The organism is Sulfidibacter corallicola (genome assembly GCF_017498545.1).
Taxonomy (GTDB): Bacteria; Acidobacteriota; Holophagae; order Acanthopleuribacterales; family Acanthopleuribacteraceae; genus Sulfidibacter; species Sulfidibacter corallicola.
Genome location: NZ_CP071793.1, coordinates 3,171,926 through 3,229,596 on the forward strand (window position 1 = coordinate 3,171,926; position 57,671 = coordinate 3,229,596).

A 57,671-nucleotide genomic window follows, 5' to 3' on the forward strand; every position below is an offset into this window, starting at 1 on the left:
GGTCTGACCGTTGGCGGCGGGCTGTTGGCCGCCCTGGGTCGCCTGGCTGCACCCGATCTGCAGCGCGCCAACGACCATCAAAATCAAAATCCCCACTCGCTGAAAAGTCCCCAAACGAACCATGCGCAAAAACCTCACCTGTTCCATCAAATCCTTCTCCCATACCTTAAGCCGTCATGATGTGACCCCACCTTAATTGTCGGATCCATTCACACGTTTCCACACGACAAGTGACAACCTCGTGGCGACGCCTCGGGCCCCATCCGAAAACGACGATCCGGGAAACGGAAATCGGCATTACATCGAAACTTCCCCCGCAACGCAATGAATTCCAACTGAAAGCCCTCTCGTTGGCGTCGACGGGACAAGAACGACGGATCGAAGATCAACTGTGCGCTTTATACGCGACCCATTCCCAGTATGTTCGGCCACGGTAGGCCGTTCATGTCATTTTTTTGAAAAAGCGGCTAAACCGGGCGAAAAAGTGGACGTAAACGGCGCCCCACGTCAAAAAAGCGCGTGGAGCACCGACCTACATACATTATTAATGGGTTTATCCGCGAATCACAAAAATGTCGGAAGAAGATGTCGTTCAGCGATTGCCCAGCGAGGCAAGGGCGGCATCGAAATGCTCTCGGATCGCCGAACCGTCGAGGTGTTCTCCAGCGCGGACGCGCCAGGTTCCGGCGGTGATGGTGCCGAGCAGGGCGCCGGCATCCAGGCCGTGAATCAGGGTCGCCATTCGGCGTGCGGGTTTGCAGTGGTGCAGCAGCGGATGGGCGTTGTCGAGGATCACGGCGTCGAAGGGTTCACCCGTGGGGAACCAGGCGCCGCCCGGCTCACCCATGGCCGCGCGCCCACCTTCGAACGCGGTGCGAAAGAGCTGATCGCCGCTGTCGTCGCCGGCTCGCGTGCAGAGGACGTTGCGGCGTCGATCGTTGAGACGCTGGCCGTAGTCCAACCAGCGCAGTTCTTCCATGGGACTCAAGCCGATGTGGCTGTCGGTGCCGATCGACCAGGAACCCCCGGCTCGATGGTAGTCCCGAATCGGGAAGAAGCCGTCCCCCAGGTTGCCCTCGGTGGAGGGGCACAGCACCACGTGGGCACCGCGTTCCAGAATGCCGCGCCATTCGAATTCAGCGACGTGGGTGGCGTGGACCAGGTGGAAGCGATGGTCCACGGGTACTTCGTCGAGAAGCCAGGCCACGGGCCGCCGGCCCAAGTGCCGCAGGCATTCGTCCACTTCGCGAACCTGCTCGGCGATGTGCAGGTGGCGCGGTGCCGACTCGGGTGCTTCACCGAAGATGCGCCGGATTTCGTCCGGTTCGGCGGCGCGTAGAGAGTGCACGCCGACGCCGACGCGGACGCGTTCGAAGGCTTCGGCGCAGCTTCGCGCGTCTTCGACCAGGCCCTGGTAGGCGTCGACCGAGCCGGAAAGGAAGCGGCGTTGCTCGGGCAGGGCTCCCCTGCCGAAACCACCGAGCCGGTAGTACATGGGCACCAGCGTCAAGGCGATGCCGACCGCATCGGCGGCCCGCATCAGGCGTTGGGCCATGGCGGCGGGACGGGGATAGAGGCTTCCGTCGCGATCGTGGTGAAGATAGTGGAATTCGGCCACGGCCGTGTAACCGTGGCGGAGCATTTCGGCGTAGACCATGGCGGCGATGGCTTCCATTTGGTCCAGATCGACGCGCAGGGCGAGGTCGTACATCGCTTCGCGCCAGCTCCAGAAATCGTCGGCCTCGCCGCGCAGATGCTCGCCGAGACCGGCCATCGCGTATTGAAACGCATGGGAATGCGCGTTGCGAAATCCGGGCACCGCAAAGCCCGGAATCCGGTCGCAGGGCTCGCCGTCGTGCGGCGCTCGGTTGGAGACCGACAACAGGCGGCCGTCGCCGTCGGCAATGACGAATCCGGGTTCCAGCCAACCCTGTTCCGTCAAAATGCCATCAAATCGAAATCGGGGCATGAGTCAAAACCTCCCAGTACCATTGACTTTCATTGGGGTTCCGGCAATCGGCGGAACGGGTGCCCGCCGCATTCGTCGGGTGGAGGCCGCGGCGTCGCGGCGATCGCTCATCGACGGCGGATTCTCGCGATGATATCCGTGGCGTAGATGCGCATGCGCTTGAGCCGCTCGAGCTCCATTTCGTCCAGAATCCCCACATCCACCTCGTGATCCAGTACAAGCAGCCCGCGGAGCAGGCCGTTCAGTTCCAGAGTGAGTACCACCATACAGGTGGCGGCGGGCAAGTCGTGCGTTTCCAGTTGGCGATAGCGAACCAGGAAGACTCCGTCAGCCAATTCCTCGGTTCCATCGGCGTACTGAGAAATGATCTCCTCGAAGGTGAACTCGAGGCGTCTGAAATGAAACCCATCATAGCCGGTGTGCGCCACAATGTGAAAGTGGCGATCTTTGGGCCCGCGCATCAGGAACCCACCCCGAGACAGGTTGGGTATCAGCTCGATAAAGCGCCGCAGGGCGAAGGATGGCGCGGCTTTGGGATCCTCGCCGAGCATTTGCATCACGTCGCAGACCGCGCGCAGCTCCTCGGTCTTTTCGGCCAGGTGGCGACTCTGGCGCACCATGATGGCCCGCAGCTCCTGGACCTCCTCACGAGTCCGACGACCGGACAACCAGGCGACGAACCAGGTCACCGCCATCACCAGCACCAAGTACACGAAGATTTCCGGCCAGGCCGGGGATTCGAGGGATTCCGGCGCCAAGGGCAACCAGGCCAGGTGCCGACTCAGCCCCGAGGTGCGCAACCGGCCGAGCCAGCCGGTGACCGCCACGGGTCCGGAATCCATACAACATCGATCAGTGTCATCCTGCATGGTGTTCATGTCTCCTAAAACTCCCGAGAACCACCCGATCAGGAAAGCTCCGGACCGGACCGAAACAAAAAGAAAACCCCAATGATTGGGCCAAAAAGATCACCGGCAAGGAACCGAAATGTGAAGATTCCTGAATTATCGTTGTAATGGGGGGTCAAGGGAAGCCAAAATGCCGAATTCCGTCATAAACCCGTCAAATAACCCCCAAGTCGTGTATCACGACCATGTTGCAAGAGACAAAAGATGCCGCAAGACGGCATCGGCGACAAAAAAGTGCCTCTTCGCGGCATGCGGCGAAGGTGAACGGGTTCCCGGACGGACCAAGGCGATCGGCGCGATCTTCCACGCCGCATCGGCTCGAGCCCGCCGTGGACGGATCGCTTTTCGGGACGAAACCAGCCACCGAGCCATCACTCCGGTGGACCCTCGCCCTGGCCGCTGAAGCGATGGGGCGCCAACATTCGCAGGCACGGGATTAAGCGTTGTATCCAAAGACTTTTGGCATGACCGCCCCATTTTCGAGGGTCTCTTCGGTCGCGCCGCTTGGCCACCGCGGGACCGTCCGCTGCCGGCCCAGGTGAACGCCCAGCAAACAAATACTTTATGCCCGAGTTATGTTGGATTAGAATGAATACTCGGACTTCATTCTTCGATTCATCGAAACGCTCTCCCACCATCACTAGCCGATAACCGACGCAATGAGCACGCGACCGACCCGGGATTCCTGCTCATCCGCCGTCACAATGACAAGGCCAGGACGGGATTCGTGAACCCTTTTGAGATTGCCCCCATTCTTAAACGCATCATGAGCGTGGCATCGCGTGCCTCCGATATCATCTTCAGTCCGGGTTCGCCCCCCAAAGTGATGATCGACGGATCACTGGCCGAAGTACCGCTGAAGGACCTGCGCCCGCTGAGTCCCTACCAGACCGAAATGCTCGTGTTGGATCTCCTCAAGGACAAGCCCCAAGCTCGTGAGACTTTTCTCAAAACAGGGTCGGTGGATATTTCCTATACCTTGGAGAAAACCGGCCGCTTCCGTACCAACTGTTTCCGCCAACGGAACAGTCTGGTCATCGTCATGCGCGTGATTCCCACCCTGATCCCCACCTTCGACTCCCTACATCTTCCCCAGTCGCTGCTCGGCACGCTCGATCTGAAGAACGGCATCGTCCTGTTGACCGGACCCACCGGCAGCGGGAAGAGCTCCACCATGGCCGCCCTGATCAATCTCATGGCACAGAAATACGCCTATCACATCATCACGATCGAAGATCCGATCGAATTCCTCTACCCCAAGACCAAGAGCATGATCCACCAACGCGAATTGGGCGCGGACACCCAGAGTTTCGCAAACGCGTTGCGGGCCGGATTGCGGCAGGCGCCTCAGGTCATCATGGTGGGTGAGATGCGCGACGTGGAGAGTATCGAAATCGCGCTGGAAGCCGCCGAAACCGGCCACTTGATCATGTCGACCCTGCACACCATCGACGCGGCCAAGACCATCGAACGCATCATCGGCGTCTTCCCCAAAGAGCAGGAATCGGTCATTCGCAGCCGGTTCGCACAGACCTTCCGTTTCATCATTTCGCAACGACTGCTGCCGCGTCCGGACGGCAAGGGTCGGGTCGCCGCGGTAGAGGTCCTCAAGTCCAACGACCGCACGCGAACCTACGTTCTCAAGGGCGGGCAGGCCGCGGGCTCTCTCGAAGACGCCATGGTCGACGGTTCTCACGAAGGCATGCAGACCTTCGACATGGACCTGCTGGACAAGGTCAATCGGCGCATCATCAATCGCGACATCGCCATGCGCTACGCCACCAACCCCAACAACCTCGGCCTCAAGTTGGGCATTTTGAAGCAGGAAACCGAGACCCGCCCCAAGGACGAAACGACCGACGATTCATTGACTCTGGAAAAGATGCCCGTTTTGGGCCTGGACAATTTCTGACCTTTTCTCGCCCTCGCTGCACAGGTGTTCCATTTCCACGATTACCCCAAAGGGAGTGTTCGAGCCATGAATTTAGCTTGCGGGCGTTGCACCAGAATCATCGTGGTGCCCGACATTCCGCTTCCGGACGGTTACACCCAGAAATGCCCGGCCTGCGGGCACGACAACCCGGTCGACGACCGGCCTCCGGCCAAGCGACCGACACCGCCGCGCCCATCCGGATCCCAGCAGCGAGGACAGTCGTCGAGCACCTCGGCCAATCGCACCCGGCAGCGTCAGGCGGCTTCGCCGCGCCGCGATCCCGACCCGTACGAAAACGCGATGGACCAATTGTTCGCCAACGCGCCCAAGCAACCGCCCCAGCCCTCGTCACCATCACCGACACCGACACCGACACCGACACCGTCCCACCAAGCGCCGACCCAAGCGGCACCGGCGCCCGCGAACAACAGCGCCGCGGACAAACTGCGCAAGGAGTTCCAGGGCGAGCTGGAACGCATGCGCCAGGACCTCCAGAACCAGTTCGAAGGCCGTCTGCGCATGCTCGAAGACCGTCTGGCGACCCAGGCCTTGAACCCACAGGTCATGATGGGCCATCAGCCGGAGGGGGAAAGCCAGAAAGCGTACCAATCCCAAATCCACGAGCACCTGTTGCAGAACCACGTTCTGGTGGCCACGCAAACGGCGTCGGTCATCAAGAGCTGCGAGGCCACCCTGCAACGCCAGGGTTTTCAGCTCCAACCGGTCACCGCCTTGGAACAGGCCCTTGAACAGATCAGCAACAAGTCCTTCCAAATCGTCATCATCGACCAGCGCATCCTCAAGTACGCATCCGACAGCCAGGCGCTGCTGAACCGAATCAAACAGATTTCGCTGCCGGTGCGGCGCTGCCAACTGTTCGTCATGATCACGCCCAACATCACCACCGGAGAGAGCCAGGTATTCTATCAATGGGGGATCGACCTGAACGTTCACCCCAGCGACCTGGAAAAGCTGGATCAGGTCATTCAAGACATCAACGCACTCAAGGAATCGATCCTCGAGGACTACCTGGCCCACCTGTACGCCTACTACTGACGCGAACCCGAAGCGAGCGCGACGACCCAGCCCGAATCCCCGACCCCATCCAAGGGCTGCGCAAGCGAGCGCTGCAATCCCCCGTCCCGAACGAGGCGCCGCGCGTCGTAGCGGCCCCCAGCCGGGACCCGAGCAAGACCACCGGTACCCGATCCATACCGGAAAGGTGTCGCCTGCCGTCAGGCGAAAAGCCCCGTCAGGCGCCAGCCGAGCTCACCATCTCACAAATCAAACTCAAATAATCACCCAACTTTAAACATAGAAAATATGAGTCCTTTGATGTAAGATCATTACATCAACGCATCAAGGAGGCTCCATGCGTCTGGACCAGTTCACCATCAAGGCCCAAGAGGCCGTACAGGACGCTGCCGCTCGAGCCATCTCCGAACATCATCCGGAAGTGGGGATCGAGCATCTCAGTTCGGCGCTGCTCAAGCAGTCCGATTCCATTGTCAAACCCATCCTCCAAAAGATCGGCCTGCCCGTCCCGCAACTGGAAGCCGAGCTGGACCAATACCTGGCCCGTCAGCCGCAGGTCACCGGCAGTCACGCCCAGCCCACCATCTCCGGCGGACTGGCACGATTGCTCACCAACGCCAGCCAATCGGCGACCAAGATGAAGGATGCCTATACCTCCACCGAGCACCTGTTGCTGGAGATCCTGCGCGAGAAGCGCAATGTCATGGGCCGCTGGTTGGCCCAAAAGGGCGTCGGCGAAGAGTCCCTGCTGCTGGCCCTGAAAGAGGTGCGCGGCGAATCGACCGTCACCGACCAGAACCCCGAAGCGAAGTACCAGGTCTTGGAAAAGTACACCATCGACCTGACCCACAAGGCCCGCACCCACAAATTGGATCCCATCATCGGCCGCGAAGAGGAAATTCGCCGCACCATTCAGGTTCTGTCCCGCAAGACCAAGAACAATCCGGTCCTGATCGGCGAACCGGGCGTCGGGAAAACGGCGATCGCGGAGGGATTGGCCCAGCGCATCGTCACCGGAGACGTCCCCGAGGGCTTGAAAAACAAACGGGTGCTGACCCTGGACCTGGCCTCGATGATCGCCGGTGCCAAGTTCCGCGGCGAGTTCGAGGACCGTCTCAAGGCCCTGCTCAAGGAAGTGACGGCCTCGATGGGTGAGGTCATCCTGTTCATCGACGAGCTGCACACCATCGTCGGCGCGGGCGCCGCAGAGGGCGCCATGGACGCCTCCAACATGCTCAAACCGGCACTGGCCCGTGGCGAGCTGAACTGTATCGGAGCCACGACGCTCAACGAGTATAAAAAGTACATCGAGAAAGACAGCGCGCTCGAGCGCCGTTTCCAACCGGTCATGGTCGCCGAGCCGGACGAGGCGGCCGCGATCGCCATCCTCCGCGGCCTGCGCGAACGCTACGAGGTCTATCACGGCATCACCATTCGGGACTCGGCCCTGGTTGCCGCCGTCCATCTCTCCCAACGCTACATTTCCGACCGTTTCCTGCCGGACAAGGCGATCGACCTGATCGACGAGGCCGCCTCCACCATCCGCACCCAAATCGACTCGATGCCGCTCGAGATCGATCAGGCCACGCGCATGCTGCGCCAACTGGAAATCGAGCGCGAGGCCATCAAAATGGAGGATTCGGCGCTGAATCGCGAGCGTTTGCAGGAGCTCAACCGCGAGGTCGCCGACACGGAAGAGTCGCTGCGGTCCATGAAACATCGCTGGCAGAACGAAAAGCAGCAGATCCAGGCCTTGCGCGACCTGAAGGAGAAGGTCGAACAATTGAAACAGGCGGCCCAGGAAGCGGAGCACAGCGGTGATTACAACCGCGCCGCCGAGATCCGCTACGGCCAACTTATCGAGACCGAGAAGAAGGTCGGGGAAGTGGAGGAAACCCTCAAGGCGCTGCAGGCCGAGGGCAGCCTGCTGCGCGAAGAGGTGACCGAAAGCGACGTCGCCCGCGTAGTCAGCCACTGGACCAACATTCCGGTTTCGAAAATGCTGGAATCGGAAAAGAGCAAATTGCTGCATCTGGAAACGCGAATCCACGAACGCGTCGTCGGCCAAGAACGGGCCGTGGTCGCGATCTCCGATGCCATTCGTCGCTCGCGCAGCGGCTTGCAGGATCCCGATCGGCCGCTGGGCAGTTTCCTGTTCCTCGGTCCCACGGGTGTCGGCAAGACCGAGCTGGCCCGGGCCCTGACCGACCAGCTCTTCGACAGCGAAAAGAAGATGATCCGCATCGACATGTCGGAGTACATGGAGAAGCATTCGGTCGCACGCCTGATCGGTTCACCACCGGGATACGTGGGCCACGAGGAGGGTGGCCAACTCACCGAGAAGGTGCGTCGCTCGCCCTACGCGGTGGTGCTGTTCGACGAAATCGAGAAGGCCCACGCCGAGGTGTTCAACGTGTTGTTGCAGATCCTCGACGACGGTCGCCTGACGGACGGCAAGGGCCGCACGGTGAACTTCCGCAACACGGTCATCATCATGACCAGCAACCTCGCCTCGGACATCGCGGCCCGCCCCGACATGGACCAGGTGGAAAAGGAAGGCAAGCTGCTGGCGGCCATCAAGAACCACTTCCGGCCCGAGTTCATCAACCGCATCGACGAAATCATTCCGTTCGAGATGCTTTCGGACGACATGCTGCGCGACATCGTCAAGATCCAACTGTCGCGGCTCGACGCACGCATGGAGGAGTTGCAGGTCAGCCTGGATGTGACGGACGAAGCGCTCGACTTCATCGCGGAAGTGGGTTTCGACCCCGCTTTCGGCGCACGACCGATCAAGCGCGCGATCCAGAACCACCTGCTCAACCCCCTCGCCAAGTCTTTGTTGGAAGGGCGGATCGGCAAGGGTCAGACGATCCACGTGCACCGCGGCGAAGGCGGCCTGACGTTCACGGCGGATTGACGGCGACGATGGAGGCCCGGCGGGCCTCCATCGTTCGGCCAACCGCCAACGGGAGTTGGTTACGCCGAATAGCGAAGCGTCTTGCGTTGGCAGCCACGCGTTCATCGAAGCACCCAAGTTTCCAGTGCCCGCAAGCCGAGAGGGGCGTCGGGCCTGTAGGTGGAGCAGCTTGCTCCACCAATCGAAGCAACTCGAGCAGCGACAATCAATTGCGCCAAAGAGCAAAGCCGGTCCTTTCCCCTATAGAACACCAGCAAGGTCGCAAAGTCCAAAGTCCCCGCATCTCCAGAGGGGCGTCGGGCCTGTAGGTTGGCCCGCCGGGCCGACGCTTCGAAGCAATCCAAGCAACAGCAATCAATTGCACCAAAGAGCGAAGCCGATCCTTTCCCTCGCAACGCCAATCAAAAGCCGCAAATTCCGTGTCCCCGCATCTCCATAGGGGCGTAAGGCCTGTAGGTGGAGCAGCTTGCTCCACCAATCGAAGCTTCGTAACTATCAGTAAAAAATCCGCTTAAGAGCGAAGCGAGCATCTCTGTATTAACTTCCTCAACGAAGTACCAATCTACAGAGAGCCCCTGTGCAAAGGGAGACGTCGATGCGGTATACGCAGGGCCCGCTCAGAGGGCGTGCCTGAATGATCGAAGTGACACAACCCGAGCATTGAGATCACTTTAAGAGAGAAGCACACTGCCCTGCCGCCTCTCCTACGGCGAAGGGTGAGGTGCATTCCTGGTACACTCGGGAATTTACCCTGGGGATTCTACGCTCGGTAGGGCTTCGGTGGCCAGGTTTCTACAGGCTGGAGACGCTTTGCTCTTAAGGTTTTCGAAAATATGGGGTTGCATGGCTTCGATTGGTGGAGCAAGCTGCTCCACCTACACGCCTGACACCTCTCTCGAAACGGGGGCTCCCCGAAGTTCCGTTCTTCGATGAAGAAGTTACGGCGAACATGCGTGCTTCGCTCTTGAAAACACTGATTCTTTAGAGGTTATGTGCTTCGATTGGTGGAGCAAGCTGCTCCACCTACACGCCTGACACCTCTCTCGAAATGGGGGCTCCCCGAAGTTCCGTGCTTCGATGAAGAAGTTACGGCGAACATGCGTGCTTCGCTCTTGAAAACACTGATTCTTTGGAGGTTATGTGCTTCGACGTGTCGGCCCGGCGGGCCAACCTACAGCATGAACGCCTCTCTCGGCATGCGGGCACGCCCGGCCGTCGCACTTCGAAGCGGCACGCGCTCAATTCGGCGTTTCGAACAATGGCAGCAACTGATCGAGCGACACCACCTGGATGTCGGCCAGCTCGCCGAACGGAAAGACACCGCTGCCGTCGACGTAGACCGTCGCCACACCCGCCGCACGGCCCGCCTGCAGATCGAACAGGTAATCGCCGGCCATGACCGCCCGTGACGGATCGCAGCCCCATCGCGACAGCAAACGCGCCACGCCACTGGGACTCGGCTTGGGTTCCGCCTCGTCGCGACCGAGAATGTCGTCCACCTCGAAAAACGGCAGCAGTCCGGTCACTTCCAGCGTCAGCAAGGCGTTGCGCCGGGTATTGCGGGTCAGCACGCCCAGGTGCGCCCCGGCATCGCGCAAGGCACGCAAGAGGCTCACGGCACCGATCGCCGCCGTCGCGCGACCGGCGATCTCGTACTCGATTTCGTCCAGTCTCCGGGCGATCGGCGCGGCGCGTGCAGCGTCCATCTCGGACAAGACTTCGAGAATCGGTCGATCTTCCGGCAATCCCAGCTCACGCTTGATCGCCACGAAATCGTGAATGGCGTGGGTCAAGGTTCCGTCCATATCGAAAACCCATCCACGTCTGTGCGCCAACAAACCGGCCTCCCTAGCTCACTTTTCGGGTCGTGGCGTTTCCGCCCGGCTTCGTTCGTGTGGTACAAATGCCCATTATATCCGGGCCTCAACTCGAGTTGGGCGATTCCTGGCGGCATCTCGCCCCCAGCCCATGACGTGCCAGGGGCTGAACCGGCAAGCGCTCCATCAGGGGAGCCGCGCACGATGCAGGTGGGCGTGGTGCGAAACAAACGATCGCACCGACATGCACGCGGGGGTCCGCCCGATATGGCCGCATGACTCGGTCCAGGACGAACGCAAGCATGGCGCAGGTGACAGACCAGGTGATTCACGTTCTCATCAACGATACCGTCAAAGACTACTTCCTCCAACTCTCGCCGCCGCAGCGAAAACGGTTTCGCGCCAAGTTCGAATACCTGGAAAACGGATTGTGGGACACCGGCCTCAAAGTCAAGAAACTCAAGGGCACCTCTTCCAAAACCATCTTCGAGGGCCGCCTGGATCGTGGCAACCGAATCCTCTTCACCCTCGGCCGCGATCGCATCGCCGGCGAGGACGCCCTGCTGATCTACGTGTGGGCGATCGTGGTCCACGACGACATCGACAAAAAGAGCCGCATCATCGCGCCCCAAGGCGTGCCGTTCCTCCAATTCAACGCGTACAGGGAGGAGCTTCACGAGTCACTGGAGCTGGAGGACCTCGACGCGGCCTACATCACCCAGGAACGCATCACCGACCCGATCGCCGAGGAGACGGCCGGCCAGCGCTGGCACACCCTGGCCGAACCGGAGTGGCAGCGTCTGGAGCGCTACAGTCGCGACGACTTCGCCCTGTTCCTCTTCCTCACACCCATCCAACGCGACATCCTGAGAAGCCCGCCGCCGCTGCTGGTCTCGGGAACCGCCGGCAGCGGCAAAACGACCCTTGCCGTCTACTACCTGTTCAAGGATGTCCTGCGCCACCAGAAAAAGTTGTTCATCACCTACAATCGCCGTCTTCGCGATTTCTCCCAAGGCCTCTTCAAGGCCCTGATCAACGAACACCCCGAGTCGGGCGACTGGCACGCCCCGGATTTTCACACCTTCAAAGATTTCTGTCTGTCGATCTGCCGCCACTTCAACCAGCCGTTCCCACCCGAAAAGGAAGTTCATTTCGGGCGTTTCCAAAAGATGTACGGCGAAGGACAATCGGGCGCGCGCCACGATGCGGCCCTGGTTTGGGAGGAGATCCGGGCCATCATCAAAGGTGCACTGCCCCAAGCCAACCTGGAAATCCTGCGCACCTGCCACCGGCGATTGGGCGAGGGCAATCTCAATCAGGACCAAATCCTGCGGCTCCAGGATCAGTTCCGCCAATTCGCCAAGCTCGCCTCGACCAAACCGATCGCCGAAGCCGCCCGCAAGCGGTTTGGCGAATCGCTGAATCGCTTCGCCGTGAACCTACCGCAACACCTGGCCCAACACCCCGACCGCGTCGCCGACCTGCTGGATCAGGCCCGCCAATACCTCGAATCCCGCAAGGACCTGACGACCCATCGTTACCTTTCGCTCTACGAGTACGAGAGCCAGGGTCGCAAAAAAGCGCCCAACTTCCGGTTCGACCGCAAGGAGATCTACCACATCTTTCTCTGGTACCAAAAGCAATTGGACCGCAACGGCCTTTGGGACGAACTGGACCTGGTTCACGCGACGGGCCGGCTCCTGGCCGAACGGGCGACGGACGCGTTCCGCTACGATTTCATCATTTGCGACGAGATCCAGGATTTGACCGACATCCAACAGGAGCTGCTGTTCGGCCTGGCTCGCAACCCCTACAACCTGTTCCTCTGCGGCGACAGTCGCCAGATCATCAACCCCAGCGGCTTTCGCTGGGAGGAACTGCGCCGCCACTTCTTCGAACGCGATCTCAAGGTTCCCGAACCACGGTTTCTCTCCATGAACTTTCGCAGCTCGGGCAATATCGTGGAGTTGGCCAACAGCCTGCTGACGCTCAAGGAGACCATCTTCGGGTCGCGCAAGGACGAACGCAGCGAGGATTGGAAATTCAAGGGTCGGCCGCCCATGGTCGTCACCGGTCTCGACGATGGGGCCATGTTGGCCACCGTGCGTCGGGCGGGTGCGAATCGCACCATCCTGGTTCGCACCGAAGCGGAACAACGACGCCTGATGAAGCTGCTGGAAACGGAGCTGGTGTTCACCATACGCGAAGCCAAAGGCCTCGAATTCGACACCGTGCTGCTCTGGAAATTCGGTGCGGATCCGCTCACCCTCGACATCTGGCAGGCGATCCTCCAAGGCAAGGAAGTGGATCGTCACGAGGCCAAGATTCGCCACGAGATGAACCTGCTCTACGTCGGGATCACGCGCGCCAAAAAGGATCTGTTGATCTACGAAGGCCAGGCCGGATCGGCGATTTGGGATGCCCCGGAGTTCGCCGAGCAAATCTTCCGCACCGACGACCAGGAGCGGATCGCCCAGGTTTGGGATGTGGTCAGCACCCCCGAAGAATGGGCCACGCAGGCACGCTACTTCCTGGACCAGGAGCACTTCAAGGCGGCGATGGAGTGCTTCAAGAACGCGAACGACCCGAACGGGCTCGCCCTGGCCGCGGCCCGCCTGCACGAACACCGCGGCGAATGGCGTGAGGCCGCCGAAAACTATGTACACTTGGGTATGGACCGCGAAGCGGCCATCCACTTCGAGCGGGCCGGCGCGTTCGACCAGGCCTTTCCCCTCTGGACCCAGTTGGGAGAAACCGAGCGCGCCATGCGCTGCGAAGTGGAACTCCTGATTGGCGACCGGCACCTGAAGCAGGCCGCCGAACACCTCGTCGCACTGCACGAACCCCAGCGTGCCGCGACGTTGTTTCTGCAAGCCAAGCAATTCGCAGCCGCGGGCCGACTCTTTCGGGATGCCCTGAACCAGCCCGAGGACGCGGCGAGCGCGTTCGAAAAAGCCGGCGAGCTGTTGGAAGCCGCGCCCCTGCTGGAAGCCCTGGGCCACAAGGAACGAGCGGCCTATTGTTTCCTGCGCGGCAAGGATTTCCTGAGCGCCGCGGCCCTCTACCACGAGCTGGGCGATACCGGCAGTCAGATCAAGGCCCTGAAGCAGGGCAATCACAAACGCGAGCTGATGGAACTCTGCGCGCAACGCCGGGATTTCGAGGACGCGGTCAAGTACGCCGGTCAACTGGACAAGCACTGGCTGGGCACGTTCGCCGATCGCGAGTTGGCGACTGGCGACCCGTTCAAGGCCGCGGTCGGGTTCAGCGCCCTGAACGACTATGCCCGTGCGGGGGAAGCCTACCTGAAACTGGAGCATTACGAGGCCGCCGCACACGCGTTCGCCACGGCCAGGGATATTCGAAGGTCCTGCGAGGCCTTTGCGCTCTTCGATCCCAGTATGGCGGTTTACAGGGCCTCCAATTGGTCCGAGGACCTGGAAGCGGGTTCTCCCCATCTAAAAAAGTATTTGAAATTGCTTCACGAAAAGGATCCGAAGGAACTCCACGAGCAGGCCATCGGCCTGTTCGTCGATCACAAATACATCCCGGCCGTCTACGCGATGGAACTTCAGGGCGGACCCGGGCTGGAACTCGGCATCGGCTACGCGGCCCTGGATCGTGAACAGGAAGCGATCCAGGTCTGGAAAAACGTCTCGTTACGCGATTTTTCCCAACTGCTCACCCTCGACTTGAAGCAGAACGACAAAGTCGGGTTTTTCGTCGAATTCATGCTGTACCACTACCCGTGGGACGAACAAACCGGCGGATATATGGAAGATTCCCTGGCAACGGTGTACCATCAAAAGATCGTTTCCCTCATCGATACCTGGTTGGAAAAACACGGCTCGGTGGCAGCTTTCGCCCGTTGGGGCGATATTTTGATTCACTACGCGGAAATGGGCGCGTTTTGGCAATCCATCGTGCGCGCCACCGTGACCGGTCATTGCACGGATCTCCTGGAACCCTACCTCGACAACCTGGACCAAAGCCATCCCCGCACGGCCAAAAAGGCGCGTCAAGCCTACCAAACCCAATCGAAGAAAGCCAAAGATTCGGACCAGCACAACCCACCGCCCGAGTAGCGCTCCCTCAATAGATCAAATAAACTTTTATTTTCAATTTACCCAGCTCTACAGCATTCACACAATCATATCCATGAAGTGATTTTTTTCACAAAAGCTCACTCGTACTTTTTGTCGCAAAGTTTCTGACACGGCGCAGCATGGATGTGCTAATATGCGCCCATTCTCGGTCCTCATAGGCGCTAACCATTTGTAAACCGTAAGGTTGTCCATCTGCCCCACCGGCTCGGCCGAGTGGCGGCAGAAGCGTCCTGCATGGTCACAACCCTCGGGAACTGTTGGACGGCCATTCCCTAGCGGGTTTTCCCACCCGATCGACCCCCACCGGGTCATGTCCAATCACGGGCCCGAATCCCATTCGACATTTATGACATGACTCTATTTATGTCCTTTCTCTTGTGCTGCCCTCCCCCGCACGAATCGATTATTTGGGCGCCTCCTTTCGAGGAACCGTGATTCATATATGTAAAGGAGCACAACACCCATGGAGCAACAAAGAGACATTCAACCGAACGGTGCCCAGCCGTTCGGTCAGGTCGCACGCCGTATGCTCGGCCTGCTTTTCCTCATTTTTTGTGCCGTCCCCGCATTTGCCCAAACCGGCCTGATCGTCGGGACCGTGACAGACGGCGCCTCGTCTCAACCCCTCGCCGGCGCGACCATCCTGGTCGTGGAAATCCAAAAGGTCGCAGTCAGCGACGAGCAAGGCAAATACAGTCTGCGCGTGCGGCCCGGCAACTACAAGCTGCTGGTCACCTTCCCCGAATACGAGTCCGTGTATCAGGCCGTGACGGTCGAGGCGGACGGCGAAGACACGCAAGATTTCGAAATGTACGAAGCGCTGGCGCAGTTCGGCGAGGAGCTGGTGGTGATCGGGTCACGCGCGGCCCGCACGGCCATCGAAACGCCGGTGCCGGTGGACGTCATGCACACCGACGAGCTGAAGAGCACGGGCATGACCGAAACCAGCAAGATGCTGCAATTCCTGGCGCCGTCCTTCAACTTCTCGACCTCCACCATCAGTGACGGCACGGACATCGTGCGTCCCTCCACCCTACGCGGTCTGGGGCCCGACCAGACCCTGGTTCTGGTCAACGGCAAACGCCGCCACACCAGCGCCCTGGTCCACGTCAACGGCTCGGTCGGGCGCGGCACGGCGGGGGTCGACATGAACGCCATCCCGGCCAGCGCCATCGAGCGCATCGAGATCCTGCGCGACGGGGCCTCGGCCCAGTACGGTTCCGACGCGATCGCAGGCGTCATCAACCTGGTGTTGAAGGACGACGTGGGCACCTCCTTCGACGTGAACTCGGGACAGACTTACGACGAGGACGGTGAAGTCGTCATGGGCAGCATCAACCACGGCTGGCGGATCGGCGATACGGGTTACCTGAACCTGACCGCGGAGTTCCGAGATCGCGGCGCCACCAACCGCGCCGGCCTGGATCCGAGACAACAATACCCCTCGCTGGCGGACGGGTCGCCGGACCCGCGCGAAACCAGTTTCGATCGCCTGAACCACCGCTACGGCGACGCGGATTCCGAGAACCTGGGCTTCTTCCTCAACGGCTCATTCCCGCTCGGTGACGATTCCGAAATCTACGTTTTCGGCGGCTACACGGATCGCGAAGGTGAATCGGGCGGCTTCTACCGCCGTTCGCTGGATGCCCGCAACGTTCCCGAAGTCTATCCCGACGGCTTTTTGCCACTCATCAACACCACCGTGGAAGACAGTTCGCTTTCGGTGGGCTTCAAAACCCTGATCGCGAACTGGGTGTTGGATGCCAACGTCACGACGGGCGGCAACTCGTTCGAGTTCGACATCAGCAATTCGGTCAACGTTTCGCTGGGCACGGCCAGTCCCACCGAAGCGAATGCCGGCACGTTGGAATTCAACCAGACCACCGCCGGGCTCGACCTCTTCGGCACCGTCGATTGGGGACTCAGCAGCCCGGTCAACCTGGCGTTCGGGGTGGAATGGCGCCAAGACAACTACCAGATCGAAGCCGGTGAGACCGCTTCATGGGTCGACGGCGGCGTGCCGAACCAGTTCGGCGAACGCGCGGCTCCCGGGATCCAGGTCTTTCCCGGATTCCGTCCCGCCAACGAGGTGGACGAAGATCGCGACAACCTGGCGCTGTACGCCGAAATGGAATCCAATCTCTCCGAGCAGTTCCTGTTGTCGCTGGCCGGTCGTTTCGAGGACTACAGCGATTTCGGCAACAACTTCAGCGGCAAGCTGGCGATGCGTTACACCATCAGCGAGGGCCTGGCCCTGCGCCTCTCGGGAAGCACCGGATTCCGCGCGCCTTCGCTGCATCAGTCGTTCTTCAACAACACGTCGACCCAGTTCGTGTTCGACGAGGCCAGTGGAGAGCTGGTCCCGTTCGAGGTGGGTACCTTCCGCAACAACGACGAGGTCACCCAGGCATTCGGTATTCCCGAACTCAAGGAGGAGACCTCGGTCAACGCCTCGGCCGGCTTTACCTGGAAGCCCATGAAGAGCCTCTCGATCACGGCCGATATCTACCGCATCGATATCGACGACCGCGTCGTGGTTTCGGGCCAGTTCCAGGACAGCGCCGATCCGCGGATCGAGGCCATCCTGGCGCCGTTCAACGTGCGCGCGGCCCAGTTCTTCACCAACGCGATCGACACCGAAACCGAGGGTGGTGACCTGGTCATCTCCTGGGCGTCCAAGATCGGTGCCTCCAGCACGCTCAAGATCACCGCGGCCGGCAACTGGAACGACACCGAGGTCGCCGACGAGGTGGCCATTCCCGCCCAACTGGAGGGATTGCAGGACACCCTGTTCAACCGCATCGAGCGCGAACGGGTGCAGACCTCGCAGCCGCGCAGCCATCTGAACCTGGGCTTGGGCTACAGCAACGGCGGATTCTTTTCCAACGTGCGGCTGAACCGGTTCGGCAGCGTCAAGACGGTCGAGGTGGCGAGCAATCCGGACCTGGACCAGGTTTTCGGCGCGAAGGTCCTGACCGACTTGGACCTTGGCTGGAACTTCAACAACGGACTGCGGTGGTCGTTGGGCGCCAACAACCTGTTCGATGTCTACCCCGACGAAAACCGCACCGAGATCTCGTTCAACGGCATCTTCGTATATCCCCGTCGTACGGCACCGTTCGGCTTCAACGGCGGTTCGTACTATACGCGGATCTCTTACGCCTTCTAGGCGGAACCAAGGCCGGAGGCACGATCCTCCGGCCTTTTTCGTTCGCACTCGGCGCAGCAGGCCCACAAGCCGAAGCGCCAAGGTCGACAGTTTCCCGCATGGCCGAAAAAGACGTCGTGGCTGAAGGTGGAGCAGCCTGCGCCACCAATCGAAGCAACGTAACCTTCAATAAACCGATGACTTCATGAGCGAAGCGCTCCCTCTTCGCATTGCCGCTGCCGATCGGAGTCAATTTGCTGGCAGTGCTGGAATGCCAAAAGCGGTGTCGTGCCAGGGGGTTCACGAGGGACGGTAAGCCCGCGGGATGAGCTCGCTGAAGTGGTCCGTCACCGAAGTTCCCTGAACCCGGAACACATCTCGACCTTCGTCGGCGAGAGGGTGTAAAGATGCACGCCTCGCTCTTGAGGCACTGCCAATGCTTGCTTTATAAGGCTTCGATCGGTTGAGCAAGCTGCCTGCGCGGCCCGGCTCAACCTACAGGCTGGGCGTATCTCTCGGCTTTCGGGCACTTCGGCCCGCCGTTCGCTGAAGTGGTCTGTCGCCGAAGTTCCCTGGAAACCCGGAACACATCTCGACCTTCGTCGGCGAGAGGGTGTTAAGATGTACACCTCGCTCTTAAGGCACTACCAATGCTTGCTTCATAAGGCTTCGATCGGTTGAGCAAGCTGCCTGCGCGGCCCGGCTCAACCTACAGGCCTTACGCCCCTCCCGCGATGCGGGGACTTTGGACTTTGCGGCTTTTGATTGGCGTCGCGAGGGAAAGGATCGGCTTCGCTCTTTGGCGCAATTGATTGCTGTTGCTTGGATTGCTTCGAAGCGTCGGCCCGGCGGGCCAACCTACAGGCTGGACAGATCTCTCGGCTTTCGGGCACTTCGGCCCGCCGTTCTTCGCTGAATTCGGATATGCCGACGTCGACACTTCGCTCTCTAATAGGCTGATTCTTTGTGAATTACGTGCCCCGAAGTTTCGACCCAGCCGGTTTGCTGCGCCTGTTTCGGTATGCAGGAACTACATGTTGCCGTTGGCCGGTGGCTGGTTGGGATTCGGCTCGGGTTGCACCCGCCATCCCGCCGACGCCGAAATCCGCTCGATCGAGGCGCCCGTCGGTGCCTCCCGCACATGGGGTTCGACCACCTCGCCGCGTGCATCGCGGAGCTGCGAGCTGTTGCGCTCACCGTAGATCACGGCATCGATCGGCAGCGTGTCGATTCGCACCAGCGGCGCACGAACGTTGAACAGCGCGACCCCCTCGGCATCGGCCCCGCCGTTGCCGAGATTCAACCGCTCCGCCGGCTTGAAGTCCAAGCGCGGGTTGGCGTTGCGATCGTTGGATTCCGGCCCGCCCACGACGAACGCCTGGCGCGGGGCGATCCGCCCCGCGAGGGGAATCAGTTTGGTGGCATAGGAGATACCCGCCAGACCCAGACAGGTGCCGGACAAATCCAGCTCCTGATCGCTGAGGTTGGTCAATTCGATCCACTCCAAACCGGAATCGCCGCCTTGGGGATTGAACAGCACCTCGCTGATCACCAAGGCTCCGGGCGGAATGCGGAACAGGCCGCCCTTGCTGTTTTTACCGGGAGACGAGCGCCGCCCCGACAATTCGGGATGGGTCTGCAGGGGCGCATGGGTACCGTCGGGCAGGCGAGCCAACGAAGTTCCCTCCTCCGCCGAATCGAACGTCACCGTCCAGATCGGTCGACCGTCGCCGTCACGCAGGATGAGCCGGTCACCCGAATCGTTGAGGCCCAAGGCGCCGGTGGACGCCTTTTGTACCAAGGCTTGCTGCGTGGTCGATGTTTCGAGGCGTGGGTCCCCTCCCCCGAACAGGACCAGCACCTGACCCGGTGCCACCAGGGTCCCCGCGGGAAACCGGTGCCGCACCCGCACGCCGTCCTCGAGCCGAAACTCACTCAAATCGAACACTTCCAAGCCGAGGTTGAGCAGCTCGACGAACTCGTCTTCGTCGGATCGCTGCACCCCGTCACCGTTGAGATCGCTGCGCGGCGCGGCCATCAGCTCGGTCAAAATCAAAGGTGGGTGGTGGATTTCGTCGCTGAACAAATCGGCGCGATCGCGCGGGGTCAATGCGTAACCCTGGGACAGGGGTGGTGTTCGATCGTACTGGGTGACGATGCCGACCACATCGAAGGGACCCAACGGGCTCGATGCGCCGGGTAATTCGCCGCGTTTGTCGATGGCGAGCGTCAGGGTCCGGGCCGCGTCGCCCTCGCCCACTCGCGCCCGCAAGCGCCGGCCGTCCGTTTCGGGAATGCGCTCCCCGGCCGGCAATCGAACGCCATTGACCCGCACCAGCCGTCCCTCCAGCGCTTCTCCGATCTGATCCACGGAAACGATCTGTGGGGCCACCGGTTTGCCGCGCCCCAAGACGTCCAAGCCTTGGTTGCCGAGATCGTCGCCGGCATCCAACGAGAGATCGCCTTCCCGCTGATTCAGTTCCCCAACGGCTTGCACCAGGTCGCCGAGACGCGCCCCCACTTGAACCGATGCGGTCACTTCGATGCCGGCGGTGGCATCCTGGAGGTAGAGACTCGAGAATCCGGACGTCAAGAGCCGGTCCGCCTCGGCGGACACGCGACCGCGCACCCGAGCGCCATAGCCGAAATACCGGGCAAACCCACGCTCATTCACCTCCCGCAACCGCGAAATTGGCGTCACTCCCGAGAAGAAACCCTGGCGTGCCGAGCTGATTCGCCGGCCCTGAAGGTCCTCGGCCTCGATCCAGTAGCGAACCAGGGCGCCGTTGCCCATGCTGGGCAGCGAGGCCGCCACCAGGTTCGGATCGCCATTGCGGGGTTTCATTTCGAGGGGCGTGATCGGGCTGCCATCGACTTCGGCGTGGAGAAAGGCCTCACGGTAGAACCGCACCCGAGCCAGGATGCGCGTGCGGCGGTTGGAGGGCGGCACGTACAAATCGCGAAACACGTCCAAAATGGCCGGTGGGAACCGCTCCCGTCCGGTCCCACCATCTCCGACGGTCGTTCCGTCACAGGGACGCACCACGGGTTCGATCAACGGTGCCGACACCCGGTACCAGGCCCCATCCGAAATCACCTGAATCGAGCCGCCTCGGCCGCGCGGGGCCAAGCCGTCATCGGGATCGGCGATGCCGTCGGCCAGACGATAGTCGGCGCGGGGATCGGTCAGTTTCGAGAGATTGGTCTGAAAAAAGAGTGGCGGTTCGCCAAAGGAATTCGCAGTGGTCTTGATCCGCCGGACGATCCTCTCGTTGGGATGCCCGTGGCGGTTGTTCGCCGCGTTCTGGCAAATGGCGACCTCGGGTTTGAGCTGCGCCAGAAAGGGCTCGGTGGAACTGGTGCGGCTGCCGTGATGGTTGACCGTGTAGATGTCCACATCGCCGATCGCGGGAGCCACGCGCTGTTCCACGGGCGGCAGGCTGAACGATTCGTTGCCGAGCAGATCGCCGCCGATGAATGCGTCGAACGCGCCGAACCGAACCACCAGGGCAACGGAAGCCGCGTTCTCGAATTGCGAAGCTTCGGAGAGGTCGACGCGGTTCCCGTCGATCAGCATGCCGTTGACGGCGACACAGGTCACCGTGACCCCGTCGCCCAAATCGAGGATCTCGCCCGGTGCGATGGTCCTGCGCTGAAACGCCGCGGCGGCGGTCTTGTAATCGCGATAGGCGAAGGTTTTCGGAACTTTGCCGAACTCTCCGCGATCCAAAATCTGGGTATCCGGAGCGAGCGGCAGGAACCCCAGCAGTTTGTCCATGCGCCCGATGTGGTCTTCGTCGTAATGGGTGGCCACGACGTAGGCGAGTTTGGTGATCAGGCCCCGTTCCATCAAGGAGGCCACATAGTGTTCGAGCACATCGTCGGTATTTTTCTCGGGACCGGCGTCGACCAGCATCGCGGTTCCGTTGGGGGCGACGACGATGGTGGCGGAGCCCTGCTCGATGTCCGGATAGAAAAGACGCAGATATTGACCCGTCAGGGGTAGACCCAGGCCACAGAAGAGACAGAAGCAGCTAACCAAACGAGGCAGACGCGACCACATGATTGACCTCCACGGGTGGTTCCGTTTCTTCATGGCGATCTTGGTTGTCCAGGGATATCTATATACACTTTAGCGCGACCCCATACTTTTTCCCACAAACAATAATTTATCGACCAAGAAATCACAGAGCGCGAACATGGCGCGGTGCGTTCGGGGATGGCTGGTTGTGCAACCCAGCATGGTGTCCTATGGAAAGAATTTTTTTCACCACGGAGGACGCGGAGGCCCCGGAGTTCCCGCATTTGTGAGAGGGGCGTCGTCGCGGTAGGTTGGCCCGCTGGGCCGACTTTTTAACGGAATTTCCAACCAATACACCAAATCAGGATTTCTACCCTATCTTCAAACTTTACACAGTTTGTTACATAAGAGCCGCACACCGGCGGGCAAACCCAGCTCGATCTCGAGAGAGAAACAACGCGATGCGAGCCGACTCGGAGAGCCCGCACGTGCGATAGAGGTGTAAAGCCTGTAGGTTGAGCACGGCCGGTATGGCAGCTTGCTCAACCAATCGAAGCGACTTGGTAGAAATATTTTGCGCCATCGAGAGATCGGAGGCCCGACTTATCTGCTTCGCTCTTTTACGACTCGATCTTTCGAAGCCTTGATCGCTTCGAAGTGTCGGCCGGGCCGGCCAACCTACCGCAGTGCCGAATCTCAAAGAATGCGGGAACTCTGATCATGGATCGTTTCGGCAAGTTCATCCGGCGGATGATCCTACCGGGCACGACGAATCTCTCGGCATTCCGGCCATTGGGATTCAAGTGGGTAACGAATCGAAGCGAATCGCTTGGGAGTTCCCGCCTCCGGGTACGCTGTGACCTTTGTGGTGAAAAAAAGAAGCTACGTCCGATCTCAACCAACCCCAGAAACAGGAAAAGCCGGCACGGGGCCGGCTTTTCGGTTTCGATCGCGGATCGAGGTTCAGGGTTCTTCGGACAGCCCCTCGTCCTTCTCGGTGTCGTCCGTGGGCGGGTTGAACTCGAAGACCTGCTCGGCGTAGATCCCGAAGTTGACGGCCGCCGGATCGGGCACCGCACTGAGGTGCACGTTGTCGATGTACATCAGGGGTCCACCGAAGATGCTGCCCTCGTTCTGCTGGTGATAGAAGAAGCCGACCTGAATCCGCTTGCCGTTGGCCCGGATGGGAATCCGGTTTTCATGCTTCAACCAGTTGCTCAGAGTCGCATCGCGGCAGCGGTAGAAGATGTCGATCCAACAATCGCTTACGATCACCGGCGGGTCGAGCAACAGGATGCCCTGCAGACCGTGGAAACGCCAGGTGGTGGAGCCCTCTTCGCGCCAAACCATGCCGAAACGGCTGCGTGGCTCGGCCTGATGGGGATTGATGAAGCGCATGTCGAAATTCAGGTAGTAATCACCGCCCGGGGGCACCTCGAAGAAGGGCGAGAGGAAAGCCACCGAATCGGTTCGGGCATCGCGGTAGGGGTCGCGTGTGCCCTTGAACAGGGGCTCGTAACCCAGGTAACTGAAGCCCGTTTTGGCGGGCAACACCAGTTCGGTGAAGAACAGGCCGTTGGTTCGTACGGCTTCCTGCACGTGGAAACCGACCTGACCGGCCTTGTTGTTGTAGAGGGTGCCGAAGGCATCCAGCTCGGAGCGACGTACGTAACTCACGGGCACGGTGCCATCCTGATTCGGGTCCCCCATGACCAGGTCGTCGAACCAGTATTCCGTCCATTCCTGGGACCTCATCAGGTCGATGTCGAAAAATTCGAAATCGGCGAAGAAGATCTCGCCGGTCTGATCGACGAAGGAGTGGCCGAACATCAGGGCGATCTGGCCACCGGTCCGGTTGCGCACCAGGCCGTAGCTGCCGACGTTGAGCGTGTGCGCGCCCACGCGAACCCAGGCCACGTCCTTGGCCCGCTCGCCGAACAGTTCGTCGGTGGTGAAGACCATGTTTTCATGTGCGTCCAGGTAGAGATCGTAACGCTTGGCGACTTTGCGGCCGGCGTTGTCGAAGCCGATGACGTAAATGGGATCGCGCTTGTCGGTGTAGTTCACGATGCCGATTTCGGTTTCCACGGTGTCGTTGGACGGCGTGTGGGGCAGCATCGAGACGGTGGAGGGGACGCCCATGGCGCTGGATGCCGCCAGGTGTTGACCGTCGTCGCTACCGGTGATCTGGTACCCGACCAGACCGCCCTCGAACGGCGTGACCACCATCCAACGGGGATTGACAGGCAGTTCTTCCAGGTGGGTGGGTCCGGTCAAGGTGATCTCGCGCTTTTCGTAGGGTTCCAAGGTTTCGTTGAACACGACCGAGGTGGCCTCGAAATAGATTTCGGTGCGCGGTTCGAACAGGGTCTGGATCTCGATATCCAGGGGCACGGGGTAGGTGTTGACCAGGACCACCTTGGTGAAGTAATCGTCGCGCAGCGGGTGGGCCGCCGCGAATACCATGGAGCGATTGCTGGTGCGGGGCAGTTCCATGGAAGCGAAGTGGCTGCCCGTTTCGGCGCACACTTCGAGATGCTGCGCACCGGTCAGAGCCACATCGTTGGTGGTGGTGAGCTTGTCCCAGAACAGGGTGGTGTCGTCCTTGGCCTGGGCGCTGTAATCGTAACTGCCGCTCGTGAAAGAGCCGCCCAAACCGGGCACCACGAAGGGTTCGGCCTCGAGCTTGGGAACCTGATCGAACTTCCAGCGCTGCTTGACCGGCTGGGAAAGGACCTCGCCGGCATTGCCGGATACGTTGGCAAGCACGATATCCTGCTTGCAGTGTTCTTTTGCGGACTCGATCTGCGAGACGTACATCTGCTCGCCGGAAAGGTGCGTCATGGGCATGAGGCTCATGTGGCCGTTCTGCTGGGCGTAGTGGACGAATCCGGCCAAGAAAACCGGGGAATCGACCTTGGCCCAGGCCACCGAAGCACCGAACAACTCATCGGCCTTGGCTTCGTAGCGCCCAAAGCCCGGCAAAGTCACCGCCTGCTCTCCCAAAACGGTGCCGTCGGCACCATAACCCGTGACCGTCACCGTGATTTCGTCCCTAATCGGGTTGGCAAAACCTAGCGTGGTGGTGACGCCGGCATCGGTGCGAATATCGGGGGCATATTGCGTGACTTGGGCGTGACTCCAGCAGCAAACAAACGCCAATAGGGCGATGAATACCAATCTAGCCATTAAAAGCTCCTTAGAGAAACGGTTGCGCCGGTGAGAAGAGCAGTTTCAGGTGGAAATCACCGGCTGAGGCAAACTTCATCGTTCGTCGACGAACATCAAAACAGCCGCTCGGGGTCCTATCCCGGGGACCGGGTGAATAGCTACCGTATAGGACGTTTCGGAATATTCCCCTAGGGGTTTAGATGAAAAGTCAAAAAAAGGCACTCCTGGCCCATCATACCCAACGACAGGTAAGGCCGCAGCAACTTTATTGGATAAAGGGGGTTTGGTCACATTATGGCGGTCCCGAACCGGATCCGGCGGGGACGCGGGTCCACGAGAACCCCGCCCCCTTTCGGCCGCCGGGCCCTATTGGGCCTTCAGTGCGGACATTTGCTCGCCGTTTTTGCCGATGATCAACTGGAACCCGGCCAAGGGCAAATCGGAACGACACTCCACCCAACCGGGCAGTTGGGTTTCGTCGCGTCCCGATGCCGGCAGCAGGTCCGAGAAGAGTTCGACCGTTTTCTGGTTGGCGTTCAGCGTGCGCTGGGCGGTCTGGATCGCCTCGCCCAGATCGTTGTAGAGCGTGAAGGCCAAGGTCACGGCCGTGTTGTTGACGTTGACCACCGAAATCCCCTGGAACGAGGTGTTGGACGCGTCGTAGTAGGGGAAGCAGATCTGGTCGCGCAGATCGGTGGTCGCCTCGAGGCCGGCCAATTGTTTCTGGTTGTGGGTACCGAACAGCTCGAAGCCGACGATGTCCGAATCCGCCACGACCTTCAGCCAACCGATGTTGGCCGGCGAGCCGATTTCGGCGAGCATGTTTTCGGCCAGGTCCACGATCTTCTCGCCCGGCGCCAGCGTCAGCGAGAACTCGCCGACGAGGTTGCCCTGCTCGCCGTAGCCGGTGATGATGACGCCCTGCTGGGTCGTGCCCACGTTCACCAGGGCCAATCCCGTCCAGAACTGCTGCACGTCGCTGGCGATATGGGTGAAATACAGGGTGTTCGGCACGAAGGTGAAGTTCGGATTGCTACCGCCCGTATCGACCAGTTCCAAACCGGCGGAGATGCGCGAGCCGTCGATCGTGCCGAAGACCTCGCTGCCGGTCAGGAAGTTGGAAGCGCTGTTCTCGTTGAGCTGGGCCCAGATCTTGCCGGCGGGCAGATCGCCGCCGAACCGATCCAGGAAGTCGAATGCGTCCTTGCCGAACGGCTGATTCACATTCAGCTCGACCACCGTCTGGGCGGCCTCGGAGGCGGTACGCACCTCGGCGGAACTGTTGGAATCGGTGGCGTTCACCACCGCGGCTCGGGTGAACCACTGATCCACGCGCTCGGCGATATGGGGAATGAACAGCTCGGAACTGAGCTTGGTACCGCCGGTGATCAGGTAGGATTCCTTTTCGTCGCGGCTGTCGGTGCGCGTGTACCCGACGACGTCGCCGGTGGCGTCCACTTGGACCCAGGCGATTTCGCCCGACTCGTCCTCGAACATCTGCGCAACGGTTTGGTGAGTCCGTCCGTTGCCCTCCAGTTCGAAGGCGACCCGCTTCACGATGTTGCCGCCGGCGTCGTAGCCGGTGGCCTCGAGGCTTTGGGACGAACCGGTGGTATTGACGATGCCCAGCTCGGTCGTGAAGCTCTCGCTCTCGCGCACGTCGGCGAAATAGAGCCCCGGACTGAGAACCGCTACCGAGAACCCGTAACCCAGGCCGGCCTTGCTCGAACCGTCCTTGGCCTCCTCCTCGTCCTCGATGGCCGTGATGCACAGGAAGTAATCACCGGCGCGCAGGCCCACGAGCTGCAGGTTGCCCGAAAGTTCGATCTCGCGCTGGCGCAGCAGGTTCTGGCTGGCGTCGAAAAGTTGAACCAGGGCCCGACCGTCCATGTCGAGCTTGATATCGAGTCGCTGCCCGTCCTGGTCGATGGTGATCTTGAAGACATCGGTGCTGGATTCGTCGTCCAGACTCATGTCGTCGAAGTTACCCGCGCCGATCGAAGGCGCCTGGCCGAAGGTCTCGTTGGGCTCGAACATTTCGTCCGAAACCTGGCGGACCGTGATCGTGCGCGTCGCCATTTCCGAGGTCAAGCCGTTGGGGGTCGTGGCGTACAGCGTCGCCGTGAAGACGCCTTCCTCGCGATAGATCACCTGGCCCGGCGTGTCTTGCAGACTGGTTCGCCCGTCGCCGAAATCCCAGAAGAAGTTCAGCTCCTCGGGGCGCCAGCCATTGGACTTCACCACTTTGGATTGGAAGAAGACCACGCCGGCCTGGCTGGCCCGTTTCGCCGATCCGAAGGGTTCGATCTGGAGATCGGTGGGGAAGTTGAAGTCGACCACCGGCGGCTCGTTGGAAACGACGTAGACCACGACCGAATCCTGCAGCAGAATGTCCTCTTCCACGTCGCGCGCGGCGAAGACGACCTGGTAACGACCCGGCTCGGTGAACACGGCCGATGCGGTTTGTCCCTCGGCCGTACCGCCGTTGCCGAACCGCCAGAAGAAGCGCAGGTCCTTTTTGCGCTTGTCGGGGTTGATCACTTCGGCCGCGAACTGGACCGCTTCTCCCGCGGTCACCCGAATGCCGCTGTCCGGCTCGGTGATCACCACCCCGATCGGGGTCAGGCCAGGCTCGGAAACCCGGACGTTGACGAAGTCACTGGCTCTGGCGCCGGCGTCGTTGGTGGCGGTCACGGCGACCGTGAACAAACCGACCTCGTCGAAGGTGTAGGAGAAGCTCTCGCCGTCGCCCAAACCGAGCTCGGGATTGGAAATCAGGAACCAGGTGGAAGTCACCGGGGTTTCCGATTCGATGCGCGCCTGGAACGAGACGGTATCGCCCACGCCGATGTCGACCAGCTCTTCGGTGGGAGCCACGATTTCGACTTCGGGTGGAATCGCCTGGCGAACGATCACGCGAATCCTCGCCGGCGTGGGATCGGTGTTGCCATCATCGTCGGTGGCGGTGCAGGAGATCTCGTAGACACCGGCGCTGGGGAACTGCGCCTGAATGGTGGGCCCACTCAAATTGACGCATCCGCCACTGGAGCGGCAGACTTCCCAGCGGAACGTCACGGGATCGCCTTGGGGATCGGTGGCCGAGGCCTGCAGGCTCAGGGTGGAACCCAGGGCCACGACGATTCCGGACTCCGGCGAGGTAATCACGGTTTCGGGTGCCGTGCCGTCACCGCCATCCCCACCGTCGTCGCCGTCATCGCCAGTGTCGTCGTTGAGAATGGTGATCGTGTGGGTGGGGATCGGCCCCAATTCGACCAGGCCGGAAAGCAGGGTCGCCACGATGGTTTCGTCCGGTTCTTCGATGCGATCGGCGGCGATGTTGACGGTCACTTCGGCGACCCGCACGCCGGCCGGAAAGATCAGGCTGCCGGATTCGAGGTTGTGATCGGTGCCGACCGTGGCGCTGCCACCGACGGAGTAGGAGGCCCGCAGCACGCGTTCGGCACCCGCACCCAAGGCGGCTTGCAGGGTAACCCGCGTGACGGCTCCGCCCGATCCTTCTTCGACCTGCTGCGCGGCGGTCGTCCAGCTCACGGTCGAGAAGTCGTTGTCGGTGATGCCGACCGTGGCACTCGGGAAATCGCCCAGAACGGCGCCAACCGGATCGCTGAGCACGATGTCGAAGCCTTCCGTCAGCTCGTCCACGCCATCGTCGATGATGTCGATCGCGATGGGCACGGCGCCGGTCTGGCCGGGCTCGAACTGGAGCACCATGTCCAGGGGCTGGAAGTCGGCGCCGGCCGTGGCCGATGCACCCACGGTTCGAATGCGCACACTGGCCGTGGTTTCCGAATCGTCGCCGCGCAGGACGTTCACCACCAATTGCCCATCGCCCTCGGAGAGGCGATAAGTCGCCGCATCCAGGGTGATGACACCCGGTTCGGCCACGTCTTCGTCGTTGTCGGTGATGGCCACGATCCCGTCGCTGAGACCCAGGAGGCCGTTTCCGGTGATGTTGCTCAGCTCCACGTTGAACGTTTCCGGACCCTCGACCAGAATGTCGTCGATGATCGCGATGGGCACGTTCTGGGTTTCGTCACCGCTGTCGAAGATCAGCGTTTCGGAGACCGCGTCGAAGTCCAGGCCACCCGTGGCGCTGTTGTTGGTGGTATCGAAATCGACGGTGACGATGCCCCACTCCACACCGGTGCGGTTGACGGGAACCTGAAGCAGGCCGTCGCCCTCGCCAACGGTCTGGGCCGCATTGTCGAGGCGGACCAGGGCCGCGCCGAGCGTGCGCGCATCGTTGGTGATGATTTCGGTGGGACTCTGGGTCGGTTGGTCCCCGAGACGGAAGGCGGTTTCGAACGTCGCCTCACCGGTGGGATCGAAGGGATGAACCAGACCGGTGCCGAAATCGATCGCATAGCCGATGCCTTCGCTGGGCACGATCACCAGATCGGTGGCGTTGGCTCCCGCGCCGAGCGAAATCGTCGAAGTGCTGCTGTCGACGATGCGCATCACCAGGATGTCATCGGTGTTTTGCGCCACGTAGAGGTTGCCGTCGAACACGTCCAGTCCGGAGGGTACACCATTGGTGGGCAGGCTTTCGGCCGTCAAGGCCTCGGTATCGATCTTGAGAATCTGGTTGCCGGACACCGCGAGGAACAGGTTCCCCGCCGGTCCGATGGCGGCCTCGGCGACGGCGGTATCGAAACTCGCGCTGTCGATCAGGGTTTTGGTAAAGGCGTCCACCACGCACACCGTGGCCGATTGATCGACCACGTAGGCTTTGGCCTCGATCGGGTCGAACAGGACGCGAATCGGCCCGGTGCCACAGCCGAAATCCGGTGTCGAGACCGAATTGTCGCCGAGGTTGACGATCTGTAACCCGGGCAGGCCGCGTTCACCGACCAGGGGTTCCGTGATGACCCAGAGTTCGCGCTGGTCGGGCGTGAGGAATACCGAAACCGGTTCGAATACCTCGGTGATGGTGTCGACGACCGTGTTGGTCACCGTATCCACGATGTGAATCACATTGTTGAAGCCGTCGGGTACGTAGAGCCGAGAGCCGTCGAGGTTGGCTGCCGGTTGATTGGTCGCGCCGACAATCGGCAGACGCGACTGGACCGTGCTGTCCGAAGCACGGAAGGCAACCAACTCGTTGGCGCCCGAACTCACCACGAAGAACTGCGGGTTCTGGATTTCCGGCGTCCCCACCGACAGATCCAAACCGTTGGTCGTGTAGTCGGGCTGGAACTCGAGTTCCGGTGCCACGGAGGTATCGATGGTGGCAAATGTTCCGTTGCGCGTGCCGTAATCCACCACCCGGAACAGATCCCCGTTCTGAGCGTTGACGCTAGCGATCAGCAAGGTGCCGTCCAGGTTCGCCGTTCCGGTAACCGAAAGGCGGCTGGAATTGGGGAGGTCGTTGCGATCCAGGTCGAGATCCACCTGGGCTCCCAGGACATTTTGAAAATCGCCGTTGATGGCGAGTAGCCGGGTATCGTTGTCGAGAATCTGGATGGTGCCTTGATTGGTCAACGAGAATCCGGTTCCCTGAATGACGACCGTACCTTCCGCCCGAAACAGGGCGCCGGGGCCGTTCAGGACGGCACCTTGAGTCACGAACAGAGACTGGCCGTTCCCATCCAGGACCATGGTGCCGGAGTTGGAGATCGTCGAGATGCCCCGGTGACTGGCGCTCGACCCGCCCGAGGGCCCAACCACCACGTTGGTTTGAAAATCCAGAGTGGCGCCGGCATTGTTTTGAAGGATCCCCACGATCGCGGCGGTCGGGGTCTGGGTCGTTCTGATAAAGCCCTGGTTGGTAATGATGCTCTCGTCGACCACGGCCAGGGAGGCAGGTTGCGCGCTCGATTGCGAGGTCAGCAGAATATCGCCGCTGTTGGTGAAGCCGGTGGCGACACCCAAACTGGCGGCCGCGAGGTTGGCATCGACGAGCACGACGTTGTTGTTGGTAAACGCCACGTCGATCAAGCCGGAACCGGAGGATACCAGGATATCTCCGTTGTTCAGGACATCGGGCCCCCCGCGATTGGGCGCAACGCCCATGTTGCCGTCGGCCACCGCTCCGGGGAACCGCAACAGCCCGTTCGCTTGGATCTGGAAGCTACCGAACAGATTGAGGGCCAGGCTGTTCAGGTCCAGCTCCTGCGTGCCGGAGGTACCGCCGAGCGTGACCGAATTGGCGTACGCCACGCTGTCGAGCTGTACGGCCAAGGTGGAAGTGCCGCCGATCACGACGTTGGTGTTGGGGCCCGGCACCGCGTTGACGTCCCAATTGGCGGGATTGTTCCAGAAATTGTCGCCCCCGCCGCCGGTCCAGGTCGCGTTGTCCGGACCCAGGTTCTTCAATTCCAACACGCTGGGTTGGTAGATCAAGGACAGCCGATGGTTGTCGACGATGATATCGGAAAAGTTGAAGGTCCCCGTTTGGGACGCATACTGGATCAGCGGAAAGACCTGGGCCGGTTGAAACGGCAATCCCGGCTGGGTGTTCACTACCAGATCACCGGCAAAACTGGCCGTACCCGTGATTTGGATACTGTCGAATTCGATCGTGTCACCTTTGCCCTTGATGGGCATTTCCGACAGTTGGAAGACGGACTGACCGGCGGCGGTCTGGGTGAAATTGCCGTCCACGTTGAGCACCGCGAAACCGGTGCCCGGCTCCACGTTCCCCGCGTTCTGCAGATCGCCCATGACGCGACCCGGTCCCAGCAACTGGCCGCCCTGCAGGTCGAAGGTCCCGTCGCCAGGTGCCGGTCCGAGCTGGATCTCACCGGTACCGAGGTTGGTGGTACCGGCAGTTTGCGTGAAACTGCCGGTGAAGCGCAATGGGCCGGAAATGGGATCGATGGTCCCGGTATGGACGGTGTCCGCCGCGACGATCTTGACCCCCGCACCACCGGTTTGCAGTGTTCCGTTCAAAAGGAACTGGGTGCCGGCACTTCCGTCGGAGTTGATGGCCGCGCCGTCTTGCAGCAAAAAGGTGTTTCCGGCAGTGACTTCGAACGTCGAGCCGGTGTTGATGGCAAATTGCCCGTCGGAACCACCATTGGCGACCCGCAGATCGCGGCCGCCCTCCAAGGCCTTGGGGTTGGGGGTCGAAATGTTGGTGGTACCGGTGACCGTCGTCGTGGTGTTTCCGGTCATGTTGCCGGCATTCCAGGAAAGGTCCACGACGTCGACAGCGCCGGTGCCGGTCAGATCCCCACCGTCGATGGTCAAATTCGCGAACGCGTTGGTGCCGTTGATCGCGAGCGTCCCACCGACCACGAACGTCGGCCCTCCGGGCGAGAAGTTGCCGTTCGAAGTGACGGTCGCCGTACCGGCGACCCGAACGGTGCCGGTCCCCTGGAGGTTGCCTCCATGGGTGAAGTTGCCGTTCTGGAATTCGAGTTCGGCGGTCGAACCCACGTCGAAGATGCCGTTGTTGCTGCCGCCCCCGCGCAGAGACAGGATACCGGTGACCACGTTGGCGTTGCCGAGGTTACTGAAGACCGTATCGAAAAAGGCGGTGCCGGCCGCGTTGACGTTGAGGTTGGCGCCGGCATCGATCGCTACCTGGCCCGAACCGAGCGTTGCCAGGGGCCCGTTGACGTTCAATTGGGCACCGAGCAAAATGCGGAAGACCGAATCGCCCGCGAAATTGATCGAACCGTCGTTCCAAGCGACGGGGCCGCTGGATTCGAGCGTGAACCCACCGAGCAGGTCCTTGCCCGTGGCGGTTCCGATAATCAGGTCCTGACCCACCCGGTTGTTGACGAGCCGGCCGGTGCCGTTGAAGCCCCCGCTATGCCAGCCGAGGTTCCCGGTGTTGCTGACGGTCATGGTGCCACTGCCGGTGATCACGCCGCCGTCCAACAGGATGCCGCTATTGACGGTGGCGCCACCCGCGGCCAAATCCAGTTGCCCGGAAACCAGGTTGATGCTGCCGGTACCGTCGAAAGTCGCACCGTTCAATTGTTTGGTGTCGCTCTCGAGGCGGGTGTTCACGGTATTGGTGTTGAAATTGCCCTGCCAGGTGCCCGGACCGAACAACGCCAGATCGCTCACGCTGTTGTTGAAGGAGGAGGGGGCGGCGTTGTCCACGCCGCAGTGGATCTCGGTCGCACCGCCGCGTCTGGGTCCGCCGGGTACGACCTCCACGGTCCCCTGGTTGTCGATTCGCCCCTTACCGCCGGGGCGAATGGGATCGGCCAAGATCGTCGCGCCTTCGAGGATCGTCAGGGTTTGACCGGCAGGCACCTCGATCACGGAACCTTCTTCCACGCCCAAGGGCGCTCCGGACTCGACGGATGCGGCCGCATCCGAAAGCCGCAATATGCGACCGGCATTGAGTTCTTTGGGGTTGGCACTCGTAATACCGAGCGGACCGCCGTTGGTGACATCGGTGATGCCGGGACCGGCCATGTTGCCGCCGATCCAATTGAAGTCACCGGGAACGGTCCAGGTACCCGGACCGCCGATTTCACCGTTGAGCAGTTGGAACTGGATGCCCGCCGCGATGTCGCTGCCCGGCGCGGCCACCATCAAATTGGCGCCGTCCACGTCGAGCGTGCCTCCCGGGCCGGTGAAGGACATGTTGTTCGCGTTGACCGTTCCGGCTACCAGCCGTACCGTCGGGTTGTTGACGAACGTCACATTCGCGTCGAGGGTGGTGTCGCCTTCGATGCTGAAGATCCCCCCATCGATGGTGAACGTCGCCCCGGCTTGGTGGTTCAACACGATTCCCAGCGTGAACGCCAGAACATCGGAGGATTCACTCAGGGTCCCCATGTTGTTGAACTGGGCGGTCGGCGAGAGCGAACGAAAGGTGCCGGCGGCCTCCAAACTCCAGGTCGAGTTGTTGGTCACGGTGGCGCTGTCCTGAAGCTGGATCTCGCCAGTGGAGAAATAGAGCACCGAACCGCCGTTGATGATCTGGTGATTGTCGCGCACGGCACGCACGGGACCGTCTTTGATGCGCATCGTGGAGGTCGCGTCGAGATCCGTGGTCAAATCGCCACCGAGATCGCCGTCGTTCCACTCGAAATCGCCTTCGAAGGACGCCGTCGCCGGACCGGCGGTCGCCGTCAGAAGGCCGCCCGTTTCCAATTCGAAGGTGGAGATATCGGAAACCAGAAGTCCATTGGTTCGCACATCGAGCGTGGCGTTGGTGACGATCATCTTGCCGCTATCCACCTGGCAATTGTCGCAGGTGTGGATACCGCCCCCCAGGGTGATCGGTTCGAAATCGCCGCCCGAGCTGAAGTCACCGGTGTGGTTGCCGGGGCCGAGAATCTGGAGCGAGGCGCTGTTGCGGGTGACGATGGTGCCGTCGTTGTTGATCGGCACATCGATCTGAAGGACGTTGGTGGGCCCGGTCGCCGTCGGGCCGACGTTCATGGTACCCGCGAGTAAAATCTGGTTGGCCGTGGCGTCCTGCACCAGGTGATTCTGGGTACCCTCCACCGACCAGGTCCCGCCGGATTGAATGTCCAACGTGGCGCCGTTCAGGAAATGGACGTCGAAAGTACTCGCCTCCAACAGGGTGATCTGGCGCTGGACGCGCAGTGCGGTGTTGTTGAGGACCAGGGGCACGGTCGATTGCCAGGAATCGTTGTTGTCCATGGTGAAAATGAATTCACCGGGGCCCACCAGGTCGCCGCCGCGATAGTTGAAGAAGCCGACGATGTTCAGGGTTCCGGCCTGGACGGTGACCGCGGTCCCGTCAAGGGTTTGGATGAACCCGGTGCCGTCGATGATCCCGCCCTGCTCCAGGGTGAGCGAGGTACTGGAATTCATGAAAATGGTCTGCTCGGTCGTGCTGCCGGGAGTCCCCAAGGTGAGGCTGCGCACGGTGATGGGGGAATTGATGACGATGTTGCCCCCCACCGGAATGGTGATGACGGCATCGTCGCCGGGACCGGGCGCCACACCGCCCATCCAGTTGAAGCCGTCTTCCCAGTTGCCGCCGGGGCTCGAAATCCAATCGATGGCCAGGGCGGGCACTGCCGCAAGGGACATCCAAATCAATAGGAATACAGCCCGCATTGCGCGACGCTTGTGCCGCTTCGCACGGGAAGCGGAGGTGGAAGTACGAGCATTCATGATTCTCCTCCATAAACGACTACCAAAGAACACAGGGTGTTCGAAAAGCACCGGTTACTCGGCATGCCCATGGGTTACCGTCCTTGAAACATAAAAAGATAAGGGTGGAAGACCTCGTGACGGATGATTCCGCCTGGGGTGAAAAGCGAGGTGGTTCCGATCGCGGTTGCTGACGCAGGAGACGTAACCCGCTGATCGGGTCAATCGCCAAACGTCTTGATAAAAGGATGTTGAGAATTTACCTCGTAGGGTTCTGTAAAAATTGTCGGCATCTGTCCAAATTGTGTGCAATGTGTGCGCCGTTCCACGGATTTCCAAACCCGTCCGCATCGACACCTTCGCAACAGGTGTCGAAACCCATGCACGACAAAACATATGATTCTTTCCAGGGGGAAACACAATGCCTCCGGGATTCGGCCGATTTCCCGGTCGCTAATCGTTATCAATCAGGTTTGGCACACACTGAATGCCCTCATCATAACAGCGAATGGCCCGGAAAAGTCAAGAGGAGGCTAAAAGCGTCTCACCCCGGAAAATATTTGCTTTTTTCAAGTTATTACGAATTATCGCACCTCGTTTTCACTTGCGAGGGCGCATGGTTTTTTCCGCCAAGCGAAGGCCCACTCGCCCATCCCCTAACGAACCGCGAAGCGCGATCCTCTCAGATTTTGCGTTCGACGAACCCGCCGTCTTGAAAACAACTGGGACACTGCCACAGCAGCTTGGCGGAATGAAAGCCACAGGCACGACATTCGTAGGGGTCGGAAAAACGCACGGAGTGGCGCACGAACTCGCGATAGACGCGGAAGCGATCGAGGTCGTCGACGCGCAGGATGAGGTCCCACATCTTTTGGTGGAGCAGCAGGGTCTGGGGCGAGATCTCCAGGGCTTCGCGCAAATAGTTGCCGGCCTCTTCGAAGGCGCCGGTCTCCAACAGGAAACTGCCCAACACCGCGCGGGTACGCCAATCGTCGGGGTCTTCCTGGAGCCGGGTCTTGGCGGGCTCCACGAAAACCTGGTGATCTTCCAGGGCCATGGCGATCTTCATCGCCTCCTTGTGGTACAGCCACTCGTGGCCCTCGAAATGTTTGCGCTGCTTGTTGAGAAAGGTCAGGGCCTTGGCCGCCTTCTCGACGTGGCGCAGGTAGCGGCAATGGTTGAGGATCGCGGGCAGGCAACCGGACCACAGGGAAAGCGCCTTCCTGAAGGCGGTATCGGCCTCATCGAGGCGTTGCTCGCGCCACTCGGATTCGCCCTGTTCGTTGCGCAACATGGCCATTCGCTGTTTGACATCCACCCCGGCCCGCTTGCCGTAGGCGGCCACGAGCTTTTGGGCCTGATCCCATTCGCCCAGGCGGGCATAGGTTCGTTGGCCGTAACGGGCCAGGTGTTCCGTAGGCCCCGCCAACGCCTGGGCCTCTTCCAGGGATTGACGGGCCCGTTCCAAAAGGCCGCTTTCCAGATAATCGGCGCCCAACTCGGTGAGAATCAGGGCCCGCATCGGGTCGTCCAGGTTCGGTCGCGTATTCAGTCCCAAATGGGTGCGCAGAGCCATACGGATTTTTCCGGAACGGCGGAAGAGCACCCCCAGGGCCAAGCCGATTCCGGCGTCCTGGCCGCTGCGCCGGTAGAGTGCACGAAGGTCCTCCAGGGCCTGCTCGGTGTCACCCTCGAACAGCCGCCCCATGGTTCTGGCCAAAAGCAATTCGCGCGATTCCTGCTCCGTGCCGCGGCCCAACCAGGCCAACAGCGCGATGACACCCAGGGTCAGCAGAATCGCCGCTAGGATCACCCAAACCGTCGTCATTCTTCGCGGTCCATCACCATCAAATCACGCAGGGAAGACACCTCGTTCTCGAGGACCGACTTCTCTTTCTCGAGTTGTTTGTTGGATCGCCTGAGTCGGTGAAGATCGACCCAGGAAAGCAGTACGGTGACGCCTGCACCGTAACAAAAGAACACCAGAATCGCCATCCACAGGGACATGACGCGAGGTTCGGTGAAGGGAAAGAGCGAAACCGTGATCACCTGACCGCTGTTGTACCAACTGAGGGCGAACACAACCAACAGGACGGCGGCCATGAACAGCACCTTGACCATGGGCTCCCCCTAGGATTCGGCGGAAACGGTGCCTCGAGGTTCGAAGGCCGCGACACAACGTTCCCACAGGTTCTGGCTTTTGAGAATCATTTCCACGACGTGGCGAACGACGCCGCGGCCACCTTCGACCGGAATCACGTAATCGGCGGCAGCACGCACCTCGTCGACGGCGTTGGCCGGACAAAACCCGATACCGGCGAGGCGAATCGGCGCCAAATCCGGCAGGTCGTCTCCGATATAGGCCACCTGGTCGGCTTCCAGATTCAACTCGGAGAGAATTTCGGCAAACGCGGTTTCCTTGTCCAAGCGGCCGACCTTCACCGCGCCCAATCCGAGCTCTCTGGCCCGAAGCCGGACCGCCTTCGACTCGCGCCCCGACAACAGGGCGAACTGGAACCCCGCCTTGAGGAACAGGCTCATCCCCAGGCCATCGCGAACGTTGAATGTTTTGTTCTCGCCCGATTCGGTGACGACGATCTCGCCTCCGGTCAGCACACCGTCGACATCGGAGACAATGGCGCGAATGCGCGCCAGGTTTTCAAGACCCATGTTCGAGCTCCCCGTTGAATTCGGTCCCAGTATAGACGAACCCATAACAGGGTCAAAGGGGAATGACTTGGGGTTCGCGGGGCACGCGTCATCTCCGGGACGGGTCCCACCCTGTCACGCCCGAGGATGACAGTTGTCGTAGATCTTCATCAGGTAGTCGGCGTTGAGATGGGTGTATTTCTGGGTCGTGGACAGCGAAGCGTGTCCCAACAGCTCCTGGATGGCGCGAATGTCCGCGCCCGCCTCGAGCAAATGGGTGGCGAAGGTATGCCGCAGGGTGTGCGGGCTGACGTGGTAGGAGATCCCCAGGGCCTCGACCGCCTGTTGGACGACGGTCCGGATACTGCGCACACCAAGGCGATCGGCCCTGGTATTGAGCAACAGCGCGGCCGAAACGCGGTCCTTCTCGTCGAGATACCGCCGACGCACCCCCAGGTAGTGGCGCAGGCCGTCCAGCGAACTTCGCCCCACCGGAACGACTCGTTCCTTGCGCCCCTTGCCCTTGACGACGACGGTCCCGGCTTCCAAATCGAAATCCTCGACGTTCAGGGCAGAGCACTCGGAGATGCGCATTCCGGTGGCGTAGAACAGGCGCAACAGGACCCAATTGCGGCATTCGAAATAATCTTGCGATTTGGTGATCGGGTTCACCAATCGCAACACGTCGTCCACGGTCATAAAACTGGGCAATCTCTTTTCCAACCTAGGTGCTTCCAAGGCTGCCGCGGGGTTGTTCTCCAAACCGCGACGCCGTTGAAGAAAACGAAAAAACCGCCGAATGGTCGCAATCTTGCGTGTAATGGAGGAAGCCTTCAATGCACGAAGACTTTGGACGAATTTCGACAGATCGAGTGTTTTCACTTCTTGCCAAGCTCTATCTGCCAACCGGATCGCGACAAATTCCGCCAACGACTCCAAGTCGTTGCGGTAGGCCTTCACCGTGTGGGGCGAGGCGTCGAGTTCGTGTTCCAGGTATCCCAGAAAGGCATCGATCTGTTCGCGATTCGCGCGCTCCGTCGCCGAAGGCCGCTTGGTTTCATGTCGTGTCATGCACTTCATCTCGTCGCAGGAGAGTGGGTCTACCCGTGATCAACATTCCCGAACCAACCCTATCGATCACCGATCGACCGGATCGAGCCATCGCGCTTTGGGAAACCCGATGTGGGGAAAGACACCCTCATTCTATCAGGGAAACCGGCGGCGGAGACGGCCGCGCCGAACGACCATCTCATCCCGGGCGCGCGGGGAACCTCCTCGACGCTCGAAAACAAAAAACACTTCGCATGTCGATTTCCATGTCGTCGACATCACGAACATCAACATTTTCCACGTGGGATATCACTAATTTTTTCTTTTGCCATTATGATAGGTGCTATCTACACCTCTCACATCAACACGCAATTTCGGGACGGTTCATTTTTCCGCCACCCCACAGATCACTCTTCGGCGGGAACCGGCCTACGACGAATCTATCTCTGGCCTGTGGCCACATGATAAGGGAGACATAGTTTTGAAACGTACGTTACATTCAGCCAGGAAGGATAAGCGCCTCGCATCATGGGCGATGATGCTCGGTCTCTTATGGGTGACCCCCAATCTCTTCGCTCAATCCGACATGGTGTTTCCTTGGGTGAGCAACACCGACCAGTTTGGCTCGACCTTGGTCGTCAACAACCTGAACGACGAAGTCGTCACGATTCAGTTGAACGCCACGCGCACCACCGGCGAGACGGCCCAGACCACCCGTGACATCCAGCCCTTTTCTCAGTTGGTGGAAGGCGCAGACAGTCTCTTTCCCACGCTCAGCGGACCTCCGGGTTATACGGTTCGCATGACCAGCACCGCCGGCAACCTCACCGGTGCGATCGTGGTGACCGGGTTCGAAAGTCCCTCTCAGAGCTCGCCTTCCCAGGCGAACGTGGTGCCGGTCTCCGACGCCGCCCAAATCTTGATGTTCAGTTACCTGTTCAACACCCCGACTCCTGGCTTCGCCGCTCCGGTCATCATCAACATGGGAACCACGGAAGCGGTCGTCACGCTGCACGCCTACAAGGACGGCCAGCGTGTCGCCAGCGTCCAGCAGACGGTGCCCGCCGGCACGCCTTTCACGAACATCGCCTCCGGTATCTTCGGAGATCAGGTCGAAGGTGATTTCTACATGGTCGCCGAAAGCGACCAGCCTCTCTTGGGCGTGGTCTTCATCTTCAACGCCGATCGCGAGCCCTCGATGTCCAACGCGGTGGCCCTGAGCGCGGTTCCGGAGCCCGGAAACGGTGATGGCAGCGACGGTGGTGACGGCGGCGACGGCGGTGACGGTGGCGATGGGAGTGACGGCGGCGATGGCGGCGATGGGAGTGACGGCGGCGACGGCGGCCCCACGATCAGTTTCGCCAACGACGTGCAGCCGATCTTTTCGGGACGCTGCAGCTCCTGCCACACGCTCAGCCCCTTCAGCGCCGGCTTGAACCTTTCCGCCGGTAACGCCTACCGCAACATCGTCAATGTCCGGTCTTCACAGGCTACCAACTACATCACGCCCAACGATCCGGACGCCAGCTACCTCTACCTGAAACTTCAGTCCGACTCCAGCCGCTACGTCGGCTCGCGCATGCCGCAGGGTCGCCCGGCCCTGGGTGACGCCGACATGCAGACCATCCTCACCTGGATCAACGAAGGGGCCTTGGACAACTGAGGCACCTACCGACCGGGATGGGTGGCGATTGCCGCACACCCATCTCGATCCATCGCGGCATGTCCGGCCTTCGGAGCGAGACATGCCGCGTATTTCGAGCGAGTTGCGAAGTACAAACCGCATTCCCGCAACCGGGGAACCCGCTGGGGTTCCCACATTTTTGTAGGGGTTGGTAGGGCTCCTACAAAAATGTCATTTTCGATCGGTCCCTACCCGACCCAATCGCGGCCACATCGCGGCGATCCCAACAACCGCGCAGGGTTCGGCATCGTCGCGCGGTATGTCGCCCTGCGACGAGGCCTTGCCGCATGACGTCCAAATCACGATTGTTCGCCGGCAAAACGCCTCGATTCCCGTGCGCAACCTACAAAAACGTAGGAAAGGATGCACATTCGTTCGGCGAATATTCGCGGAATATTAAAGTCCCAACAAACAGCCTCATTAAAACCAGCGGGTTATTAAAAGGTATCACACTTTCGGAACAATGCGGCACAGGAACTGCTCTTCGGGGACCACATCCGAAACGACGTCAAGTCGACCAGGTCCTTGCGTTGAGGTTTTCGATGAACGGTGATGTTCCCCCACAGCCAGCCTCCCATTCGACAATCCCCGGGTTGGCGGAATCATCGCGATATCTACGGCGTGCAAACCGGCCACGCCACGCAAGTGATCATGGGGTCAATCGGCACAACCTTTACACCTGCTATTGAGGAGTTGATTCATGACCAATTTGAAGTTAGCGGAGTATATCTGGCTGGATGGTGCCAAACCCGTTCGCGGCCTGCGCTCCAAAGCCAAGGTTCTCAACCTGCCCGCAGCCGACATCATCACGCTCGACAACTTTCCCCAGTGGAGCTTTGACGGCTCCTCAACCGCCCAATCGGAAGGTATCAGCTCCGATCTCTACCTGGAGCCGGTCAACTTCGTCAAAGACCCGATTCGCGGCGAAGGTAACTATTTGGTGCTCTGCGAGGTATTGAACGCGGACGGCACCCCGCATTCTTCCAACTCGCGCGCATCCCTGCGCAAGGTGCTCGATCAGGGTGGCGCCGAATACGAAGCCTGGGCGGGCTTCGAACAGGAATACACCCTGTTTCTCGAAGGTCGCCCGCTGGGCTGGCCGCAAGCCGGTTTCCCCGGCCCCCAGGGTCCCTATTACTGCGGCGTGGGCCCCGATTCCGTCAGTGGTCGCGAGTTGGTCGAAAAGCACACCCAACTCTGCATCGACGCCGGCATTTCGATCTACGGCATCAACGCCGAGGTCATGCCAGGCCAGTGGGAATTCCAAATCGGTTACCGCGGCCTGGAAGACGAGGATGCCAGCCTCCTGAACATGGCCGATCACCTGTGGCTGGCTCGTTGGCTGCTCTACCGCGTCGGTGAAGACTTCGGCATCCAGCCCAGCCTGGACGTCAAACCGGTCGCCGGTGATTGGAACGGCGCCGGCTGCCACACCAACTTCTCGACGCGCGCCATGCGCGAGGCGGGCGGCATCGAGGCCATTCGCGAAGCGGTGGCGCTGCTGGGCAACAAGCACAACGACCACATTTCGGTCTATGGCCATGGTTTGGAACGCCGCTTGACCGGCGAGCACGAGACCTGTCACATCAACGAATTTCGTTCGGGTACCTGTGACCGCGGCGCTTCGATCCGAATTCCGCTGCACGTCCAGGCCAAGGGCCACGGCTACTTCGAGGACCGCCGTCCCGGCGCCAACTGCGATCCCTACCTGGTTGCCGCACGCATCCTGAGCACGGTCACCCAGCTCGACCAAATCGATTTCAGCGATTGGACGCTGGACGCCATCCTGAGCGCCGGCGGCTGAATCCCCGCGCCCCTGCCTCCCTAGAAATCGAAGGGCCGGCGCCAGCGATGCGCCGGCCCGACCCAATTGCATCGGTTTTGAAGAAGCCGAAGCAAGGGTGCCGATCGACATCGACACCCTACCTCGTTCCTAAAACCTTTTCCTGGCTCGCGAAACCGGCCCGGTACGCGAGTTTCCCAGAACTTCCTCGAGCGCAGATCATAGGCCTGCGCTCTTTTTTTATGTGCGGACGGGCGTTTCGCGGATCGCGTCCCCGGGGTTTTTTCCGCTCTCGCTTGAGCCTTGCTCGCGAAAAGTGTTATTAATCAAGCCGTAGTTCTTGAATGCCTATTTCCTGCCGGCGAAGGCCGCGCCGGACTCGACGAACTCCGCCGGGCCGGCCAACGGGACAACGTGCCGTAAGGCGCCGTGATCCGTCGACATTCCGGCTCGTCGACGAACGCGTCCGCGCCATTTGTTTCGGGAATCGATGCTTTCGGCCCGACGACTGGCCCCCGTGTCGCGTCACCTCGTCCAGGGAAGGGTAATCCGCGGTTGGGTGCACTACATTCACGAACGAAGCGCAACATGGAAAGGAGCGCCATCATGAAAAAGGGCTGTATCGTGGCCGGGGTCCTGGCACCTCATCCACCGCACCTGGTTTACGCCGAAAATCCGCCCCAAAACGAACCGCGCGCCGAGTGCGGTTGGGAAAACCTCCGTTGGGGCTACGAACGACTTCGCAAGAATCTGGAAAACATCGATTTCGATACCTTGGTGGTTCTCTCCCCCCATTGGCAGACCTACGTGGGCACACATTTTCTGGGCGTCGAGCGATTCTCCTCGGTCTCCGTCGATCCCATCTTCCCCAACCTCTTCCGCTATCACTACGACCTGACCGTGGACGTTTCCCTGGCCGAAACCATGGAGCGCCACGCACGCGAAGCCGGACTGGTCACCAGGATGATGCGGAACCCCGACTTCCGCGTCGACTACGGCACCATCGTTTCCTGCCATCTGACCCGACCCGCCTGGGACAAACCGATCGTCAGCATTTCTTCACATCGCAGCACTCACTACTTCAGCCCGGACGTGATGCTGGCCTCGAGCCTGAAGCTGGGCCACGCCACGCGCGAAGCCATCGAGGCCTCCGGGAAACGGGTCGTCCTGCTGGCCAGCAACAGCCTGTCCCACCGTCATTTCACCACCGAGGCAGAGGTCCCCGAGGACATGAGTCGCGAGCACATCTACCACCACGGCCAGTACCTGTGGGACATGAAGGTCATCGAATTGATGAAGGCCGGCAAGACCCGCGAGCTGGTGGAGCTGGTGCCCGATTTCACCGAACAAACCGTGGCCGAAACCGATTCCGGCGCCCTGACCTGGATGCTTTCGGCTCTGGATTTCCCCAGCTATCCGGCCGAGGTGCACGCCTACGGGACCGTCATCGGCACGGGCAACGCGGTCGTGGAGTGGGCGCACGAAGCGCACCTGGTTTCGGGAGGTGCGGCATGAAGAACCGACACCCGGTGATCGGGGGCTACGTGCTTCCCGGCCTCCCCCATCCTCTACTGGTCCCCGAGGCCAACCCCGGCTGGAGCCGCCTGCGACAGGGTTTCGAACAGGTACGCGCCGAAATCGCCGAATCGGACGCCGACCTGCTGCTGATCTACAGCACCATGTGGCCCAGTGTGGTCGGACACCAGATCCAGGCCGACCCGGAACCGGAATGGGTGCACGTGGACGAGTTGTTCCACGACCTCGGCTCGATTCCCTACAAGTTTCGGATGGATGCCGATTTCGCCGCCGATTACTGCCGCCAGTGCCGGGACCGGGGTCTCCAGGCCCGCACCGTGGCCTACAAGGGCTTTCCCATCGACACCGGCTCGGTCGTCGCCCTGAAACTGATCAATCCCGACAACCGCATTCCCGCGACCATCGTGTCCAGCAACGTCTACGCGGACCGTGCCGAAACCGTGGTGCTGGCGAAGTCGGCCGTGGCCGCGCTGGAAAGGTCGGGCAAGAAGGCCATCGCGATCGTGATCAGCACCCTCTCCAACCGCCTGCACCAAGAATGGATCAAGCCCGAAGAGGACCAAGTCCACTCGCTCAAGGACCAGGAGTGGAACGCCAAGATCCTGGATTTCCTGAAAGCGGGGCGATTGGAAGACACCGCCCAGCTCTCGCGGCAAATCCATCGCGAGGCCCGCGTCCACAAGGTCGTCAATTTCAAGCCGTTCTGGTGGCTGGCCTCGGTCATGGGCGAGCACAACCTCTACACCGGCACGGTCTTCGGGTACGAGGCCGTCTTCGGCACCGGTTCCGCCGTGATCGGCCTGCGCCGCGCCACACGGGCGGCCCGCGACCTGGAGTTCGACGAAGAGAGCCCCGAACGGTACATCGGCGATCGCAACGTGTTGGGACCTTCCTCCGACAGCATGAGCGGATGGTCCAGCCAGGTTCAGGTGGCCAGCCAGCCGCCAGGGGAGGCATGAGCCATGTCGCTTGAATTTCACGTGGAAGACGTTTATCCCAAGAGCCCGCTGGGCGAAAGAGTCGAAGGCATCCCCACCGGGCGCGACGTGGAGTGGGAGCCGTTGGTGGACTACCGCCGCAACGGCGTCAGCGAGAACACGATCCACGGCGCCATCGCCTGGTACCACGGCGAGGAGCCGGTCCACAGCTTCGGCGGCAACGTACTCTGCTACGGCCGAAGCATGATGAAGCCCTTTTACATCAAGGTTTTCGCCCAAGAGCTGGCCGAAACCACCAACTGGAAACAAAAGGCGATCAGCGTCGCGAGCCACAACGGAACGGCCGAACACATCGAAGCCGCCCAATCCCTGCTGTCCGAGGGCGAATGGGGCCTCATGCAGACGCCGCTGGACGTGCCGCTCGTCCAGTTCGGTCGCCAAGTTCGCCGCCCGCGCCGTTGGTTCAACAACAGCTCCGGTCACCACGCCGCGATCCTCAAGGGATGTCGCATCAAAGGATGGAACCGGGCCGGCTACACCTTGCCTTCCCACAAGGTCTTCAAGGCCTACATGACCCTGATGCGCGACTACCTGGGCAGCGATTGGCAGCCGCAGCGCATCGCGCGCGACGGCGACGGGCTGCCCACCGTGTCCATGACGGTGAACGAATTGGCTCGATGCTACGCGGCCCTGGCGGCTCGCCGTTCCGAAGATTGGATCTGGGAATCGATGGCTCGCCATCCGGATCTGGTGGGCGGCTTCAATCGCCTGGACACGACGATCATGAAGTCCAGCGAGGGCAAAATCGTCGCCAAGGAAGGCGCCGACGGTCTCTTGGGCCTGGCCATCGACCACCCGGATTTCCCCAACGGACTGGGAATCGTCATCAAAATTGCCGCGGGATGGAATCCCCAGGCGACCTGGTACGTGGCGCGCGGCATCATGGGCGTGCTCGGCTTCGAGTTGCGCAATCCCTACCCGCTTCGGCGCCAGAAGGCCTTCCTCGTACCCGGCATCGTGCCGGCCGACCGGCTCTCGGCCCTGGAAAAGATTCCCACCTGGGATGAATGGGATCCGGACCACGATCGCTGGTATTTCGATCCCGATGCCATGGACAGCTTTTCCTGAAACCAGGGGCGGCCCCTACGGGTGGTCGTCCCCTTCTCCACCCGATCGCTATTGAATCCGGATGCGGGCGCCGCTCGGTGTCTGGTCGATCACGGGCCGGGGATGGTCCGTGGACGCCAAATCGAGCACCACGCGCACGTGGGTTGGATGAATCCCGGTCCGTACGGTTCGAATGCGCCGGTGATTCACGCGGTACTCGTCCGGAATGACTTTGTAGGATCCGGGAAAATCGATGATCAACTTCCGCGAGGAGATCAGGGAGTCGAGAACCTTGGGATCGGCCATCGGGCGGCCCGCATTCAAGTCGATGGTCAGGGTACCGGATCGAAGCTGGGGGATCACGCGAAGGTAGCCGGGCGGCGGCGTTTTTCCCGATGCAGGCGGGACAGTAAAGTCTTGGCGCGTTTCCTTGCTGCCGGTGGCCGCCGCGACCTCGGTGTTGGCTTTCGTGGAAGGCCTCGCTTTTTGTGGCGACGGGGTCGAGACCCTTTTGGGAGTCGCCTCGGCCGGTTTCTCCGACGAACCCTTGCCGCCATTGCGTTTCGCCATATTCTTTTCCCGTTGTTTGGCCACGAAGGGACTGACCTCGGGCTCGCTCGGCTCAGCCGTCGCGGCAGCGGGATCCTCCGATTGGGCGACCTGGACGCCCGTGGCTTCCTTGGCCGGGACCGACGACGGTTCGGGAGCGGTGTCTTTCACTTCGACCACGGGCTCGGAAGAGGCCTCCCCTGCCGGAACTTGGCCCGAATCGGCTCGTGGCGCCTCCGCCTCGGGCGTTTCCCCGGACTTCGAGGGCTCTTCGTCGGAGGCCTTGTCAGAGGTCCCAACCTCGTCGGGCCGCTCACCCTCTTCCGCTTGGGTGGCGATTTGCTGGGAGTCCCGATCATCTTCGGGCGCGTCGCCATCGACGGGAAACACCAGGACGGAATTCAGAATGAACAGAATGGCCACCAATCCGAGAACCGACCAGGAAATCAGTCGCTCTCGGCTGACCAGGGGATCGATCAGCCCCCACTGGCGAAATTCACAAGATTGGCACCGGTAGGGCCGAACCGGAACGACCCAACCGAGGACACGTTCGTGGATCATCCTCTGTGAAGGGCGAAGTTCACTACTTTGGCATTTCTTGCACGGCAACGGAACCACCTCCATCAGAAGATCTTTTCTTGCGTTATTCGGCCCGACTCGAAGGTTTCCCTGAATTCTGGGCCAAAAATTTCTTTTTGACGTGCGAGGCGTGTATCTCGAACAGCGGGTTCTAGGACGCCCGACTGTCCTTTCATTGAACTACGGTCGCGCAAGCCTTGTAAAGCGCTGGTTTGTCACAAGCTTACCTCTCGAATGACACACTTTCGGACAAGCATGTTTTTCCCTGGGCCATCTTGCAAAATCCCATTTCTACATTTCACCCCCAAAGAACATCCCCTGGAGGCAAAACAAAATGGCGGCTTTCTTCAGACATTTTGAAATACGGAGTGAGGAACAAAGACCCCCGACAGTCAACACGCACCCAAAACCCTCTGAGGAACCCAAACTCGAGGGAAAAACCCCTATCGAGTGCAGGCGATCACCTAGGAGGCCAAGGGACGGGATCTTCGATCACAGTTGGCGGTATTAAAAACATTCGCAAAATATAGACGACATACATTAGAACATAATTCGTAATTTTGACTCGACCCGTAGCTTATATCACACTTAGGTGGGTGAGCACGGGAAGCTCTTCGACCACATCGATTTGGGTCAGGCTTCCGTTCTGAAGTCGAAACGGCCAGATGCTGCGCAAGGGGATTTGAAAGAGGCGGCAAAGCAGGGCCTGTAGATTGCCCGCATGACCCACCAGCGCGATGGTTTCCCCTTCGGGACGCATCGTTCGCAGTTCGCGATAGAAGGACCACACCCGTTCGCCGACGGATTCGAGACTTTCGCCACCCGTGGGGGGTTGCGTCGAGCCATCGCGTCGCCAGGCCCGGTAATCGGAGGGGAAGCGCGCCATCAGTTCGGGAAGCGTCAGCCCGTCCCAATCGCCGAAATCCTGTTCTTTCAGGCGCTCCTCCAAATGAACCGTGGCGCCCATGGCGGAAGCCACGATTTCAGCCGTGTTCGAGGCCCGCCGCAGAGGGCTGCTGTACCAGCGGTCGACCCGTTCCACGCCGTGCGCACACAGTCGATCGGCGAGACGGAGAGCCTGCGCGCGCCCCTGTTCGGTGAGCGGATCGTCGCGATGCCCCATGAACACCCCCTGCCGGTTGCCCTCGGCCTGGCCGTGGCGAATCAGCAGGAGGCGGAGTGTCAGTGACAATTCCTTCAAGGCAGGGCCTTCAGGAGATTGGCCATTTCGATCGCGGCCACGGCAGCCTCGACACCCTTGTTGCCGGCCTTGCTGCCGCAGCGTTCGATGGCCTGCTCGATGTTCTCGGTGGTGATGATGCCGAAGGTGACCGGTACACCGCTCCCCAGCGAGGCGGTGATCAACCCTTTGGCGGCTTCACCGGCGATGAGGTCGAAATGAATGGTGGAACCGCGAATCAGGACGCCGAGGCACACCACCGCGTCGTATTTACCCGAATCCGCCAGCCGTTTGGCAACCAGGGGAATCTCGAAACAACCGGGAACCATGACCACATCGATCGCGGCCGCGTCCACGCCATGGCGAATCAGGCCGTCCTTGGCGCCACCCAGCAACTTACCGCCCATGAAATCGTTCCAGCGGGCGCTGACAATCGCCACTTTCAGCCCGGAACCGACGAGGTTCCCTTCATACGTCTGACCCATGCTCGCTCCTTGTCATCAATCTTCAAATGAACTCGATTCAGTATTTAGCAAAATCAATCGGCGGGGGCACGCGAAATATCAGGCATCTCGACGCCAATCGTGCCCGTCCTCGAGCAGGTGCCCCAACTTGGAGGCCTTGGTGCGCAAATACCCGTCGTTATCCTCATGGGGTTGGATCTGATGGGGAACCCGCTCGCGAACCTTGATGCCGCAAGCCTCCAGCTCTTCCACCTTGCGGGGATTGTTGGTCATCAGGCAGACCTCGCGAATCCCCAGGTCGCGCAGGATGGCGGCACCCACGTCATAGGTGCGCATGTCGTCGGGGAAGCCCAGGTGCAGATTGGCCTCCACCGTATCCAAACCCTTTTCCTGCAAGGCATAGGCGCGAATTTTATTGGCGAGCCCGATGCCCCGCCCCTCTTGGGCCAGGTAGAGAACGATCCCCTGCCCCTTGGTGCTGATCTCCTTCAGGGCCTTCTTGAGCTGAGGGCCGCAATCGCAGCGTCGCGACATGAAGACGTCTCCGGTGAGACAGGCGGAATGCAGACGGACGAGAACGCCCTCTTCGGATTTTTCACCATAACAGAACGCCAGGTGTTCCTGGCCGTTGTGGTCCTGGTAGGCGATCGCCTGAAAGGTGCCGTAATCCGTGGGGATGGTGGCCGCATCGATACGGCTCACGATGTTTTCCTTTTGGCGGCGGTAGGCGGCGAGATCTTCGATGGAGATGATCTTGATCCCGTGTTCCTCGGCGAACACTTCCAGGTCGGGCAGGCGCGCCATGCTGCCGTCGTCCTTGAGGATCTCGCAGATGACCCCGGCGGAGGTGGAACCGGCGAGGCGCGCCAGGTCGACGGCCGCCTCGGTATGGCCCCGTCGGGTCAGTACCCCGTTGGCTCGGGCACGCAGCGGAAAGATATGGCCTGGCATGCGGATGTCTTCGGGTCCGGCCCCTTCCTCGGCGAGGGCCTTCACCGACAACGCGCGATCGTGCGCCGAAATACCGGTGGTGATGCCGTCGATGGCACTGATCGACACGCCGAAATTGGTGCCGTACTTCGAGGCGTTGTGTTGCGAGGGCACCATCAGCGGAATGTTCAGGCGGTCGAAGAGTTCCGCGGCCAATGGGGCACAAATCAACCCGCGGCCGAACTTGGTCATGAAGTTGATGGCTTCGGGCGTTACGTGCGCGCCGGCCATGGTCAAGTCGCCCTCGTTTTCTCGATCTTCATCGTCGACGACAATGACGAAACGCCCAGCCTTGATATCTTCAAGTGCTTCTTTGATAGAGGCTAAAGGCATGGATTCACTCCAGAGTATGCAATGTTTTTTTTAGAACGGAATCAGCGAGCACGCGAACCCGTTCGGGGTTGCATGTCGCGGTTGCGACGCATGTAATCACCAACAGGGAGGTCACGGGATTCGATGCCGCCCACACCATCAGGTCGTGACTGGTGGGTCGATAGCCTGGTTGGATCGCTTGGGCATGTCGGTACGGCCGGTGAAATAAGGGAAACCTGTGCCTCGAGCCTTTTGGGAAGCGGCTCAGCGAAAAAAAATGGAAATGTCGGCAGATCACGACAAAGGGTTTTCATCGATGGAAACAAAGGATCGGTGCAAATCAAGCCGGAGTCCATGTGAGAGGAGGTTGGGTTGTTTTTTTGGTCGTATTGAACGATTGCCTTTCCTCCCAACTTTCCCATTATAACGTTTTCCTCACATTTTGAAGGGGGTAACCGCACCCTCTTCGCCCAACTCACTATTTTAAAACAAGTTAAACTTGACGCAGCGTGTCAATTCAACTTTGGACCACCTAGCTGAAACCGTTCTCGGAGAGGGTTTCGAGACTGATCCCAGGCGAGGCTTTCGATCCCGGGGCGTAACCCGCCATGAACTTTTCCACATACTTGCCCACGATATCGACCTCGATGTTGATGGCGTCGCCCACTTGGCGATCCGGCAACACGATATGGTCCTGGGTATGGGGCACCAGCATCACGTTGAAGGCATCGGGCCAGACATCGACCACGGTCAAACTGGTTCCGTCCAGGCAGATGAAGCCTTTGGGCACCACGTAGCGCATGATGTGCTCCGCGGCGGAGACGGTCAGCCACAGGGCCTCGCGCGAACCTTTCTTTTCGCGCAGGCGACCGACGCCGTCCACGTGTCCCTGCACGATATGGCCGCCCAACCGGGTCGAGGGGGTGACGGCCCGTTCGAGATTGACGCGCTGGCCCGCGGCCAGGGCACCGAGATTGGTGCGCTCCAGCGTCTCGGGGGAGATCCCCGCCGTAAATCCAGCGGCCGTCATCGCGGTGACGGTGAGGCAGGTGCCATTGACGGCAATACTGTCGCCGAGCTGGGTACCCTCGAGCACCAAGCCCGCACGGAACGTCATTTCGAGGCCGGCGGCACCACGGCCGGAATGGGCCAGCGTTCCGATTTCTTCTACGATTCCGGTGAACATAGCAGCCTCCAGAGGCGTCGCCCGATGCCTCCCGCGCTCCGCCAACGGGGTCCGCCCGCGCCGTTCGATCTCGGGTTCGATGCCGAACCCCACTTGATCCGGGCGGACGGGTCGAAGGAGGGAAATCGAACCGATTTTAGAAAGGACGAAAGACCATCATGGCGGTCAGGATGGTTACCAGGGTGTGTTGAATCCCGGAAAATGCGGCGATTCGCTTGCGAATCTTGAGGTGTACCTGCTGGCGATCGCCATCTTTGGAAAGCTCCTGAATGAAGCCGTTGATGGGCGCCGAAAGAAAGATGTTGACGTTGAACAGGCTCAAGAGCATCAGCACCGGCGCGGCGTGGACCCACTTTTCGGGACCTTTCCACATGTCGGTGGCGGTGGCCAGATAGATTCCGGTACCCAGGGTCACCAGGCCCATGATGTTCATGTGAACGTTGAGGAATTGCCGCATCTTCTGCAGACTGGCCACCAACGCCGGCTCCTGGCCGGGTTCGAGGCAGGAGCGGTACCAACGCCCGAAGGTAAACGGCAATCCGAAAAAAACCATCGCAGAGATAATGTGAAGGAACTTGACGGCTTCGTACATGAAAACTCCTTGATATGGTGAACCCCGTCCGACAAACCCACGCATTGTAACCCGAGACGCAAACTCAGGTGCGAAATTGTGGATGAGGGCAAAAGGGACGGGGATCCGGAAAGGAGTTTTTGGGCGATTCACCCCTTCTGTTTCAGGCGCGCGTCCAACCAATCACTCAAGTCTTCGTGTATTTCCTCGACCATCGGCACCATCTTGTCGAAGTGCTGATGGGCCGGTTCGATCTCTTCGTTGGTCCCGGCCTTTTCGATTTCGAAGGCGAGATCGTGAATCAGCGGTGCGCCGAAGTTGCCGACCGAACCCTTGAAGGTATGGGCGGCCCGGCGAATCTGATCACCGTCCTCGTCCTTGATGGCCTTGGCGATGGCGGCGATCTGCTCGGTGCAACTCTCCACGAAGACCTGAACCATTTCCTCCATCAGCTCCTCGTCGCCATCGAGGATCTCGTTGAGGTAATTCAGGTTGGCGGCACCCACCCGATAGGCCTCCAGGTTTTCCTCGGCACGCCGTTCGGGGTCCAGAAAATCGGCCAGGCATTTGGCCAAGGCCTGATCGCCGCCATCCCGGGCCGTGCGCGCCATTTCGCCCAACAATTTGTCCGCCGCGATCGGCTTCGCGATAAAGCCTGCAGCGCCCATCTCCAATGACTCGAGAACGTTGCGCTCGGAAGATGCGGAAGTCAACATGATCACCGGAATATCGGTGACATCGGAGCGCGCCTTCAGGCGTCGCAGCACATCGAGCCCGTCCATATCGGGCATGACGATGTCGAGTAAAATCACACTAGGCTTGAATTTGTGAAAAACGGATACTTTTCCCTTCAACCCAAGTAACTCGAACGCAGATCTCACATGAACACATTCAATGCCCACCGGCTCGAGGATGCGTTGGACCACTACTCCGGCCAAGCGGGAATCGTCAACCAGTACCACCTTGGACATGGCAATTCTCCCATTGCTATATGAGAAACTATCGGAAGATTGTCGGCCAGCTTGAAATTTGAAGAAATCCACGAAATGTACACTCGCCGCGGAACACGTATTCCAATGCAAACCTAGGTACACCATGGATTTCCAAGTACCCCACCCGAACGGCGTCAGGCCTGGCCGGGCGCGGGATGAAACGGACGGATGGTTGGACGAAAGCGGTGCGGAGAGCGAGGGGCCCAATCTCCCACACGGGCAACCCGGGCCGAGGCAGCGCTTACCGGAGACCAGAGCCTACGACCCGGCACGAACCGCCCGAATAGCCGATCGGTCCCTTCGACGCCCCCACTCGACGTCGCTTACTGGAGTGATTTCAAATAATCCCGAAAAAATGTGTCTGTCTTCGCGAGCGCTTCCTCGAGCCGACGGTGCAGTTCGGGCAGCGGCGTCAAATCATGGGCCAATGCGGCCTTCTCGATTTCAAAAGCGATTTCTTGGATGGACTGCGCTCCGATATTCGCGCTGGCCCCCTTCAACGTGTGGGCCGTCGCCTTGATCGAATCGGCATCGGAAGACGCAACGGAGCCGGCGATTTTCCTGGCGTGAACGGCGGCATCGTCCAAATACATTTCGATGAGTTCCTGTTCGAACTCGGTGTCACCATCCGAAGTCTCCTGAATACGCGAAAGATCGACCAAACTCTCCATACTGAACTCCGTCGTTGAACTTGAGACACAGATGCCACCGTGGATCTTCTGAAGAAACACTTCAGACTGTTTTACAAAATGAATGATGTTAATCGATGAGGATTTTGTCGATTATAACGCATTCCACAACACTGTGACACGTCCCATTTCGCATCGGATCTCGCGTGTCGCGCATGGAAACCTGCAGCGACAGGGAAAATCGGGCACCGAAGAACCCCTTCGAAAGCACGCCATCAAGAGTCGCAAAACAGACGCTAACTCTATTGTTTCAAAAGCTTCACAGCGCCGGGCAACGAACGTGCCGATTATCGCGAACCACCCCAAAGTGAAGCTGGAAAGCCGATTGGGCTCTATGTTAAAATTTCAGGCCTTTTAAATCCAAGGGAATGCTCGTTTTAACCCTGAGGAGTGATCAATCTTATGCGGCGTTCTAGATTCCTCATCAACACGCTGAAGGAGACCCCCAAGGAAGCGGTGGTCGTTTCGCACATCCTGATGTTGCGAACCTGCATGATAAAACAATTGGCTTCAGGCATTTACACCTACATGCCACTTGCGCTGCGCTCGTTGCGCAAAATCGAGAACATCATTCGCGAAGAGCTGGATGCGGCCGGCTGCCAGGAATTGCTGATGCCCATGGTGCAACCTGCCGAGTTGTGGTCCGAAAGCGGCCGCTGGCAAGCTTACGGCAAAGAGTTGTTGCGATTCGAAGATCGCAAGGACAACGGCTACTGCCTGGGCCCGACCCACGAAGAGGTCATCACCGACATCGCGCGACGCGAGATTCGCTCCTACCGCGAATTGCCCGTCAACCTCTATCAGATTCAAAGCAAGTTCCGCGACGAGATTCGTCCGCGATTCGGGTTGATGCGCGGGCGCGAGTTCATCATGAAGGACGCCTACAGTTTCGATACGGACGAGCAGAGTTGCGACGAAAGCTATTGGCAGATGTACGAGGCATACAAACGGATCTTCACGCGGTGCGGCCTCACGTTCCGCCCGGTCGAGGCGGATTCCGGCAACATCGGCGGAAGCTATACCCACGAATTCCACGTACTGGCCGGTTCCGGCGAAGACGAAATCCTCTCCTGTTCCCATTGCGACTACGCCGCCAACGTGGAGCGCGCCGAACTGAAGACTTTCGAACCGGCCGCGATGCCCGATTCGGTGCCGACTCCCGAAGAAGTGTCCACCCCCGCCCAGAAAACCATCGAGGCGGTCGCGGGCTTCCTCGGTGTCAAGCCGGAACAATGCGTCAAGACCCTCGTCTACCGCGCCGGCGATCGCATCGCCGCGGCCGCGTTGATGGGTCATCGCGAGCTGAACGAAACCACGTTGCGCAATGAAATGGGTGCCGCCGAGATCGAGCTGGTGACCGATGCGGCCACGTTCCAGGCCAACGGTTTGGCGCCGGGTTTCATGGGCCCCCTCGATTGGCCAAAAGATATTCCAATTTATGTCGATGATGAAGTGATGGCTCAAAGTTCGGTGGTTACGGCTGCCAACAAGGTGGATACCCACGTGAAAAACGTCGTCCCCGTCGCCCACTTCAACCCGACCAAGGTGCTGACGCTTCGCGCGGCCCGCGCCGGCGACGGCTGCCCGCGATGCGGGGAAGGGGTCTACGAATCCTACCGCGGTATCGAGGTGGGCCAGGTCTTCAAATTGGGGATCAAGTACTCCGAATCGATGAAGGCCTTCTACCTGGACGCCGAGGGCAACGAACGCCCCATGGTCATGGGTTGTTACGGCATCGGGGTCAGCCGCACCATGGCCGCGGCCATCGAACAGAATCACGACAAGGACGGCATTATCTGGCCCGTCCAGATTGCGCCGTTCCACGTGGCTCTACTGAACCTGGATATCAAGGACGAAGAGGTCGTCGCCGCATGTGAAGCGATCGAGTCCGGACTCGCCCTGCACGGGGTCGAAGTGTTGGTCGACGATACGGCCAACCGTCCCGGTCCTAAATTCAAGGATGCGGACTTGATTGGAATGCCGGTTCAAGTCAAAGTAGGAGCACGCTCACTGAAACAAGGCCAAGTCGAGCTGAAAGTTCGAAAGACGGGTGAGCGTCGCTCGGTCGCCTTGGCTGAAGCGGTCGACGAGATCCTTGCCGATCTGAAAAATTTGGGTTGGAATTCCGCGCCCGGACAGGTGTGAATTGCCGAAGAAGCGACTACATCGGGTAAGTATCTATTTGCTGGACCCTGACCGCCGGCGCCTACTTCTGTGCCGTAGCGAGCAGGGTCCCTTCGCGTCCCAATATGTCGCTCTCAGCGCGGGTCTCAACGATGCCGAAACGCCGTTGGAGACCCTGCGCAACCTGGTCACGCGGGTCACCCGCCTGGACTTCGAGTTCCTGGGTCACAGTAGCTGTATGCCCGTCGTCCTCGACGAACAGAGCGTCAAGGTCTTTCCACCGCTGCACCTGCAGGTGACCGCCATCGATCAGAACACCGATATCGTGGAATACGTCTATCTGGGCCAGGCCAAAACGTCCCCGGCCTTCCGCGAAGGCTCGCCCCTGGCGTGGTTCACGCCGGCCACCCTGCGGAACTCGCCGACCCACGTGCGCGCCGTGGTCCACCACATCCTCTCGCTCATGGCGTAGCGTTCCGGCGCCGGTCCAAAATGCGCGGGCCCCAAGGGCATTCGACACCCTGGGCCACCCCGGCCGATATGCTATAGTTAGGGCCCGTTAAACGCGATATCGGGTTTGTCGTTGCCCTGCGGGCCCTCGAACGACGCCCCAGGAAACGGGCCGATCGACGCCATGGATTGGTCCCTTCCCATTTTCTTGGACAAACCCTTGAACAAGTGAGGTTTTATGGAACCCATCAAGGCCACGACCATCATTGCGGTTCGCAAGAACGGTCAGGTAGCCATCGCCGGTGACGGTCAGGTCACCCTGGGTAACGTGGTGATGAAACACACCGCCAAAAAAATTCGCCGCCTCTACAGCGACAAGATCCTGGCCGGCTTTGCCGGTTCCGCGGCAGATGCCTTTACCCTGTTTTCCCGATTCGAAGCCAAACTCGACGCCTACAAGGGTCAACTGTTGCGTTCGGTGGTGGAACTCGCCAAAGACTGGCGCTCCGACAAGGTGCTGCGCAATTTGGAAGCGATGTTGATCGTCGCCGACAAGGATCACCTGTTCGTCGTCAGCGGCAACGGCGATCTCATCGAACCCGACGAGGGCATCGTGGCCATCGGTTCCGGTGGCTCCTTCGCCTATGCCGCCGCCAAGGCGCTCGCCCGCCACACCGAATTGGACGCTCGCGAGCTGGCCGGTGAAGCGATGCGCATCGCCGGCGAGATCTGTATCTACACCAACAATGAAATTGCGGTGGAGGCGATTGAGTAAATGGACAAACATATCTTGGATCTGACGAAATCGTTGCCGAACCTGACGCCCCGTCAAATCGTGGACGAGCTGGATCGCTACATCATCGGTCAACACAAGGCCAAACGCGCCTGCGCCATCGCGCTGCGCAACCGACGCCGCCGCCAGAACGTCGCGCCGGAACTGGTCGACGAAATTCTGCCGAAAAACATCCTGATGATCGGCTCCACCGGTGTGGGTAAAACGGAAATCGCCCGTCGCCTGGCCAAGTTGGCCCACTCCCCCTTCATCAAGGTCGAGGCGAGCAAGTTCACCGAGGTCGGTTACGTGGGCCGCGACGTGGAATCCATGGTTCGCGACCTGGTGGAGATCTCCATCAACATGGTCAAGGAAGAACAGGCCACCCTGGTGCGCACCCAGGCGAAGGATCTCGCGATCGAACGCATCCTGGACCTGTACCACCCGCCCTTGCGACCTGCCGCCAATCTCAGCGACGACGAGCGCGATGCCATCGAACAACGCCACTTGTCGCACCGGGACCGCCTGCGCGAGAAGCTACTGGCCGGCGAATTGGACGAGGAGAAGGTGGAGCTGGAAGTCAGTGAAACCAACATGCCATCCCTGACGGTGTTCAACGGGTCCGGCATGGAGGAGATCGGTTTCCAGATCAAGGACATGCTTCCCAACCTGTTCGGCGGCGGCCGCACCAAGCGCAAACAGTTTCCGATCGGTGAAGCCTTGGGTCGAATCCAACAGGAAGAAGAACAGAAGATGATCGACATGGACCAAGTCATGAAGGTCGCCCTGGAACGGGTCGAGAATTCGGGTATCGTGTTCCTGGACGAGATCGACAAGATCGCCGGCGGCGGCCGCCAGGGCTCCGGCCCGGACGTCAGCCGCCAGGGTGTCCAACGGGACCTGTTGCCCCTCATCGAGGGTTGCACGGTCAACACCAAATACGGCATGGTCAAGACCGATCACATCCTCTTCATCGCGGCAG

33 protein-coding genes (2 of these 33 running past the window's edge) are annotated in these 57,671 nt (G+C 60.4%); 14 read left to right on the top strand and 19 right to left on the bottom strand.

From position 1 onward, the window contains the following. From J3U87_RS08950 to J3U87_RS08960, 3 genes are all read right to left on the bottom strand, one after another. A protein-coding gene (locus J3U87_RS08950; protein WP_237384491.1) for an efflux RND transporter periplasmic adaptor subunit crosses the window boundary here: on the bottom strand, window positions 1-78 show its beginning. 1,011 nt of this gene lie to the left of the window's left edge; the window shows 78 of its 1,089 coding nt (coding positions 1-78); it begins with the start codon at window positions 76-78; the stop codon falls past the left edge of the window. Window positions 79-592: 514 nt separating this feature from the next. After that, entirely contained in the window at window positions 593-1,969 is a 1,377-nt protein-coding gene (gene hutF, locus J3U87_RS08955) for a formimidoylglutamate deiminase (RefSeq protein WP_237382699.1), read from the bottom strand. Window positions 1,970-2,076: 107 nt separating this feature from the next. After that, on the bottom strand, window positions 2,077-2,838 hold the full coding sequence (locus J3U87_RS08960) for a hypothetical protein (RefSeq protein WP_237382700.1): 762 nt from the start codon (window positions 2,836-2,838) through the stop codon (window positions 2,077-2,079). A gap of 766 nt (window positions 2,839-3,604) precedes the next feature. Here J3U87_RS08960 and J3U87_RS08965 point away from each other — a divergent pair. From J3U87_RS08965 to clpB, 3 genes are all read left to right on the top strand, one after another. Continuing rightward, the gene (locus J3U87_RS08965; RefSeq protein WP_237382701.1) at window positions 3,605-4,789 is read left to right on the top strand and encodes a type IV pilus twitching motility protein PilT; all 1,185 of its coding nucleotides are present in this window, start codon (window positions 3,605-3,607) and stop codon (window positions 4,787-4,789) included. Window positions 4,790-4,855: 66 nt separating this feature from the next. Further along, complete coding sequence (locus J3U87_RS08970; RefSeq protein ID WP_237382702.1) at window positions 4,856-5,866, top strand: DNA-binding transcriptional response regulator; 1,011 nt, start codon at window positions 4,856-4,858, stop codon at window positions 5,864-5,866. Between the two features lie 316 nt (window positions 5,867-6,182). Then, a complete protein-coding gene (gene clpB / locus J3U87_RS08975) occupies window positions 6,183-8,765 on the top strand; it encodes an ATP-dependent chaperone ClpB (protein ID WP_237382703.1) in 2,583 nt (860 codons plus the stop codon). A gap of 1,238 nt (window positions 8,766-10,003) precedes the next feature. Here clpB and J3U87_RS08980 read toward each other — a convergent pair. Further along, window positions 10,004-10,603, bottom strand: coding sequence for an HAD family hydrolase (locus J3U87_RS08980; RefSeq protein ID WP_237382704.1), 600 nt, complete (start codon window positions 10,601-10,603; stop codon window positions 10,004-10,006). A gap of 281 nt (window positions 10,604-10,884) precedes the next feature. On the opposite strand from J3U87_RS08980, the gene J3U87_RS08985 reads away from it, so the two are divergent. Both J3U87_RS08985 and J3U87_RS08990 read left to right on the top strand, forming a co-directional pair. Further along, window positions 10,885-14,667 carry a UvrD-helicase domain-containing protein gene (locus tag J3U87_RS08985; RefSeq protein WP_237382705.1) on the top strand — a complete coding sequence of 1,261 codons (3,783 nt, stop codon included), beginning with the start codon at window positions 10,885-10,887 and terminating at the stop codon, window positions 14,665-14,667. Window positions 14,668-15,151: 484 nt separating this feature from the next. Continuing rightward, window positions 15,152-17,857 (top strand): TonB-dependent receptor, encoded by a 2,706-nt coding sequence (locus J3U87_RS08990; RefSeq protein ID WP_237382706.1) that lies wholly within the window; start codon window positions 15,152-15,154, stop codon window positions 17,855-17,857. 1,009 nt (window positions 17,858-18,866) lie between these two features. Here the strand turns inward: J3U87_RS08990 and J3U87_RS08995 are convergent. The 7 genes from J3U87_RS08995 to J3U87_RS09025 all read right to left on the bottom strand — a co-directional run bounded on the left by J3U87_RS08995 (window position 18,867) and on the right by J3U87_RS09025 (window position 38,804). Further along, window positions 18,867-21,899, bottom strand: coding sequence for a lamin tail domain-containing protein (locus J3U87_RS08995; RefSeq protein ID WP_237382707.1), 3,033 nt, complete (start codon window positions 21,897-21,899; stop codon window positions 18,867-18,869). A gap of 921 nt (window positions 21,900-22,820) precedes the next feature. Next, window positions 22,821-25,046 (bottom strand): hypothetical protein, encoded by a 2,226-nt coding sequence (locus J3U87_RS09000; RefSeq protein WP_237382708.1) that lies wholly within the window; start codon window positions 25,044-25,046, stop codon window positions 22,821-22,823. A 348-nt stretch (window positions 25,047-25,394) separates the two neighbouring features. Next, window positions 25,395-35,105: a Calx-beta domain-containing protein gene (locus J3U87_RS09005; RefSeq protein WP_237382709.1), complete on the bottom strand. Its 9,711-nt coding sequence runs from the start codon at window positions 35,103-35,105 to the stop codon at window positions 25,395-25,397. A 661-nt stretch (window positions 35,106-35,766) separates the two neighbouring features. Then, window positions 35,767-36,912 carry a hypothetical protein gene (locus tag J3U87_RS09010; RefSeq protein WP_237382710.1) on the bottom strand — a complete coding sequence of 382 codons (1,146 nt, stop codon included), beginning with the start codon at window positions 36,910-36,912 and terminating at the stop codon, window positions 35,767-35,769. Continuing rightward, window positions 36,909-37,205, bottom strand: coding sequence for a LapA family protein (locus tag J3U87_RS09015; protein ID WP_237382711.1), 297 nt, complete (start codon window positions 37,203-37,205; stop codon window positions 36,909-36,911). Before J3U87_RS09015 ends, J3U87_RS09010 begins: the two co-directional genes overlap by 4 nt. A 9-nt stretch (window positions 37,206-37,214) precedes the next feature. After that, entirely contained in the window at window positions 37,215-37,754 is a 540-nt protein-coding gene (locus tag J3U87_RS09020) for a KdsC family phosphatase (protein ID WP_237382712.1), read from the bottom strand. A 114-nt stretch (window positions 37,755-37,868) separates the two neighbouring features. Beyond that, entirely contained in the window at window positions 37,869-38,804 is a 936-nt protein-coding gene (locus J3U87_RS09025; protein WP_237382713.1) for a tyrosine recombinase, read from the bottom strand. Between the two features lie 580 nt (window positions 38,805-39,384). Between J3U87_RS09025 and J3U87_RS09030 the strand changes: the two genes are divergently transcribed. From J3U87_RS09030 to J3U87_RS09050, 5 genes are all read left to right on the top strand, one after another. Beyond that, window positions 39,385-40,446, top strand: a complete 1,062-nt coding sequence (locus tag J3U87_RS09030) for a hypothetical protein (RefSeq protein WP_237382714.1) — start codon at window positions 39,385-39,387, stop codon at window positions 40,444-40,446. A gap of 721 nt (window positions 40,447-41,167) precedes the next feature. After that, window positions 41,168-42,271, top strand: a complete 1,104-nt coding sequence (locus tag J3U87_RS09035; protein ID WP_237382715.1) for a glutamine synthetase beta-grasp domain-containing protein — start codon at window positions 41,168-41,170, stop codon at window positions 42,269-42,271. A 585-nt stretch (window positions 42,272-42,856) separates the two neighbouring features. Beyond that, a complete protein-coding gene (locus tag J3U87_RS09040; RefSeq protein WP_237382716.1) occupies window positions 42,857-43,765 on the top strand; it encodes a DODA-type extradiol aromatic ring-opening family dioxygenase in 909 nt (302 codons plus the stop codon). Beyond that, window positions 43,762-44,745 (top strand): DODA-type extradiol aromatic ring-opening family dioxygenase, encoded by a 984-nt coding sequence (locus J3U87_RS09045; protein ID WP_237382717.1) that lies wholly within the window; start codon window positions 43,762-43,764, stop codon window positions 44,743-44,745. The genes J3U87_RS09040 and J3U87_RS09045 overlap by 4 nt, the downstream gene beginning before the upstream one ends. A gap of 3 nt (window positions 44,746-44,748) precedes the next feature. Further along, window positions 44,749-45,852 (top strand): asparaginase, encoded by a 1,104-nt coding sequence (locus J3U87_RS09050; RefSeq protein ID WP_237382718.1) that lies wholly within the window; start codon window positions 44,749-44,751, stop codon window positions 45,850-45,852. A gap of 48 nt (window positions 45,853-45,900) precedes the next feature. On the opposite strand, the gene J3U87_RS09055 is transcribed toward J3U87_RS09050, so the two are convergent. The 8 genes from J3U87_RS09055 to J3U87_RS09090 all read right to left on the bottom strand — a co-directional run bounded on the left by J3U87_RS09055 (window position 45,901) and on the right by J3U87_RS09090 (window position 53,385). Continuing rightward, window positions 45,901-46,941, bottom strand: a complete 1,041-nt coding sequence (locus J3U87_RS09055; RefSeq protein WP_237382719.1) for an AMIN domain-containing protein — start codon at window positions 46,939-46,941, stop codon at window positions 45,901-45,903. 595 nt (window positions 46,942-47,536) lie between these two features. Continuing rightward, entirely contained in the window at window positions 47,537-48,160 is a 624-nt protein-coding gene (locus J3U87_RS09060) for a histidine phosphatase family protein (protein ID WP_237382720.1), read from the bottom strand. Continuing rightward, complete coding sequence (gene ribH, locus J3U87_RS09065; protein WP_237382721.1) at window positions 48,157-48,624, bottom strand: 6,7-dimethyl-8-ribityllumazine synthase; 468 nt, start codon at window positions 48,622-48,624, stop codon at window positions 48,157-48,159. The genes J3U87_RS09060 and ribH overlap by 4 nt, the downstream gene beginning before the upstream one ends. 78 nt (window positions 48,625-48,702) lie before the next feature. Next, a complete protein-coding gene (gene ribB, locus J3U87_RS09070) occupies window positions 48,703-49,926 on the bottom strand; it encodes a 3,4-dihydroxy-2-butanone-4-phosphate synthase (RefSeq protein WP_237382722.1) in 1,224 nt (407 codons plus the stop codon). A gap of 511 nt (window positions 49,927-50,437) precedes the next feature. After that, a complete protein-coding gene (locus tag J3U87_RS09075) occupies window positions 50,438-51,091 on the bottom strand; it encodes a riboflavin synthase (protein WP_237382723.1) in 654 nt (217 codons plus the stop codon). A 136-nt stretch (window positions 51,092-51,227) separates the two neighbouring features. Further along, window positions 51,228-51,683 (bottom strand): DUF2269 family protein, encoded by a 456-nt coding sequence (locus J3U87_RS09080; RefSeq protein WP_237382724.1) that lies wholly within the window; start codon window positions 51,681-51,683, stop codon window positions 51,228-51,230. 128 nt (window positions 51,684-51,811) lie between these two features. Next, window positions 51,812-52,759: a response regulator gene (locus J3U87_RS09085; RefSeq protein WP_337249555.1), complete on the bottom strand. Its 948-nt coding sequence runs from the start codon at window positions 52,757-52,759 to the stop codon at window positions 51,812-51,814. A gap of 218 nt (window positions 52,760-52,977) precedes the next feature. Beyond that, the gene (locus J3U87_RS09090) at window positions 52,978-53,385 is read right to left on the bottom strand and encodes an Hpt domain-containing protein (RefSeq protein WP_237382726.1); all 408 of its coding nucleotides are present in this window, start codon (window positions 53,383-53,385) and stop codon (window positions 52,978-52,980) included. A 360-nt stretch (window positions 53,386-53,745) separates the two neighbouring features. Between J3U87_RS09090 and J3U87_RS09095 the strand changes: the two genes are divergently transcribed. The 4 genes from J3U87_RS09095 to hslU form a co-directional block, all read left to right on the top strand. After that, complete coding sequence (locus tag J3U87_RS09095; RefSeq protein WP_237382727.1) at window positions 53,746-55,488, top strand: proline--tRNA ligase; 1,743 nt, start codon at window positions 53,746-53,748, stop codon at window positions 55,486-55,488. Between the two features lie 37 nt (window positions 55,489-55,525). Continuing rightward, window positions 55,526-55,939, top strand: coding sequence for a hypothetical protein (locus tag J3U87_RS09100; RefSeq protein ID WP_237382728.1), 414 nt, complete (start codon window positions 55,526-55,528; stop codon window positions 55,937-55,939). Between the two features lie 216 nt (window positions 55,940-56,155). Beyond that, window positions 56,156-56,692, top strand: a complete 537-nt coding sequence (hslV, locus tag J3U87_RS09105) for an ATP-dependent protease subunit HslV (protein WP_237382729.1) — start codon at window positions 56,156-56,158, stop codon at window positions 56,690-56,692. After that, window positions 56,693-57,671, top strand: partial view of an ATP-dependent protease ATPase subunit HslU gene (hslU, locus tag J3U87_RS09110; RefSeq protein WP_237382730.1) — the 5' portion only. 407 nt of this gene lie beyond the right edge of the window; the window shows 979 of its 1,386 coding nt (coding positions 1-979); its start codon is at window positions 56,693-56,695; its stop codon lies beyond the right edge, outside the window. It begins immediately after the preceding gene.

What these genes read in the sequence shown, in the direction of transcription:
- hutF (WP_237382699.1), bottom strand. Translation starts at nt 1,969, where the DNA reads ATGCCCCGATTTCGATTTGATGGCATTTTGACGGAACAGGGTTGGCTG.
- J3U87_RS08960 (WP_237382700.1), bottom strand. Translation starts at nt 2,838, where the DNA reads ATGCAGGATGACACTGATCGATGTTGTATGGATTCCGGACCCGTGGCG.
- J3U87_RS08970 (WP_237382702.1), top strand. Translation starts at nt 4,856, where the DNA reads ATGAATTTAGCTTGCGGGCGTTGCACCAGAATCATCGTGGTGCCCGAC.
- clpB (WP_237382703.1), top strand. Translation starts at nt 6,183, where the DNA reads ATGCGTCTGGACCAGTTCACCATCAAGGCCCAAGAGGCCGTACAGGAC.
- J3U87_RS08985 (WP_237382705.1), top strand. Translation starts at nt 10,885, where the DNA reads ATGGCGCAGGTGACAGACCAGGTGATTCACGTTCTCATCAACGATACC.
- J3U87_RS08990 (WP_237382706.1), top strand. Translation starts at nt 15,152, where the DNA reads ATGGAGCAACAAAGAGACATTCAACCGAACGGTGCCCAGCCGTTCGGT.
- J3U87_RS08995 (WP_237382707.1), bottom strand. Translation starts at nt 21,899, where the DNA reads ATGTGGTCGCGTCTGCCTCGTTTGGTTAGCTGCTTCTGTCTCTTCTGT.
- J3U87_RS09000 (WP_237382708.1), bottom strand. Translation starts at nt 25,046, where the DNA reads ATGGCTAGATTGGTATTCATCGCCCTATTGGCGTTTGTTTGCTGCTGG.
- J3U87_RS09005 (WP_237382709.1), bottom strand. Translation starts at nt 35,105, where the DNA reads ATGAATGCTCGTACTTCCACCTCCGCTTCCCGTGCGAAGCGGCACAAG.
- J3U87_RS09010 (WP_237382710.1), bottom strand. Translation starts at nt 36,912, where the DNA reads ATGACGACGGTTTGGGTGATCCTAGCGGCGATTCTGCTGACCCTGGGT.
- J3U87_RS09015 (WP_237382711.1), bottom strand. Translation starts at nt 37,205, where the DNA reads ATGGTCAAGGTGCTGTTCATGGCCGCCGTCCTGTTGGTTGTGTTCGCC.
- J3U87_RS09020 (WP_237382712.1), bottom strand. Translation starts at nt 37,754, where the DNA reads ATGGGTCTTGAAAACCTGGCGCGCATTCGCGCCATTGTCTCCGATGTC.
- J3U87_RS09025 (WP_237382713.1), bottom strand. Translation starts at nt 38,804, where the DNA reads ATGACACGACATGAAACCAAGCGGCCTTCGGCGACGGAGCGCGCGAAT.
- J3U87_RS09035 (WP_237382715.1), top strand. Translation starts at nt 41,168, where the DNA reads ATGACCAATTTGAAGTTAGCGGAGTATATCTGGCTGGATGGTGCCAAA.
- J3U87_RS09040 (WP_237382716.1), top strand. Translation starts at nt 42,857, where the DNA reads ATGAAAAAGGGCTGTATCGTGGCCGGGGTCCTGGCACCTCATCCACCG.
- J3U87_RS09045 (WP_237382717.1), top strand. Translation starts at nt 43,762, where the DNA reads ATGAAGAACCGACACCCGGTGATCGGGGGCTACGTGCTTCCCGGCCTC.
- J3U87_RS09050 (WP_237382718.1), top strand. Translation starts at nt 44,749, where the DNA reads ATGTCGCTTGAATTTCACGTGGAAGACGTTTATCCCAAGAGCCCGCTG.
- J3U87_RS09055 (WP_237382719.1), bottom strand. Translation starts at nt 46,941, where the DNA reads ATGATCCACGAACGTGTCCTCGGTTGGGTCGTTCCGGTTCGGCCCTAC.
- ribH (WP_237382721.1), bottom strand. Translation starts at nt 48,624, where the DNA reads ATGGGTCAGACGTATGAAGGGAACCTCGTCGGTTCCGGGCTGAAAGTG.
- ribB (WP_237382722.1), bottom strand. Translation starts at nt 49,926, where the DNA reads ATGCCTTTAGCCTCTATCAAAGAAGCACTTGAAGATATCAAGGCTGGG.
- J3U87_RS09075 (WP_237382723.1), bottom strand. Translation starts at nt 51,091, where the DNA reads ATGTTCACCGGAATCGTAGAAGAAATCGGAACGCTGGCCCATTCCGGC.
- J3U87_RS09080 (WP_237382724.1), bottom strand. Translation starts at nt 51,683, where the DNA reads ATGTACGAAGCCGTCAAGTTCCTTCACATTATCTCTGCGATGGTTTTT.
- J3U87_RS09085 (WP_337249555.1), bottom strand. Translation starts at nt 52,759, where the DNA reads ATGGTGTACCTAGGTTTGCATTGGAATACGTGTTCCGCGGCGAGTGTA.
- J3U87_RS09095 (WP_237382727.1), top strand. Translation starts at nt 53,746, where the DNA reads ATGCGGCGTTCTAGATTCCTCATCAACACGCTGAAGGAGACCCCCAAG.
- hslV (WP_237382729.1), top strand. Translation starts at nt 56,156, where the DNA reads ATGGAACCCATCAAGGCCACGACCATCATTGCGGTTCGCAAGAACGGT.